Source organism: Paenibacillus sp. EKM206P, assembly GCF_011066155.1.
Classification (GTDB): domain Bacteria; phylum Bacillota; class Bacilli; order Paenibacillales; family Paenibacillaceae; genus Paenibacillus; species Paenibacillus polymyxa_D.
The window spans coordinates 57,672-108,488 of sequence record NZ_JAAMNQ010000016.1 but is presented as its reverse complement, the minus strand read 5'-3'; the positions used below and the strand labels follow the sequence as shown (position 1 = coordinate 108,488).

The 50,817-nt window shown below is 45.9% G+C and carries 18 protein-coding genes and 1 pseudogene (1 of these 19 cut by a window edge); 4 read left to right on the top strand and 15 right to left on the bottom strand.

Annotated features, from left to right (window positions below):
• The 7 genes from G9G53_RS23480 to G9G53_RS23450 all read right to left on the bottom strand — a co-directional run.
• A partial coding sequence (locus G9G53_RS23480; protein WP_165150626.1) for a non-ribosomal peptide synthetase occupies window positions 1–4,949 on the bottom strand: 4,949 nt, incomplete at its 3' end.
• A gap of 2,025 nt (window positions 4,950–6,974) precedes the next feature.
• On the bottom strand, window positions 6,975–7,283 hold the full coding sequence (locus tag G9G53_RS23475) for a hypothetical protein (RefSeq protein WP_039275163.1): 309 nt from the start codon (window positions 7,281–7,283) through the stop codon (window positions 6,975–6,977).
• Window positions 7,284–7,404: 121 nt separating this feature from the next.
• The gene (locus tag G9G53_RS23470) at window positions 7,405–9,255 is read right to left on the bottom strand and encodes an ABC transporter ATP-binding protein (protein ID WP_165150625.1); all 1,851 of its coding nucleotides are present in this window, start codon (window positions 9,253–9,255) and stop codon (window positions 7,405–7,407) included.
• A complete protein-coding gene (locus tag G9G53_RS23465) occupies window positions 9,248–11,011 on the bottom strand; it encodes an ABC transporter ATP-binding protein (RefSeq protein WP_039275165.1) in 1,764 nt (587 codons plus the stop codon). The genes G9G53_RS23470 and G9G53_RS23465 overlap by 8 nt, the downstream gene beginning before the upstream one ends.
• Window positions 11,012–11,084: 73 nt before the next feature.
• Window positions 11,085–11,495: a MarR family winged helix-turn-helix transcriptional regulator gene (locus tag G9G53_RS23460; RefSeq protein WP_069011340.1), complete on the bottom strand. Its 411-nt coding sequence runs from the start codon at window positions 11,493–11,495 to the stop codon at window positions 11,085–11,087.
• Window positions 11,496–12,069: 574 nt separating this feature from the next.
• Window positions 12,070–13,092, bottom strand: coding sequence for an NADH:flavin oxidoreductase/NADH oxidase (locus G9G53_RS23455; RefSeq protein ID WP_165150624.1), 1,023 nt, complete (start codon window positions 13,090–13,092; stop codon window positions 12,070–12,072).
• 379 nt (window positions 13,093–13,471) lie between these two features.
• On the bottom strand, window positions 13,472–14,344 hold the full coding sequence (locus tag G9G53_RS23450; RefSeq protein ID WP_165150623.1) for a LysR family transcriptional regulator: 873 nt from the start codon (window positions 14,342–14,344) through the stop codon (window positions 13,472–13,474).
• 114 nt (window positions 14,345–14,458) lie between these two features.
• On the opposite strand from G9G53_RS23450, the gene dapA reads away from it, so the two are divergent.
• The gene (gene dapA / locus G9G53_RS23445) at window positions 14,459–15,340 is read left to right on the top strand and encodes a 4-hydroxy-tetrahydrodipicolinate synthase (protein WP_165150627.1); all 882 of its coding nucleotides are present in this window, start codon (window positions 14,459–14,461) and stop codon (window positions 15,338–15,340) included.
• 652 nt (window positions 15,341–15,992) lie between these two features.
• Here dapA and G9G53_RS26610 read toward each other — a convergent pair.
• The 3 genes from G9G53_RS26610 to G9G53_RS23435 form a co-directional block, all read right to left on the bottom strand.
• Window positions 15,993–16,097: a DUF6254 family protein gene (locus G9G53_RS26610; protein WP_023988604.1), complete on the bottom strand. Its 105-nt coding sequence runs from the start codon at window positions 16,095–16,097 to the stop codon at window positions 15,993–15,995.
• Window positions 16,098–16,342: 245 nt separating this feature from the next.
• The gene (locus G9G53_RS23440) at window positions 16,343–18,736 is read right to left on the bottom strand and encodes a cellulase family glycosylhydrolase (protein WP_165150622.1); all 2,394 of its coding nucleotides are present in this window, start codon (window positions 18,734–18,736) and stop codon (window positions 16,343–16,345) included.
• Window positions 18,737–19,651: 915 nt separating this feature from the next.
• Window positions 19,652–20,566 carry an arginase family protein gene (locus tag G9G53_RS23435; protein ID WP_165150621.1) on the bottom strand — a complete coding sequence of 305 codons (915 nt, stop codon included), beginning with the start codon at window positions 20,564–20,566 and terminating at the stop codon, window positions 19,652–19,654.
• Window positions 20,567–20,672: 106 nt separating this feature from the next.
• Between G9G53_RS23435 and G9G53_RS23430 the strand changes: the two genes are divergently transcribed.
• Window positions 20,673–21,014, top strand: coding sequence for a winged helix-turn-helix transcriptional regulator (locus tag G9G53_RS23430; RefSeq protein WP_029518466.1), 342 nt, complete (start codon window positions 20,673–20,675; stop codon window positions 21,012–21,014).
• Between the two features lie 121 nt (window positions 21,015–21,135).
• Here G9G53_RS23430 and G9G53_RS26605 read toward each other — a convergent pair.
• A pseudogene (locus tag G9G53_RS26605) lies at window positions 21,136–21,643 on the bottom strand (glycoside hydrolase family 2); the annotation flags it as partial.
• A gap of 203 nt (window positions 21,644–21,846) precedes the next feature.
• Window positions 21,847–23,907: a beta-galactosidase gene (locus tag G9G53_RS23425; protein WP_165150620.1), complete on the bottom strand. Its 2,061-nt coding sequence runs from the start codon at window positions 23,905–23,907 to the stop codon at window positions 21,847–21,849.
• Window positions 23,908–24,056: 149 nt separating this feature from the next.
• On the opposite strand from G9G53_RS23425, the gene G9G53_RS23420 reads away from it, so the two are divergent.
• Complete coding sequence (locus G9G53_RS23420) at window positions 24,057–24,899, top strand: AraC family transcriptional regulator (protein WP_081317565.1); 843 nt, start codon at window positions 24,057–24,059, stop codon at window positions 24,897–24,899.
• A gap of 169 nt (window positions 24,900–25,068) precedes the next feature.
• Here G9G53_RS23420 and G9G53_RS23415 read toward each other — a convergent pair whose 3' ends face one another.
• Complete coding sequence (locus tag G9G53_RS23415; RefSeq protein ID WP_165150619.1) at window positions 25,069–25,956, bottom strand: LysR family transcriptional regulator; 888 nt, start codon at window positions 25,954–25,956, stop codon at window positions 25,069–25,071.
• 110 nt (window positions 25,957–26,066) lie between these two features.
• Between G9G53_RS23415 and G9G53_RS23410 the strand changes: the two genes are divergently transcribed.
• Window positions 26,067–27,452 (top strand): MFS transporter, encoded by a 1,386-nt coding sequence (locus tag G9G53_RS23410; protein ID WP_165150618.1) that lies wholly within the window; start codon window positions 26,067–26,069, stop codon window positions 27,450–27,452.
• A 165-nt stretch (window positions 27,453–27,617) separates the two neighbouring features.
• On the opposite strand, the gene G9G53_RS23405 is transcribed toward G9G53_RS23410, so the two are convergent.
• Window positions 27,618–48,620, bottom strand: coding sequence for a non-ribosomal peptide synthase/polyketide synthase (locus tag G9G53_RS23405; protein ID WP_165150617.1), 21,003 nt, complete (start codon window positions 48,618–48,620; stop codon window positions 27,618–27,620).
• Between the two features lie 32 nt (window positions 48,621–48,652).
• Window positions 48,653–50,817 carry the end of a non-ribosomal peptide synthetase gene (locus G9G53_RS23400; RefSeq protein WP_165150604.1) on the bottom strand. Its footprint extends 2,461 nt past the window's final position, so 2,165 of the gene's 4,626 nt are visible here — the last part of the coding sequence; its start codon lies off the right edge, out of view; it ends in the stop codon at window positions 48,653–48,655.

Below are 50,817 nucleotides of genomic sequence, written 5' to 3'. Positions count from 1 at the left end.
GACTCCTCGCCTGTACGTAAAATAGACACCCGCATCAGCTCGCCTGAGCTGAAATGAAAGCCTTCGGCTTTGTCGCGCTCAGCAAAATCAGCAATATATGCGTCCTGCTCACCTTGTTCCATCGAACGTACATCTTCAAAACGGAACCCGGCGTGCTTGTGACGGTACACCACCTGTAAAGGCTGCTCATTCCATCCGCTATAAAAATTCGTTCTGAATATTTGATGGCGATCCACCAGCTGATTTAGGCTTTCGGCAAAAGCCTCCACTTGAAAGCTGCCTTGCAGATCAAATGTCGCCTGCTCAAAGTACGCCCCGGATTTCGGCTCCATTAGGCCGTGGAACAGGATGCCTTTTTGCATGGGTGTGAGCGAATAAATGTTTTCCAGTTCTCCCGCAGCAGCCGTCTGCTCTACAATATGATCCAGCTCTCCAGCCGTCAGTCCTTGGAAGGACAAGTCGCTTGGTGTCAGCTCCGGCAACTCTTTGCCCACACAGTGAGCCAATACCTCACGCAAGCTCTCTTGAAGCAGATCAGCCAGCTTTTTGATTGATTTTTTCATAAACATTTTGTTGCTGTAGCTGATCGTCAGCTCCAGTGCACCGTCCGTGATCATGCCGTTGATATCCAGAGCATACCGCTTGGTCAACGTGTCACTCATGGAAGCTCCGATGGAATAAGGAGACATGCGGAAGGCATTATTCTTTAAATCCTGATCGAATTGTCCGAGATAGTTAAAGCTGATTTCTGGCTCGGCAACAAAAGCTGCTTCTCCTTCACCGCTAGCAAGATATCTCAAAATCCCGTATCCAATCCCTTTATGCGGCAAACGGCGCAGCCCTTCTTTGACGTTCTTGACACGCCGTCCTACATTCCGATCCTCGCCCATATTGAGTACAACCGGGAATTGACTGGTAAACCAACCGACTGTGCGCGTAATATCCATATCCGGCAAAATGGCTTCCCGTCCATGACCCTCCAGATTTACAAGCACCTGACGGATGCCCGCCCACTCCTGAATTGCAGTGCCCAGAGCTGTCAGCAGCAGATCGTTTGCTTCCGTATTGTAGGCCCGATGAGCTTGTTTCAAGAATTGTTCTGTTTCTTCTACCGTCCACGCTACGGTCAGCGTCCGATCATCCTGATGCTGTCGCTTGGCCTGAGATTTACGAGTGTAATCTTTAGGCAAGGATGCCTGGCTCTTCCCTACTTGCTCAATTTGCTCCCAATACGCACGCTCCTTCTCCAACGCTGCACTGCTCACATAAGCGGATAGCTGGTCTGCCCACAGACGGAAGGAATCCGTCTTATTCGGCAACCGGACAGACTCGCCCCGTAAAGCCTGCTCATAGCCGGTTGCCAAATCCTCCAGCAAAATACGCCATGATACGCTGTCGACCACCAAATGGTGGGTCGCCACCAGCAAATGGTCTCCATCGTTGCAACGGAACAGACCCAGCTTTACCAGCGGTCCTTCGGATAGATTCATTTTGTTTTGAATTTCAGTTGCTTTCGCCTCAATCGTCGCGCTCAGAATGGCTTCATCCGTCAAAGCCCTAAAGTCTAGCACGTCCAGATGATACAGCTCGCCTTCCTGTATTCCGCGGTTCCACGCTTGGTAGCCTTGCTCGGTCTTCCTGAATACCATCCGTAGTGCATCGTGATGCTCGGTCAACTGGATTAGCGCCTGATGCAAAGCAGCTTCGTCAAAGCCCTGCTCCCGGTGCAGCATAACCGCCTGATTAAAGTGATGCGCGTCTACATGCTCCTGTTCAAAGAACCAATGATGGATCGGAAGCAATGCCGTTTCCCCGCTCACTTCTCCCTGATCTGCCATACGACTTACCATAAACGGTGCCAATGCTGCGATGGTTGGACAGCGAAGCAGATCCTTCATATCCAGCTTGTAGCCTGCCTGGAACGCACGGGATACGATTTGAATCGCCTTGATGGAATCGCCGCCCAGATCAAAGAAATTGTCCAAAATACCTACAGTTGGCACGCCCAAGGCAGACTGCCAGATCGCCACGAGTGCCCGTTCCGGCGCGGTATGGGGCGCTTCATAATCCGCTCCGCTTTGCTGACTGCCTTCCGGTGCTGGCAGGGACTTGCGGTCGATTTTACCGTTCGGTGTCAACGGTATCTGCTCTAACTGAATGAAATACGACGGCACCATATAGCTTGGTAGCTCCCGCCCCAGCTCACTTCTCAGTTCACTGGCTTCCATTTCTTGACTGGCCACATAGTACGCCACCATTTGTTTTTGACCCGTTGTTTCGTCCGCACGGGCCACGACAGCCGCTTCTCGTACCGACTCCACCTGCAATAGCTGCGATTCGATCTCGCCCAGTTCGATCCGGTAGCCACGGATTTTAACCTGGTGATCCATTCGTCCCAAATATTCAATATTGCCATCCAGTGTCCATCTCGCCAAATCGCCTGTACGGTACATCCGTTCATAGCCCTCTTTGCCTCCGGCAAACGGATTTTCCACAAATTTCTCTGCCGTCAGATCTTCGAGATTCCAATACCCACGGGCCAATCCTTCCCCCGCAATACATAACTCGCCCGGCATACCGACTGGCTGCAATTCCCCGCTCGCATTCATGATATAGATTTGGGTATTCGCGATCGGACGTCCTATATTAATTTCTTGAGCATGAGTCAGTTCCTGTACGGTCGACCAAACCGTCGTTTCTGTAGGTCCGTACATGTTATAAATACGGGGACCTTTTATTTCTTGCAGTGCTGCGAGCAGCTTGGACGGAAGGGCTTCACCTCCCACCATGATTTCCTTCACGCCTCGCAGCGCGTGGGAACCAGCTTCATGATCCAGCAGCATCTGTAGCCGGGATGGTGTCATTTGCAACATGTCTATAGAATGATGAGCAATCAACTCACCCAGCGCCTGAGGGTCCACCTGATGCTGATGGTCGCCAAGCACAACCGTCATTCCAGCCAACAGTGGCAAGATGGTTTCCAAGACGAAAATATCGAATGAAATGGTCGTGAGTGACAAAATGGTTTTGCCAGCTTCAAAGTCAATGATTTCATGCATCCCGGTAATAAAGTTCAGTACCGAACGATGCTGGAGCATAACTCCTTTTGGATTTCCGGTCGATCCAGAGGTATAGATGACGTAAGCCAAATGCTCTGGGCGAGCAATCGTCTCCAGGTTGTTGCTTTCTCCCTGATACAATGCTGCATCCTCAAGAAATATTGCATTGGCATTGCAATGATGTTCTTCCAACAGATCACGACTGGTCAGAAGCACTGCAGCCTTGCTGTCTTCCAGCATGTATTGAATACGAGATGACGGAAATTCAGGATCGATCGGCACATAAGCACCGCCTGCTTTTAGAACAGCCAGCAGGCCTACGATCATTTCCACGGAGCGCTGCATCATCAGGCCGACCAGCTTGTCAGGTCCTACTCCCTGTGCTTGAAGCATTCGTGCCAATGAGTTCGACCGTTCATTCAGTTCCCGATAAGTCAGACTCTGACTTCCAAACATAACCGCTGTCTGATCTGGTGTGCATTCTGCCTGTTTCTCGAATAACTCATGAATCCCCACATCGTCTGGAAAGGGAACTGTGGTCGCATTAAATACATTCATAATTTGTGCCCGCTCTTTGTCACTCATCAGTGACAACTCCTGAATCCGCTGCTGTGGCCCTTTCACCATATGCTCAACCACACTCAAGAATTGACGAATAATTCGGGCGATTTCCTGCTCGCTGAACAGCTCGGTCCGATAATCCAGTTGCAATACAAGTTTATCGTCATCCAGCATATCAATCATGGCAATATCAAAGTCACTCACTGTATCTCCGCAGAAATCGGTATGCACCTGCTGAACAGCTTCATCAAAACGAGAGAAGCTCAGCGTACGGTACTGAATGGTAACGCCAAACAGGCGGCCAATATCCGTGCCGCTTTGTTGTTCACGCAAATCCTGTATGATTTTGTTATACGGATAACGCTGATGCCGCAAAATGGACGACTGCTCCTTGCCAACACCCTGTAGGAAAGTAAGCAGCTCGGATTCCGGCTCAACTTGCAAACGTGTAGCCACAGTGCTGACGAACATGCCCATTGTATTTTTTTCCTTCTTCAACGTACGGTTAGCATACAATGTACCAACCGTTAAATCTTGTTCACCTGTCGTTTTATGTAAATAAATATACAGAGCAGCCAGGAAAAATGTAAAAATACTGATGTTATGCGCCTCGCAAAAAGCCGTGACACCACGATATAATTCGTGCTCCAGTGTATAGGTCTCCCGGCGTGCAGCCGTGCTTACTGTGAGCGGATTGTACGATTTTAAACCTGTAACCTCCGGCAAATTGGCAAATTTCTCCGTCCAGTACATCTTATCCTTTTGATAGCGGTCCGATTGCTCATAGCTTTGCTCCGTCTGAATAAAATCGAGATATGAGTTCGCTGGGGCCGGCGCATCTGAACCTGTACCATGCACAATATTCATATAATTCCCCGTAATTTCATTAATGGCCTGCTCCATGGTAACGCCATCCGAAATAATATGATGCATCTTGAAACTAAACCAGGTGTCTTCTGCCCCCAGCTGCAAAATAGTAAACCGATACAGCTGCGAATCCAGTAAGGGGAACGGCTGTGCGTTGTGATGGCTGACCCATAGCTCAGCTTCCTCCGGGGTAACCTGAAGCGTTTCTATGCTTTGAGCAGCAAACGGTTCCACATATTGATAGGGGATGCCATCCCGAGCCGTGATTTTGATACGAAAAGAATCGTTTTGTGCAATCACCCGGTTCATTGCCTGCTGCAATGCATTTATTCGAACCGTTCCCTTGATTTTAACAGTGGTAATAATCGTGGACGTGTTGCGATTGGGATACACAAGCTCCGTGTACCAAATACGTTGCTGTGGTTGGCTTAATGCAAACAGTTGAACATTGTGCTGAGTCATACGTATCTCTCCTCGCGAAATAGATAGAGGTAAAGTAACTCCTCATAAATGACCGCCCTTGTCAAGGAACTAGTCATGCGTGTCTTTTCTCCGGCATTAAATTGCCAATGGTAGTCGGCAAAAGCGATCACTCCTGATATACCATTGAGATATGGGTGCCTTCAAAGAGCTGAATTTGAATCGAAACAAGCGCATCTTCTTTTTCATCGCTCACACTTTCGCAGTGCAAGCTTTTTTAGTTGTGCGGACATAGCAAATAACTCTGACTCTGGATGTATGAAAATGTGCATGGAATGAGAATATTTTTGAATTATGCTGAGAGTACATCTTGGTGGTGGGTTGTAGAATGGTTGCCACAATATTAACAACGTAGTGTATCATGATGTGTGCTGTCGAATCTTGGCTGGAGGGTATCGATGCTGTGAGATACATGAGCTGCTGCAGCGTGGTTAGGAGCGTGATTCACGACTGCGCTTATGACTTCCTGATTTTGTACATGGATGAAAAATGATGGTCATCGGACGGGCCAACGGGGTTCCCAGGCTGCTAAGGATACGTTTCACATACCTTAAAAATAATGAAGTTGTCTTTTGCAATACGGGAGATGTGGGACGGATTTACTGGATATGATGCTATGGACAGGGAATCTTACAGTTTGGCCTATACAACTGCCATGCTGTTTCAATTACAATCAGTGCCCCCATACATTGTCTAAAAAAGAGAACAGCTTATGTACTTATGAAGCCATTTCGGGAAGCAGTGAGGGCATGTTGTCCTGCTTGATGTCCATGGAGCTTCTGTTGAACAACTTCTATGTTCTGCAAGCCATTAAGCAAAGTCCTCATATCGGGCGAAAATAACTGGATCTTCTCAGTCAGATAGATCACGATTTTTAAAAACTAAGACATGATCGGAGTCGCCATATAAATTTCTCAAATCCTCTTATTGCCCAAAATTTCACAATAAATCCTTATATCCCTTTTTTCCTCCCAATACTTTCTAGCTATTTTAAATATACAAACTTTAAAACCGATTAGCATGGGACAAAAGTTCCAAATTGATAGATTTCATGAAATCCATAAATAACCCATATTATTCTATTATTTTTATATCTTCAAATACAAGAATTTCACTTTTTTATTAAATTGAATACCGATCATGACCCGTTAACGTGATTTAAGACAAAATTTTTGATTTTATAAATTGATAAAATCAAAATGACGTAGACTTGCAAAAAAGTCCAAAACCCTTGTATCAAAACAAATTTTACGTTACACATCATTAACACAAATGTAACAAATCAATTCTGACATCATCCGACAAATTTCAACTTTTTCAGCAATATTCTTTAATCACCTATATAATGGAATTTATTCACATCAAGCTGAAGTGATTCAAAATTAATAACTCTTCATTTTTTAAATAGATAGTGACTTTTCATAGCTCTTTTGAACTAATTCACATGCAAAATTTTCTTTAATTTTCTTCTGAAATTTCAGTTCAGATTAAATTTTTCTCTAATTTTAGCTAGAAACTTTGCTTTTTATTTAATAGAAACGTTTTGATCTTCCTTTAAAAGTATAAATTTTTAGAAAAATCATAACTATGGAACTATTTTTTTCGCAAAATTCAATGAACCGAAAACATAAAAATAGCAAGTCTCCATGTTGCAAGAGACTTGCTATTTTTATGTTTTGGCGACTTGACCCTTAAGAATGAAGTGAATACTGCCACAGCGAACGTACCAGAAACATTTGTTGTGTGACGTATACTGTGTACGAATCGAATCGTTTTTGTTGCCGAGCTCATCACAACCGATTGAGCTTCTGCCCTGTGATCAGACATGGAACAAATCCTTTGCAACCACTCACCAGATATCCAGACAAGCAATCGTATATCACGTCTTTTAGATGACAAGGGATTCCCGCGGCTGTCCACATTAACCGATTCAAACTGGTGCGAGAACTGAACCGGATAATCAGAGCTTGGCTTCTACGCCTACTTTGCTGCAATAAGAATCGTTCTTCACCCATCCACTACATCTGCTTGTAAATCTGTTGCAATTTCAATCATCTTAGGCACGACAGCCTCATTGGAAATAGCCACGTACACATCCCCCATGTAATGACGAAAAGGTATTTCTACGTCAGCATACTTCCACATGAAAAAATCTCCCTCGATCGACATGGTGCTCTCAGCACCTTGTATGATAAGCTCCCGTGAATACGAAAAGTCTGGCTGGGATGCAAAGTAATCTTTGCACTCCTCCAGGGAAATGGATTGCTCCACAGGATTTTCCTGCATGGAACGGGTGATTCGAAAACGCTGGTTCATTGATCTGCCTCCACAATTATGATTAAGAAATTCTGGCTCTTATACCTTATAATGTCCACATGATGATGTTAATTAAGTTGGAACTATATGGATATTCATTATACTTTCAAGCAGTTACTTTTTAGGACGCATGTTCAAACTGACTGTTGTATAGATCGGCATAGAAGCCGCCTTTTGCTAGCAATTCCTCATGGTTACCCATTTCGATAATGTCACCGTCCTTCATGACCAGAATCAGATCCGCATTCTTGATCGTCGAAAGTCGGTGAGCAATCACAAAGGAGGTTTTCCCCACAGTCAGCTGATCCATCGCTTGTTGAATCAGCAATTCCGTACGCGTATCGACCGAGCTTGTGGCCTCATCCAGAATGAGCATAGGTGAATCTTCAATCATCGCCCTTGCAATGGTAATCAATTGCTTTTGACCCGCAGAGAGATTGGCTTTGTCATCCAGAACTGTATCATATCCCTGCGGCAGTGTTTTAATGAAACTGTGCAGTCCCACCGCTCTACATGCAGCTTCTACCTGCTCATCAGTAACATGATCTTTGGAAAAGACGATATTGTCACGAATCGTTCCTTCGAACAGCCAGGTATCCTGAAGCACCATACAGAATAATTCATGAATATTCTCACGCGTTAATTGGCTGATCGGGGTTCCGTCAATGTAGATTTCTCCATCGTTCAGCTCATAAAACCGCATGAGTAAATTCACGAGCGTGGTCTTACCAGCGCCTGTCGGACCGACAATGGCGACTTTCTGACCAGCTTCAGCTTTCATAGAGAAGTCTTTGATAATCATATGGTCTTCGTTATAACCGAAACGAACATGTTTGAATTCAACATCCCCTTTGGCGTTATCCAGCTTCATAGTCTTGTCACTTTCATCCGCCAATTCTTCTTCACCCAAAAATTCGAATACACGTTCACTGGCAGCAGCAGCCGATTGCAAATTGGTTGCTGCCTGCGCCAACTGTGACAAGGGCTGTGTAAATAGACGAATATACACCATGAAGGCGACAATAGTTCCGATGGTTATAGTCTGTTGGTTGACCAGCAAAGCTCCCACAACACAGACCGCGACATAACCAAAATTTCCAATGAACATCATGACTGGCATCATCAGACCAGACATGAACTGGGACTTCCATGCATTTGTATATAAGCGGCTGTTAATGCCATGAAACACCTCCTTGGCTGCTTGTTCCCCGTTATAGACCTTGACTACGTTATGACCAGCATAGGTTTCTTCGATATGACCGTTGATCTGGCCAAGCTCCGCTTGCTGTGCTACAAAGTATTTCTGTGAATGCTTCATAATCACGCTCATCAGGCTAAAGCCGATCAGCGTAGCTACAATTCCGGTAACGGTCATGATCCAGTTCGTATAAAGCATCATAATCAAGGCTCCCACGAAAGTGGCCAGCGCACTAACAAGCGTGCCGAGACTGTTGTTTAGCGTTTGTCCGATGGTATCGACATCGTTGGTTACGCGGCTAAGCACATTACCGTAACTCGTAGAGTCAAAATACTTCAAAGGCATATGATCGATTTTTCGAGACAGCTCTGTTCGCATCTTCTTTGTAAGACGCTGTGAGACGGTTGCTGTAATGAAGCCCTGAAAATAGTTAAAAATAAGACCAAATCCATATAAAAGCGCTAATACAAAAACAATCTTCTGAACAGCACTTACATCAATCCCGGTTACGATTCCTTCCTGAATCAGGTTGGCAATATCACTGAGCTTATCTGGGCCAATCACGTTGAGGGTAGAGCCGACCAGGGCCAGTACCATAGCGAGTATAATCATAGGCACATAGGCCTTGCTGTAGGATGCAAGCTGGCTGATGGTCTTTTTAAAATTATTTGCTTTTTCACCACCACCCCTGCCCCCCGCGGGACCTTTGCCCATGGGACCTGGCTGATTCATTTTCATTTGCTGGCTGTCGACGGTGTGTTCATTCTTATCCATGTATGAGTTCCTCCTTCGAAAGCTGCGAATATGCGATCTCCTGATAGGTGCTGCAGTTCGTCATCAGCTCTTCATGCGTGCCACTCCCTACAATCTCCCCCTGGTCCAGCACGATAATTCGGTCAGCGTCTTTGATAGTGCCTATGCGCTGACCAACAATAAGTGTCGTAGCGTGGCCGGTTTCTTTTTTGAGAGCGGAGCGCAGAATCCGATCTGTTCTGTAATCTAGTGCCGAGAAGGAATCATCGAAAATATAAATTTCCGGCTGTCGGTAGATGGCACGCGCAATCGACAGCCGTTGCTTTTGACCACCGGACACGTTCGCTCCACCTTGCGAAATTCTACCCTGATACTGACCATCCATTTTTTCAACAAACTCCGTTCCTTGAGCAATACCAACGGCTTCTTTGACGAGTTTCTCTGAAGCTCCTGCTCTTCCGTTAACACCATACGAAACGTTGGATACCACCGTACCGTTGAACAGTACAGCTCTCTGGGGAACATATCCGATTTTGTTATGGAGTGCCTGCTGATTATAGTTCCTGACATTCACACCGTCCACGAGTACCTCTCCCTCGGTCACATCATAGAAGCGGGGAATTAGATTGATCACGCTGGTTTTGCCGCTGCCTGTAGCGCCAATAAAGGCAACCGTCTCGCCTCGTTTCGCCGTAAAGCTAATATTGCGAAGCACGGCCTCCTCCGCGTCCGGATATTTGAAGCTGACATTACGGAATTCCACTTGCCCCATAACGCTTTCTTCTCCAGTCGTCTCATGCCCGTTAACGATACTGGATTCGGTATTCAAAACCTCCATGATCCGTTTGGCAGAAATCGAAGCTCGAGGCATCAGGAAGAAAATCATACTTACCATCATAAAGGCCATGACCACCTGCACCGCATAAGAGGAGAATACGACCATATTAGAGAATAGCGTAATGCGGTCCGGCACGGCCGCTCCGTTAATCAGGTAAGTGCCAACCCAATAGATCGAGACACTCAGACCCGACATAATAAAGGTCATACCCGGGCCAACCATTGCCATTAACCGGTTCGCAAACAGGTTTGTATTCGTCAATTCGGCATTAGCCTGCCCGAACTTCTCCTCCTGATACTGATCTGCATTATAAGCGCGCACCACCCGAAGCCCGGTCAGATGCTCACGTGTTACTCTGTTCAGATTATCGGTGAGACGTTGGATTTTTTGGAAACTCGGAAGAGCGAAAATAACAATGACACTCAGCATCAGGATCAGGACAGCCACAGCCACTCCTGTAGAGGCGGTCCACTGCCAGTTTTTATCCGCAATTTTTGCAATGGCCCACACGGCCAGAATCGGCGCCTTGATGATCACCTGCAGCCCCAGCGCAACCACCGTTTGAATTTGGGTAACATCGTTCGTGGAGCGGGTGATAAGGCTGGCTGTTGAAAAGTTGTTCATCTCTTCCATGGAAAAAGATAAGGCCTTGTCAAAGACCATCGCACGCAGACGCATGGCCAGCCCTGCCGCGACCTTTGCCGCAAAATAGCCGACAATAATAGATGCAATCATACTGCCGACGGCACAAAACAACATGTAACTGCCGGGAATCAGCAGTTCGGACATAGGTGTTCCTTCTGTTTGCAGCTTGGTCGTAATTTCCGCCATATAATCAGGTAGCTTCAGATCAAGCCATACCTGCACAACGATGAAAGCCAGGCTGCAAAGCACGAGCATCCATTCATTTTTTTTGAGATATTTGAATATCTTTAGCATTCCGTTGCTCTCCTTTTATCTGATAGTCTTTGATGTCTGGTGAAGTATGGTGCTCCTGCGTCTGCATAGAAATTCAGCTTCTAGAGACAATAAGCTTAATGAGCCGGATCAGTTCTTTGGCATCCTGTTCGTCTAACTTTCGAAGAACATTCTCGGTCCATGTGATTCCTTCCTTATGCCTATCAATCATAAATTGCTTACCTGAATCCGTAATGAATACAATCACCTTACGTTTGTCATTGACATCAGTACGCCGTACAACTAGTCCTTTCTTCTCAAGGCTCTTCAGTGCCGTTGCTACTCGTCCCGTACTGACGGACAAGTATTCGCTCAAGTGGCCAGAGGTAACCCCGTCCTTATTGAAATTCAGACAAATGAGAATCCCCATTTCGCCACGTGAGAAGTGCCCTCGTTCCTCTAATGCTGGTTTCCGCGATTTGACGATATACTCGAATAGTTCTGTCGCTAATGCTTTATAATCCAATGGTCACAACACCTTCTCGCTAATACCTTATAGTATGAGATAATTAATCTTATAGTATAAGATAATAATAATGTTGGGTTACAAAGTCAATTAGAGAAAATATGGAATACAAAAAATCCTCCGTAACCAGCTTGTATTTTCACCAAATTTTCCACACAAAAAGTTCAATGGAAATGCCAAAAACTCGAGGAGTGGTTTGCAAGGCTTTTACCAACCTTCACTTCTAACATTGGAAGCTACATTGCATTGTAACGTCCATGGTATGAATAACCATCTTATAGTGCCACATATCACAACACCTAAGAGCTAAAACCGAATCTCATCTTATGTATCTTCCTCTGACATGCTCTCTGTGGTCGCATAGTTCATTGAATTAGACCTTCTGTAGAGTACCTTGATAGAGTACTTTACAAAAGGTCTAAAGGACGTACTTTTTTCGCTTAATCGACCATTTCCATTTCAAAGTCTTTTATCGTTGCATTCGGTCTTAAAATCTTTTCCTGGTCAAATATAGCTAGCGGTTCACCACCATTTTAACTTTGACAGGCCAATTATGATTAGCAAGAGCTCAGTCTTAGAACCCTGTAGTATACTGTGTAGGGATTGCAGTTTCTTTTTTCAATTTTGATGCGGCTTCCAGTGACCAATAAGGATTTCTCAACATCCCTCTACCCACAGCAACCAGATCGGCCTCTTCATTTCCGATAACTGCATTCGCCAATATTGGATCTTCTAGTCTTCCAACGGCCATCACCGGAATATCCAAAGCTTCTTTGATCTCTTTTGCTAAGGGGACTTGATACGCTGCGTGAGTTCCTGGTCTGCCCCATGCAGCTATAGGTCCCTCACCGCCAGATGAAATATCAAACATATCTACTCCTGCCTTTTGATATTCCTTGGCAAAAGCAATGCTTTCCTTAATACCATATCCACCTTCTACGTATTCTTTGGCAGAAATACGCATCAAGAGCGGCATATCTTCTGGCATTTCACCCTTCGCTGCCTGGATGATTTCCCGACCAAAAAGGGTAAGGTCTTTACCATATTCATCTTCCCGTTTGTTCGTAAGCGGCGAATGAAATTGATGAATCAAATAGCCATGTGCACCATGAATTTCAATGCTGTCGAATCCAGCCTTGACAGCGCGAGCTACAGCAGCACGAAATTTCTCAACCAGGCCTTTAACCTCTTTTGTTGTAAGCGCGCGAGGTTGTTTTGAATTTTCATCAAATGCAATAGCAGATGGTGCTACAGGAACTTCAGCATCTTCCGCCTTGCGTCCGGCATGCGCGATCTGGATTCCCACTTTGGCACCGTAGCTATGACAAGCATCTACAATCCGTTTGAGAGCAGGAATCTGCTCATCTGACCATAAACCAAGATCAAAATCGGAGATACGACCATCCGGCTCTACATCTGTCATTTCAATTATGATAAAACCAGCTCCGCCTACTGCACGGCTAACATAGTGCATATAATGCCAATCTGTGGCAACCCCGTCCTTTTTGTCAACCGAGTATTGGCACATTGGAGGCATAACTACGCGATTTTTCAATTCCAAACCTTTAATTGTATAGGGGCTAAATAAATCTTTCATGTGAAAAAGACTCCTCTCTGAGTTATATTAGGAAATACAACAACAAAATGCATGCACACGCATATATACTAACATGTTTGTTTCATTTGTCAACTCTAAGCATGATTTCAAAACTTCAAAGTAAGATTACGTCATTTACTCGTTTGTTGTAGTAAGCCACTTCTTCGTCTATATCGTAAAACCGGCATTGCCTGACCACGTAGTCATGGGAGCCATACGCTATTCTTCATAGTGATCCCGCTTTTCAAATTAATTAATGCACATTTTGATTGCTTATTTTTCAAAAAAATACGTGGATGATTTGAATAAACTGTGAGCGCTTCTGGTTTCCACTAGGAAGCGCTCGTACTGTATATTAATTTTTGATGTGGAGGAAAATCTACATTCTCATGCTCTCCATAAAAAAGCTCAATGCGTTGGACACCCACTTCTTGGGATGAAGAACAAGCTGAATTTCCAGCTTGAGTTCGGCATGCTCAAAGGGTAACACCTTCAGCTCTTCCCGTTCAATCTCCTCCAGCGCAGCCATTAGAGGTAGTATGGATATACCCTCTCCAGTCTTGATGCTCCGTTTGATCGCTTCCGGATTACCCAGCTCCAGGCTTACGCGATAGGTGATTCCATTTGCTCGAAGCACTCTCTCCAGCAGTTGTCTGTAGTTGCACGTATGCTCGGGCATAATCCACTCCGCATCCACCAGATCATCCAGGCCGATTCGCTCTTTAGCGATAAGCGGATGGTTCGGATGGACAATCAGCACAAGCGGTTCTTCTCGAATCGTAATCCACTGCAAGGCCGGATTGCTTGAATCGTCCGCGAGGATCAGTCCAACATCGGCATCCCCTTCCCTGACCTGGTGCAAAATCATCTCTTCGCGATCCGTATGCAATCGTATGTTCAAATCAGGGTATTCTTTGCGAGTCGCCTGCATAAACGGCGGCAGAAAATACGAAGCGATGGAATCCATAGTACCGATCGTCATAGAGCCCCCGCCCTGCTTGGCCAATTTTTCTTTCGATTGCTCGAAAAGCTCCAGCATTTGTCCAGCAAGCTTGAACAGTTCTTCCCCGGCAGAGGTAAGACGAATCTTGTTGTTGCTGTAGCGTTCGAACAATTTGACTTGATACGTTTTCTCCAGCTTCTGAATCTGGGTCGTGACGCTGGATTGTGCGTAACCGAGCACTTCTGCTGCTCTCGTAAAGCTTTCACGAAAAGCAACTTCCCGAAATGTCTGAAGATAAATGAAATCCATTCTGGCCACCCCATCAAAAATTTTGATTAGAATCATCGCTTATTATAGATAACTCCGATGCTGTCTCCTATGTTACATTAGATTTAATTCAACGGGAAGGGATAACTGATGATGATGATGAACGAACAACATATTCATGGGATTTTCATACCGCTGATTACACCTTTTACGCGTGACTATAAGTTGGACATCAATTCGTACCGGAAGTATGTTACCTATCTTGCAGGTCATGACATTCAGGGACTGGTTGTTAACGGTACGACAGGAGAGTCGCCAACCGTATCCTGGGATGAAGTGAAGCAAATGGTACAGGTGACGCAGGATGTTCTGAAGAGCATGAACAAAACCATTCCGATCGTCATTGGCACTGGAACGAACGATACCTATTCAACGGTGCATCGGACGGAAATGGCGGCTGAATTAGGAGCGGATGCAGCCATGGTGGTCACTCCGTATTACAACCGACCGACGCAGGAAGGGATCTTGGAGCATTTCCGTGTCGTATCTCGTGTAGGCCTGCCTGTGCTTGTATATGAGATTCCGGTTCGCACGGGCAGTCGCATGACAATAGATACCATACGCAAGGTGCTGGACCTGGATGGCGTAATTGGGCTCAAGGACAGCACGGGCGGTCTTGATCTGCTCTTAAAATTGACCCAGTACGAGACCAAGCCTGTCCTCTGCGGAGAGGATGCCTATTTCCATGCCATGCTATGTCAGGGAGCTGCCGGCGGTATGCTTGCATCCGCTCATCTCAATATCCAGAAGTATGTGGATACGTACCAACGTTTTGCAGCTGGCGACATGAACGGGTCGCGAGACAGTTTTAAGCTACTGGAACCGCTGATCCAGCATGTATTTGCAGAGCCAGCCCCGGCCGCGATCAAGTGGTGGCTTACCCAGCAAGAGATTATTGCTGCCGAGCAATTGCGCCTGCCACTTATGCCACTGTCGGATCAGGTGAAGCAAGGTCTCCTGAATTCAATCGTATCCTGATAAATCAGCTTATCTCAGACTACCCAATCATAACGTAGAAGAAGCATCTCCTAGTCAGGAGATGCTCAGAGTGTCGAGAAAGTCCAGAGGACTTTTCGACACTTCTATTTTTATATGGGTAGACGCATCTTTTAAAACAAAAATCGATTTAAAACGATCTGAGGACTCTAGTTTTTAGACCACTAAGACAGTTTTAAACCCCCTGCAAAAAAACAGGGGGTTTCTCGACAGCCTGAGCATCTCCTAGTCAGGAGATGCTTCAATTTTTAGCCGGAACTGGCACCCTTCTGAAAAACGAATTTAAGAAGATACCTTCTATACTAGAACGCTATAAGTTACTGGTCTAAAATTGGTGAAGATGAATGTAGCACATAGCAATTTGATGTTTGAAGACGTGTCTTCTATTGAGCTTAAAATGTCCGAAAGATCATTGCGTTGCTTGATCCCCACCCAACCCTAACTGTCTGTCATCAAGATACATTTTTTGCAAGTCCCTCAATCTGAAAAGCTCACAAGCAATAGCTGGATGGTTGCTAGTAAATCCAGTTGCAGCATTAAGGGAATTCTTTGTGTACGCGAAATCATTGCAAAAAGAAGCTGCCGATGAATTTCATCGACAGCTCTTCTCTTTTACGCAGTATACTCCTCAATCCTATTCGCTGGACAACTCCTTGAGCGATTTGACTTTACCATGGGGATGCTGTTCTTGCTTTCGTGACTTCCAGGCTGCTTCTTTCCTTTTCTTCTGGTGAGCCATAACAGATATCCTCCTTTGGAAATTGTGATGTATACTACTTTCTTAAGTTGTCATTTCTCAGCTCTGTTCATTCATAAAACTAAATTCGTTGGATTTTTCTAATAACTCAGGGTGCAATCTGGATAAGCCAACTAGCCTTCTTGGAGGCGAGAAATGTAGCTGCATGTGGAATCGGCCTTTACCTTGCGATAAGAGGATTTAGTACATATAACTGCGCCCGCAAGATTGGAAGGAGCGGAAGAAGGCTATTTGTCGGCTGAACCGCTATAAACTGTGCTTAATTTCGATGTCGCCCTAATACCATTGGGACCTTCAATAATAATACGACCTTGTTCCGTAAAACTTGTTCCTTCCCAGTCAGTAGCCATATCCAAATAATCGAGACCCGCGCTGTTTCCTTTCCAAGACCATGCTAGATAACCTACTCCCTTTTGCTCAGCGTAACTCATAATGGTAGCCTCATCAACATCACCGCTCGTATGCTTGATGCCGAATTCGCCAATCACGAGAGCCAGATTTTTATTCAGTACATTATCCATGTTGCTTTTTACTGTAGCAGCATTTCCACCGGCATATTCGTACAAATGAATAGAAAACATCGTATTTTTAAGCGGATCTGCATTAAAGACTTCTGTTCCGTAGTCAAAAATAGATTGCGGATACTGTCCCCATCCTGCACCGTCAACCATGATTGTGTTTTTGATGCCAGCATTTCTAAGCTTGGGTATAACAGACTTGTAGCCTTGCGCCCAGCCTCCGCCATCCCATGTTCCATACCATTCGTTCGCAATATTGAGGATAACGGTGCTTTCTTTTCCAATGAGTGCACCTTTCATTTCAATCCAGTAATTCGCAATATTATTCAATACAGTAGCGCTATCAGACCCTGTACCATCATGTACTTCAAGGACAACAACCAATTTGTTTTGCTCTGATAAAGTGATTAAATTCTGTAGCTCAGACAGATTGTCTTTTGTCCATTGCTGACCATCCGACAGTACGATTCTGATGGTGTTCGCTCCCGTTCTCGCAATGGCAGGGATCGCTGCTGACTCTTGACCCTTATACCATGTATAAGCGTGATTGATTCCTCTCATTACGAACGGATTTCCGTTGGCATCGTACAGCGTTGTTCCGTTAATATAAAAGCCTGTATTCTCAGAGGTAGCATTTGTCGTCACATTTATGATATTGCTTGCTGTTGAAACATTCCCTGTTGCATCCCTGGCTTTTACGGTGAAGCTATACGTTGTATCGGCGGTAAGTCCTGTCACCGTATAACTTGTCGTGTCGGTTGAATCGACCAAGATTGTTCCATTATACACATCGTAGCTGGTAACACCTACATCGTCTGTTGAAGCATCCCATACAAGACTTACCGAAGTGTTTGTTTTGGAAAAGCTTTTCAGGTTCGCTGGTGCCGTTGGTGCTGTAGTATCAGCGGTTGATTCGACAAGCGTAAACTTCCATTTCTGCTGATCATTTCCGTTATCCACCCATTGCTGTACATTTGCCCCATCATTAGTATAACCCCCGATTACATCCAGCGCTTTACCGCTAGATTTAACGAGCAACTTATAATATCCGCCGCCGACGCTAATAATCTTCCACTTTTGATTAGATAAGTCGTTGTCTGTCCATTGCTGCACATTAGCACCATCTTCGAGAGAACCTCCAGCTACTGTTAATGCTTTACCGCTGGATTGCACAATCAGTTTATAGTATCCATCGCCAACGTCGATCACTTTCCATTTCTGCTGGGGTCTGCCGCTGTCCGTCCACTGCTGCACCTTGGCTCCATCGGCAGTGGAGTTTCCTGCTACCTCTAGGTTTTTTCCGCTATGTTGTGCTGTTAGTTTATAAATTTCACCTGAAACAATACTTGTGTCGGACGCGCTAGTGTTCACATCAATCACATTGCTTGCAGCCGACGCGTTCCCAGCAGCATCTCTGGCTTTCACACAAAAGCTGTACGCCATGTTAGCTGTTAAGCCAGTAACGATAAAGGACGTTGACGCACTGGAGCCTATTAGCTTTGATCCGTTGTAGATGTCGTATTCGGCAACCCCTACATTGTCTGTAGATTCCGTCCACTCTAAGCTTACCGTCGTATCAGATATAGAGGAACTAGTCAGACCGGAGGGCGCTGTTGGAGGTGTGTTATCCTCCGGTTCGTCGGCAGAATGCACTTCGAATTCCCAGAGAGAATATCCGTAGCTAGTAGCCCTTTCGATGCCGTTCATTCTTACATACCTTGCGTTTGTTGCTTCGAAAGATATCTTCTCTATTCCTCCCTCTCCAGTCGTAGTGGAATAGACGGTAGTCCAATGATCATTATCCGTTGATGTTTGAACTTGGAAGGACTTCGCATAAGCGGCTTCCCAGTTAAGCGTAACCCCATTGATTTCGGTAGTATTGCCGAGATCTACACTTATCCACTGTGGATCTGAATATTGTGAAGACCACCTAGTTAGTGAATTCCCGTCAATCGCAAAATCAGCCGCCTTAGTCGAATCTTCGACGGAGCTTGCAGTTGCCGATTTGGTCAGAACAAGGTTTTCGGAAGCGCTCACATTTTTGATCGGCAACAGACTAATAAGCAGACCAAACAAAACCAAACATGTTATGGTTTTTTTCATCTCAAAACCTCCAATTCATATAAATAAACAACTGATTGATTAGTCCTGCATTATTCATCTTGAAGTTCACTAATTTACCTAAATTGTCTTTTCTGGGGCGCCTCCTCTCTTCATAGCTTTCTATTCAAATCTTCATACCAGAGGCTTAATAAAGACTCCTCCTTTAACCGCTTTCATTTAGAGTTACATCACTTATTTCGCTTCGATTGATTTTCTATATCGTCCTCCAGAGATAAAATTCATCAAAGCGACCTAAAGCATATATATTTTTGTCCTCCAGCACTATTCCTTGATTAATAAAAAGTTTTAAAATCTATTTGAAAAACTCATAACAATGCGCCTGAATCATGTAAATTATTTAATTAGCTGTTATTGTAACTCCCTAAAAGAAACGTTTTTTAAAGAGACTATGAGCTGATGATCAATTATTCAGCAATGATGCAAGTGAACCGCCTTCCCACATTTCCCACTAATTCAGTGTCAAACCATCATTATAAAGATTATAGACACCTTTGAAGGCTTACTATAAATTTTTATCCAAAACAAAAAAGCCGCCAAAATGGCGACTTCTTATGCGTATATATTGTTGTCTCTCCTTGCAGTGCTGATTTTGTTAACCAAGCCATAGTGAACAAAATAGCCTATACTTAACACACTCCGTTCCAGTCATCCCCTTTGTCCAAACGCTCTCTAGGCTCTAACCTCACTTCTGGCAATCCTGGATAAACAGGCATTTCTTCATATATTGGGTAACCGATTTCAACGTACTTTTACATAATAAGACTCTTCTGTAATTATTTTTAAGATCCATTATAGGGGATATTCGCCTAATGTGCAGCTTCCGAAAAGTACAAGCGGAATAGAACCAGACAAACTGTAAGCAGATCATTGTTCTCTTATAATCCGTGTATGAACTTAGTTATTTAATATAGGTATCTCTCCAAGCAGATTTTTTAAATTAATAGAATCCCACGGCATATGCTCCGTTATACCTAAGCCAACTACATCTGTTTCTTCAGATAGTTCTCTAATCAGATTAAGTAGTTGGAGCATTTGCATTGTTCCCGCAGGAGAATAATTATAAGGTGCTTCAGGGTTGGCGAATAATAAAGAACGAAATGCTTTTGGGTCAAGCACATCTAAATCAAGGTGAATAGCCAGATGCTTAATGCCACTTTCTTTAATCCACTCTTTTATAGATTCAGTACTGTTTGTTAACTCTTGAGCTTCTGCAGTTTTAATCCCTAGTCTTTGAATCACTTCTGTATCTGGTTCTGTTGGTGCTATACCTAGTCTTTGAAACGCTTCTGAAATCACTTCTATTTCTTGCTCTGTAGGAGTTGCTAATCCTGCGATAAAAACATTTTCTGGTTTTAGAGGGATTTTCACATGCTTTGCGAATTCCTCATCTCCTTCTCCCAACAGATTTCCGAGCGGTAATGTATGTCCGTTATCATAGCCTACATATCTAACTAAATCACTGTGAGCATCGATCCAAATTAAACCTAATTCCCCACCATATCGTTCGTTTAAATAGGCAAATGGAGCTTGTTCCACTAAGCAGTCACCACCAAACATTACAATGCGATCTGGCTTATGAGCATCAATGATATGCTGAGCAGCCTCTAATTGTTCAAGTAGCTGTGTTCTCCCATTCATACCGTTTTCGTTTTCAAGTGGAGTTCCATCATAAGCTTGAACTGGAACATGAATAAGGGGTTGATCATTATCCGGAGCTAGCCAAGCAAGCAGTTCGGCTCCAAAAGAGTAATTAGGATTGTTTCCCCCTTGCCATTGTGGCATTAACAGGCGTATTGTTTTTTTAGTCATGTTATTCTCTCCTTTACTTCAAAAGTAAGGTTAGTATAAACTGAACACAAATAAAAACGTAGTACGCACTATTTTGATAGGTACTACCCGAAAGGATATTGTAACCATGAGTATGGCTGAATTTAAAGGTAAAGTTAAAAATATTCAAGATACACCTTTTGGTTATACAGTTTCATTGATTGGTGGTAAATGGAAAATGGTTATTATTTATCTCCTAGCCGAAAACCGGACCGTTCGCTTTAATGATCTGAAAAGACAGATAGGGGCTATTACTTATAAAACATTGAGTTCACAACTAAAAGAATTGGAAGCGGATGGTCTGGTAAATCGAAAAGAATATCCTCAAATTCCTCCTAAAGTCGAGTACAGTCTCACAGATAAAGCAGAAACGCTATTACCTGTTTTGGAAGGGTTATGTGAGTGGGGAACAAAAAATCAAAATAGTTAAATCCAGTTTTCTACTAAAAAGCCTATATGCGAAAAGTATGCTGAAGATGCCGTATTCCTTATTCTTCACGGAGGAGACAGCATACAGCCGGTCTGCAAATTCTATTATATTAATTATCACTTCAAGCCAGATTTATCTCCCGAATCACTTCAAGCGGAACCTTCGGTTTTCGGTCTTCCGTCAACAATCCGTTGACTTCCTGCTGTACATCGGTTACCTGTGTATAGCAATAGCCCGAGAGATAGGGGGTCGCTTTAATTGCTCCGGTGATTGCACGGAAACGTTCGATAAAAGCTTCGACTTAATAAAGGAAATGCTGTTGTTTACGATGCTTTCTTTGTCCTGATATCGCTCCAAAAACTCTTCGCCCGTTTCCACATAATCATGAAGAGTTAAAATATCCGAGACCGTTTGCGTGAACTGCTGCTGGCTTACATCATGTCCAATGGTCGATATGCCCCACGATTCATTGAACGGGACCCAAGTTGTGATGCTTGGATGATTGTACTGCTGCGGTACGATTTCCAGCCATTCCTTCGTAAAGCGGCTAACCGCTGATCATTGAACTCAAAGGTCGACGCCTTTTCCGACCAGACGAGCATGCCTTTCACATCACACCAATATAAAAAAAGAGTCAATAATATTGTATTAAATTATTAATTTTGTATTAAATACCGATCACGTTCGATTTCTCTGGTTCAAGAACCCATAGGAAAGACAGCGATTATTGAGCTGAACCCTATACAAAAAAGCAACACGTTATTCCCTTGCTTTATGTAATAAAAAGCCACTGATCTCTGGATTAAAATCAGCGGCTGATGCTCTCTTCATTTTAAACTTTCTTTAATACCCATACTCCATACGGTTCCAAGGATACGATACCAGTCAGCCTGCTACCGGAAAGGAGTTCCTCCGTCTCAACACTCAGTTTAACCTGAGCCGTTTCTTCGCTGTAATTCAGTAGAAATACCAGCTCTTCTTGTGCATCCGCACGAATAGCGACTTCTACCGTTGAAGGAGCTTGGCACCAGCCCGCAAGCGGGGATGTCACTGGCAGCTGTCTTAGAAGCTCAACCGCTATCGGTAAGTCAAAAGCTGCACCCCAATAGTAAACTAGTCCCTCGCCAACACGGTTGACGGTCAAGGCCGGTTTCCCTTCATAGTAGCTTGATGCGTACTCCGCGAGTACTTCTACCGTGTCAGCATGAACACTCAATATATCGTTGAAGCCTGGAGCACAAAAATCAAGAGCTTGATCCTTAAATCGCACCAATACAGGTGATGCCGTCCCATTTATCATCGTAAATTCCTCTACGTGAACGCCGCTCATTGCGGCTGCAGGGCCTGGGAGTGGCTGCATACGGCAGTGACCGAACTCGTTCTTATAACCGGTGCGGCAACCGAAGATCAGGATGCCCCCATCCTCTACATATTTTTGTAACATAGCTGCCGTACTGTCTCGTAGGATCGCCGGATGCGTGTATACCAGCACCTTGTAATTGGCCAGTTCCCGCAACTGTTCTGATTCCTTACCCGGACGGATTGTAACCATATCCGAAGGTATATGTCCATACTGCAGTGCCTTGTACCAGCCGAGCTCACTTTGCTTTGTCAAGGGACCATACCATTTATCCAACTCGCCATCCCACTCGTTATCATAATCGCGAAGTAGAGCAACCTCTGCCGCGTAGCGTTTGCTAAGAATCCGCCCTCCAACCTTTTGCAGCTCCTTACCGACGCGACCTGCTTCTGCGACCCGACGATTCGACTGATTGTGATAATCATTAATTCCATGCCAGTACATTTCCGTACCAAACGTTGCCGTTCTCCAGCGGAAATACAAAACCATGTCTGCCCCGTGAGCAATGCTTTGGTAGGTCCACAATCGCATCTGCCCCGGGCGTGGAGATGGCATCTCCATTCTGTTCACCCATCCTCCCGGACCGGATTGCTGCTCCATCACGCAGAAATTTGGTGACATCCCTCTGACGTTACTTAAAGAAAGCCCCCACTTGCGATCCAGCAATGGCTTCTCCCCTTGGTCTGGATAAATGGTACTGAATTGAGGGTAAGAATCGTACGAGAAAAAATCAAGTAGTTGATCCGTCATCCTATGGCTATCCAAATGCCCGAATACACCGTTGGTTGTCACCCACTGATTAGGCGCCACTGACCGAAGGATGTCCACTTGTAGCTTGGCAAACGAAATGGTGTTATCGGATATAAATCGTTTCTCGTCCAAAGCCTGATGAGGATTTGTTGACCCGGATACGGTTGGACGAGTTAGATGAACCTGCTTCCAGCTGTCATAAGTTTGATTCCAGAATACAGCACCCCAAGCCTTGTTGAGCTGCTCCAATGTACCGTATTTTGCCTCTAGCCAGCGCCGGAAAGCCTGATGATCTGCCTCGGCATAGAAGACGTTTATCTCGCAGTTCAGCTCATTATCAATTTGCCACCCAATGATGGCCGGATGATCTTTGTAATGTTGTGCCATCTCTCTTGTAATACGTGCACAAAGCTCCAAATAAATGGGACTGCTATAGTTATAATGCCGACGCTGACCATGTTGGAACGTGACCCCCTCCATGGATACGTTCAGCACCTCGGGATACTTATAAGTAAGCCATGCTGGTGGCGTAGCTGTTGGTGTGCCCATGATCACTTGAATCCCGTTCGCGTCTGCCTGCTCCAAGAAACGGTCAAACAGCGTGAATTCGAACTTTCCTTCCTCCGGCTCGAAGATCGACCAAGCAAATTCTCCAATCCGAATGATGCTGAAGCCCAGTTCCTTCATTCTTATGAGATCGTCCGACCACAACGATTCGTCCCAGTGTTCAGGATAATAACAAGCTCCCAAATGAAAGCGATCTAAAGATAAGGATTTCGGCATGCTCCAATTCTCCTTCAGTAGAAGTAATAGTACAAAAATGTTATTCTCTGATAATCGTATCTATTGTAATATAGGAAAAAATGGATTAGAATAACTCGATTTTGCTAATTGAATTACTTTTTTGCTAACTTAGTCAAGGAGATGGATACATGATTAAAATAGATTGTTATCTTCCTTCGCCCATTCTAAATAAAGGTATGCTGTTTCCCGAATCGTTAGGGCGTTACAAGAACTTCCCCAATCATGGGGAGCGAAGGAATGCAGGATTACTGAAAGAATACAATTTACATATCATTTTTGCAGGCAAAGGCGCTATTGTGCATGATGGGAAGGAAATCGAGCTTACCCCTGGCATGGGCTTTCTTTTCGGCAAGCATACGACGCAGCAATATCGAACTAAACCCGAGGATCCCTGGGATGTCCGATGGATTCATTTTGACGGGCAAGATGTAGATTCGCTATTACAAGGCCGAAGCATGCACGGACCGTATCTGTTCTCGCTCCATCGGCCAGAACGTTTAAAACCGCTGATGGAAGAAATGTTGCAACTTGCCCAAGCTTACCGTCACGACTATGATGTACGGATCTCTTCCCTGCTTTATGAAATTCTTCTGGAGATCGTCCACCATTCCAACCAAATTTTCGGCACCTTCCCCGGCGGTACCGTCCACGAGAGGATTCGTCATACGGCGGAATATATTCGTATGCATTGTCAGAACTTGCTCGATTTGAAGACAATGGCTGCGACGTCAGGTTATAGCTCCTTTCATTTTAGCCGGCTCTTCCATCAGATCATGGGCAGTACCCCAGCTCAATATTTACTCCAATGCCGAATAACGTTGGCCAAGCATCTCCTTGTATCCACGGCACTCACTGTAAAGCAGATTGCACTGGAAACTGGCTTTCATCAAAGCAGCTATTTTATCAAGAGGTTTCGGGAGCAAACAGGTATCACACCGGAGCAGTTTCGTCAGCTAAGAAGGATGGGTTAGTACAATCCAAAAACTTCTTCAATAGCTGGGCGTGTGTGTATGGTAGCATACAAATTGAAATTACAAATTTTACAGTTGAATAAAAGAATAAGCGGCCGCTTAGGACGTTTGGTTAAAATGTCCTACGCTACCGCTTCTGTTAATGTTTTTATTTCGCTTATATTTGGGATTAAATTGTCTGTTGGGATATCGCTCCGAAATATTCTACAACTACCTCACGGAATTCCAGAGCAGCCCGCGAAATATACCGACTCCTATGCCATAATAAAGCGATCTCCCGTACCAATTCGTGATTTTCTACTCGGAGATATCTAAGATGTTCCCGTGAATTCCTTGCCGTGCTTGGTATGAAGGCTATGCCAATTTCAGCTTCCACAAGCGTACTAAGCCTTGCAGGTTCATCCCCCTCATACACATATCTAGGTACAAATCCTTCCGATTTGCATACAGAGTCCACTAAATCGCGAGTACCGTAGCCTTTCTTTACACCGACAAACCATTCATCCCTTAGATCTGTCAACGTTACACTGCTTCGATCTGCCAGCCGATGCCCCTTTGGAACAGCTACAAGGATTGGGTCGATAAACACGATCTGGCATTCGATGTTATCCCCCTCTATTGGAGGTGAGGACAAGCAAAAATCGACCTCGCCTCTATGAAGAAGCGTTACCATTTCCTGTGTGGTCAGCATTTGCACATGAAAATGAATATAAGGTCGCTTTTTCCGAAACTCTCGCAGGATATTGGGTAATGTGCTTGCGGTGGTCACCGCCAATTCGAGAGTGCCATATTCCGGGCTGGAAAAATCGCTAAGCTCCTGCTTCCCCTGCTCCAATTCAAATAAAGCCCTCTCTGCACGGTGAAGGAATCTGCTTCCGAACTCATTCAATCGCAGTTTCCTCCCTGTTCGATCGAATAGAGGAACCCCCAGATCTTCCTCCAGACGCTGAATCGTTTTGCTCAGCGACGATTGAGTAACGTGCAGACTTCGTGCAGCTTCGGTCACATGTTCCAAACGAGCTACCGTCAGAAAATATTGCAGTTGAAGAAGTTCCATTATGCCCTCCATTCATTCCCTCAAGTCAATGAGATTATAACATCAAATGCGTTGGAATAAATAATCGATTTCAAGTACGATGACATTAATTCGCTATGGGGGGACCAGAAATGAGCGTTCGCAGCTGGTGGTTAATGATTTCAGTTGGTCTAGGGATACTATTGAACCCATTAAATTCTTCGATGGTTTCAGTTGCTATTCCAAGTCTACAAAATGTGTTCCATCTTGACTTTACAGGTGTTTCCTGGATTATTTTTTCTTTCTACATTGCAAGTAGCATCGCTCAACCTGTCATGGGTAAGGCCAGCGATTTATTTGGTCGTAGGAAGATATTCCTTACCGGGCTTGTTGTAACCTTCATTGCATCATTATTAGCTCCATTATCACTAAATTTCGGGTGGCTCATCATGTTCCGCATTGTGCAATCCATCGGAACAAGCATGATGGTTGGAGTTGGAATGGCTATTGTTCGAATTCATATTACAGAGAAACAAGCAACTGCGTTGTCTGTTTTGTCCATATTCCTATCTGGAGCAGCAGCAATTGGCCCCTTTATTGGCGGGGTCTTGATTCATTGGTGGAATTGGCCTGCTATCTTTTTCATCAATATTCCGTTTGTGGTGGCCAGCTTTGTATTGGCTTGGAGGAATATTCCTAAGGACGAACTGCCAACATCCGTAGCACGCAACATGTCTTTTCGTAAATGGTTTGATTTGATTGATGCAACAGGGATTCTGCTCTTCACATTGGGTCTGGTTGCCCTGCTAGTTGGGTTACTCTCGGCAAAATCATCTGGGCATATCTCATTAGGAAATGTCATTGTCGGGCTGATAGGCTTCGTTGCGCTGGGGGCATTCGTACGACATGAGTTAAAAGCGACATCACCCTTTATTCCTTTACGCACATTCGCCAGTTACCCTGCAATGATTTGGATTAATGTCGAATTCATGCTCGTTAACGTACTATATTACTCGCTCTTTTTCGGGCTTCCGTCCTACTTGCAAATGGTACGTCATGTCAGCGAGTTCCAAACAGGCATTCTCATGCTAAGCTTAGGCTTGTGCTCGCTAATTACTTCTCCCATTGCAGGACAATGGATCGATAAATCAGGACCCAGACCGGCATTGCTGGTGTCCGCAATTCTGATGACATTGGGGTCAGTGTGGCTCGTGACATTGAATCCAAATTCACCGGTTATCAGCGTGTGTTTGGCTTTAGCTGCATTCGGTATTAGCAACGGTTTGAACAATGTAGGTATGCAAGCAGCCCTGTTCCAAAGTTCTCCAAAAGAAATAATCGGTGTAGCATCCGGATTATTTAGCACATCAAGATATCTGGGAACCATTATCTCTTCATTATTGATAGCTATCGTAATGGGAGGTACATTTAGCTTCAAGGGATTTCAAATGCTTGGGATTATCCTCACGGTAATTGCATTGTCTTTGGTATTCATAAGTCGGCGGCACCAGAAGCCAGCGCAATTGCATGAGTCATAGGTTCACCAAGTTCATAATTCAAACCACAAAAGCCGTAAATCTCCGAGGTTAATGGAGACTTGCGACTTTTGTGGTTTGTTCAGATTACCCCAAAGCCATTTGAAAGCTTTGGGGCAGTTTCCCTATTTTGAACTCGGAGCCTGTTATTAATGTCTAATGTGAAGATTAGGTGGACATTATCCCATCTCCGTCTGTTACTAGTAAGTTCGCTAGCTCTGTTTCCAACATCGCTTTAACGGTTTCTGGATTTTCTTCAAAAGGAAGTTCTAACGAGATTTGCAATACGTTCTCCACATGCTGAACAGTAAAGAAAATGATTGAATCCCGATAGATGTCCCTCTCTTCTGGCTCGATATTTTTAAACAGCTGATATTTATCCGACGCTTCGCCAAGGTAATTGAACACAATAGGCAGCTTATTCAGGCTATGCTTCAGATACTGGTTAGACTGCGGATACAACGATGCCATTTCATCATTGTATATGAGATTTAGAAAATTCAAATTATGCGATACGGCCAACTGCATACTATTTCTGATCTCATGTCCATGTTCATCCGCATCTGTAAGCAGTACAGGGATTTGGTCTATAAATTCACCTATAATATCAAAATACTGCTTGTCCTCGTATGCCCGGCCATAATTAGTGAGAAGAATAGGAATCTCGTCCACTTGTAAATATCTGCGGAAAAAGCGGTTAGCCAGGCATATAGCCAAGTCCCACATGTGTCCGACCGCGTTGGAGTCATTCCAATTTGCAAGTTCTACTGTCACATCTGTACCCGTTGTATGGTTGCGCTCATCAATTGCGAGAACTACAGCATCCGAAGCAGCAGCAAATGCGGACAAGCGAAATTTGTCGACAATCTCTTGATCACCTATGCCCTGAGGTCCTTTGCGGACCTGACTCACATAATCACGGTAGCTTCCTGCTAGTTGCCCTTTTACATTGCTCATGTCATCATATGCACGGTACAACTCACTCTTAACGACCTCTCCGCTCATGCCATCATAGATGAGATGTGAACAAGGGAGCAGCAGCAAATGATCCCGTAAATTGAGGCGAACAAGCGCAATACGATATAACAAGTTTCCGGTTGTTTCATAAGGGTTCATAAAGAATGCAGGCAATATATGTGAGAGTATACGATTTTGCATCTCTGCACCGTAGTTCGATAAATCTATCATTGGAATATCCATGCGCTTCTTCATGGACAACATTTCCCATTCCCATCCGACATCCGTTTGGACCAACACACTTCTAAAGAGTTCATGGCGCTCTATCAGGCGTTGTATGATTGCAGATAACCGTTCTACGTCCAGCAGGTAACTATCAAAAGGAATGACACCTCCTGAGGATTGCGGATGCTCCAAATGATAATGTTGAGCGGGAGCAAGCGCATAGCGTTGTAAAGGCTCTCCTACCAGCATCGTGCTGTTCCATTGATCATTCATCCGCAGCAGATGTTCCAGCCACTCCTCAGCATGCCGCTTCACAGCTTCATCGTCTACCATCGTATCTGTGTATAGCTTTTCACAGTCAGATACTTGAGCAGCTGCTTCAAAAGGAAGCAAATGATGTGGATGAAGGTCAGGATGAAGGCGTGCCAAAATGACTTTCTTCAGGGCCTCTGCTTGTATAGAATCGAAAGGATCTATGTGCAAAGTTAATTGATCTCGCCCTTCAACAGCTGTTGATTGGAAATGAGCATGTACGTCATAAGCCTCTTCGATGATGTCGATTGCCTCGGCAATATCACGTGTTAACATACCCAACATCGAAGTGTCTTCTCGCAAATACTCTGATATTTGGCGAATAGTCTGATATTGAAACACCTGATTAATCCCTATTTCAATGCCAACAGCCTGAGCCTGTGAAACCAATTGAATGGCTTTCAGGGAGTGTCCGCCTAAATCAAAATAGTTATCATCAATGCCAACAATACTGACACCCAGATTTCGCTTCCAAATATCTACCATATGCTGTTCCATGCCGTTTCGCGGGGCTGCATATTCAACACCTGTTTGAATGTCTCCGTCCGGCGCAGGAAGCGATTTACGATCAATTTTTCCGTTAGTGGTCAACGGCATCTTCTCCAATTGAACAAAATAGCTTGGCAGCATGTACATCGGAAGATTTGGAACCAACGCTGTTTTAAGTTCCTGAATGGTCAGATCGCTATCAGCCACAAAATAAGCACATAAATCTTTTTGTCCTGATTCATTCTCACGAGCAATAACCACCGCTTTACGGATCGCAGGCAGGTTCATTATTTGCGCTTCCACTTCTCCAAGTTCAATTCGGTAACCCCGAATTTTTACCTGATGATCCATCCTGCCTAAATATTCAATATTTCCGTCTGCCATCCATCGCGCCAAATCTCCTGTGCGGTACATACGTTTTCCTGGTTTGAAGGGGTCTGCTATAAATTTCTCATCTGTCAGCTCACGATTTCCCATATAACCTCGCCCTACTCCATCACCACCGATGTAGATCTCGCCTGCAATTCCTATCGGAACCAACTTCCGATTCATATCCATAATATATACGTGCTGGTTAGCCATTGGCTTGCCAATCGGCACCGTATGTGTCCAAGCTGTCATCGTTTCCCCGTCAATGTCGTATGCAGTTGTGTCTACACAGCACTCGGTAGGACCATAAACATTAGTTATTTGCGGACGATATCCGGGTCGGGTGCTCAAAAATGTTTTAACGAGATGACCTGGCAGCGCCTCTGCTCCAAAAATAAAATGCTGTACATTCAGGTCTGCAACGGAGTCTTGCATTTCCGTCAACATATGCATGTGTGCCGGTGTACCATCAGTAAAATCAATCCGTTGGGATCTGAAATAGTCAGCCAAACGATGACCATTGGTGCTAATCTCTCTCGGCACCACGTGAAGCGCATGCCCGAGAAGCAGGCATGGGAAAATTTGTTTCACTGATGCATCAAATACATACGGCGATAGCCATGCCATCCGCATTGGCGATTTGTATTTCTTATATACTTGTTCTCTAAATGCGGTTGTCATATTAACGACATTAGAGTGTTGAATCATCACTCCTTTGGGTTTGCCCGTCGTACCTGAGGTATACATCACATAAGCCAAATGGCCAGGGTCACAAACTTCAGCCAAGTTGGAACAGTCTTCTGCGGATAGCCTGTGACTATCAGGTGAAATGACCAGCACATCCGACGGTACCTTCGCGGCCATTTCTGGCATGGCAACCATAAGCTTAATATGGCTGTCTTGTAACATATAGAGCATACGTTCCTGCGGAAACTCAGGGTCGATAGGTACATATCCCCCACCAGCTTTTAAAATACCAAAAATCCCTACAATCATTTCGATAGAACGTTCCATAATCATTCCGACCAAATGATCTGCCTGGACCCCCTCCGCTCTTAGCACTCGAGCCAGTTGGTTTGCACGAACATTTAATTCGTTATATGTGATCTGGCTATCTCCAAAAACTACAGCTACTTGATCTGGAGTCTTCTCTACCTGTTCTTCAAATAATTGATGAATGGTTTTTTCACATGGGTATTTCACCGCGGTATTTCCCCAGACATCTAATATCATTTCGATTTCCTGTGGCGTAATGATCTCAATTTCAGATAGCTTTGTCTGTGGTTCATCTACAACAGCTTTAATCAACTGGATGAAGTGATCGGCCATTCGTTTAATCGTGCTTCTCTTGTACAGGCTGTCGGCATATGTGAAGCTGAAAACCAAACCTTCAGAGCTTTCCATGGCCGTAAGTGTCAAATCGAATTTTGCCATATTCTGTTCGCCTGGGCACAGAGTAACCTGCAAGTCTTGGAATTCCGTCGTACCAGAGTCCATGTTATCTAGCTCAAAAAGAGTGTCGAATAACGGATTTCGGCTCAGGTCCCTTTGTACATTCAGCTTCTCCACCAGCAATTCAAACGGATAATCCTGATGCTCAAAGGCATCAAGCACCTGGTCCTTTACTTCCTGAACATATTCGTAAAATGACTTGTCCCCTTCAGGAAAGCTCCGCAATGCAAGCGTGTTGACAAACATGCCGACGACAGGCTGCAAATCGTGATGCTGTCTACCTGCAATAGGTGTTCCAACAACGATATCCTCCTGACCGCTGTACTTGAACAATAGGGTCTTGTAGGCCGCAAGTAATACCATAAATAAAGTAGCTCCCGCCTGCAAACTGATTTGTTTCAAACCACTCACGTCCTGAGGTGAAATGGCAAAGGAAACGGTGCTGCCCGAAGTGCTACGTGTTGCAGGTCTTTCAAAGTCGACTGGGATACCCAAAATCGGAATGTCGCCGCTCATTTGCTTAAGCCAGTATTCTTCTTGTTTTTCCATCCATGAGCTACCAATGTCTCCTTGCTGCCATACCGCATAATCCTTGTATTGAATTCGCAAGGCCGGCAACGTTTTTTCTTCATACAGTGCGGGCAGCTCGTTCAGCAATAAACTCATGGATACACCATCTGAAATCACATGATGCATGTCAAACATAAACCAATGGCGCTGTGGAGATTCTTGCAACAGAGCAGCTCGAAGTAACGGTGCCTTCCCAAGATCAAAAGGTCTGATAAATTGTCTCATCATTGCTCTTGCTTCGTTCTCACCATGTCCCTGCATAACCTCCAAATTGAAATCGACATGGTCGTGAATCCGTTGTACCAATTTATCATCTACGAATTCAAAAGAGGTTCGCAATGTATCATGTCGCTGAATTAATTGCTTAAGCGCTCTTTCTAATCTTAAAAAATTCAGTTCTCCTTCCATCAAAAGCATGGCAGACATATTGTAGTTATTCATGCTGCTCAAAACGTATAGTCTATTTTGAGTTATAGATGCCGGATAACTGTCTCTCAATTCGGCAACTGGAATCGCTGCGAATGGATTTGGAGACAATTCATGAACAGCCTGCGCCATTTGCTCAATTGTTGGAAAGTCAAATACATAACGCAATGGTAACTCAATATTCAGTTCTTTGTGAATTTTTGCGGCCAATGCAGTCGCACGAAGTGAATGTCCGCCAATGGCAAAGAAATTATGATGAATTCCAACGGACGGAATGTCGAGTATCTCTCTCCAGATTTGTGCTAACTTCACCTCCATGGCTGTGCGCGGCGCTGCATATTCTGCAGTCAAATCAGCGTGTTCCTCGAATGCCGATAGTGCCTTGCGATCAATTTTTCCGTTCGGTGTCAGCGGCATGTTCTGCAGTTGTATAAAATACGACGGTACCATATAGTTCGGCAATTTCTCATTCAGCAAATTCAACATCATACTGCCGCTGATTTCTTTTTCAGCTACGTAGTAAGCGGCCAAATGATAGTCTCCCTGCTGATCTGCACGAGCCATGACAATAGATTCTTTAACACCGTCCACCTTGATAATTTGCGCTTCAATCTCACCGAGTTCAATCCGATACCCGCGGATTTTGACCTGATGGTCAATCCTACCCAAATATTCAATGTTCCCATCTGGCAACCATCGTGCCAAGTCACCTGTACGGTACATTCGCTCATAGCCAACTTCCTCTGCTGCAAACAGATTGGCTACGAATTTTTCTTTTGTCAGCTCTGGACGGTGCAGATAGCCGCGTGCCAGCCCCGGGCCGGATACACACAGCTCACCAGGGACTCCTGCAGGTGAAAGATTTCCGTGTGTGTCTACCATATACACGCGGTGATTAGATACTGGCCGTCCGATGGATATGATTCCACCTAGCTCAGAATTTTCTTCCGATACCGGCCAAAGAGACGTTGCAACGGAATTTTCGGTAGGACCATACGCATTGTAATAAGCCACCCGGTCCTTCCATTTGGACACCAGTTCTGCGGTAGAGGCCGATCCTGCTGTGAGCAGAACACGCAAATCAGGCATGCGATCCGGGTTCAGGTATACAGCATAGTTTGGCGGCAGCGTTGCAATTGTAATTCTGCAGGCAGCCATGTATTGCTCGAAACGTTCATAATTCAAAATAGTCTCGGAGGAAGGTATATACAATATCGCTCCACATAGTAAAGACTGGATTATTTCCGAGCATGACGTATCAAACGAGTAACTGGCAAACATGACCACCCGATCGGACAAGCCAATACTCAACTTTTGCTCGAAGTAGGTTTTAAGATTACTAAGACCGCGATGCTCAAGCATTACTCCCTTAGGCTGACCCGTCGTCCCGGACGTATAGATGACATATGCCAGATCGTTTGGACCAGATACAGCCTCCAGATTCGAACCGTTCTGATGATATACGGACAGCATTTCCCCTCGTACATCCTCTTTTCTTGTATCGGAAGCGACTCCGTCCTGTTCATCGTCAAGCACCAGCACCTTGCCTCCAAACAGCACCTTTTCCGTCAGGTGCTGTTGCGTTAACAACAGTTCCGTACCTGAGTCGTCCAGCATGTAGCGGATGCGTTCCTCCGGATAGGTTGGGTCTATCGGGATATATGCTCCCCCCGCCTTCAAAATTCCCAATATGCCCACAATCATATCTACGGAACGCTCTGTCATCAGACTAACCAGACTATCGGCTTTCACACCATAGCTGCGTAAAGTACGGGCCAGACGGTTTGCGCGCTCGTTCAATTCATGGTAGGTCAATTGTTGACCTTCAAAATATACCGCTGTCTGATCCGAAGTCTGCAAAACCTGTTCCTCGAACAGTCCGTGAATTGTTTGTTCACGCGAATATTCTGCCGTGGTATTTCCCCACACCTGGATGATGTGCTCCCGTTCCTGCTTAGTCAACAGATCCATTGACTCAATTAAACTATCCGGATTCGCTATAATTTGATCCAGCAACTGCAGTAAATGTCCTTGAATCTGCGACACACTCTGATGATTAAATACCTGGGCATTGTAGGCAAAATCAATTCGTAGCGTATCTCCCTGAATTACTATGATGCTTAAATCGTAGCTTTCTTGCTCAGTATTGGCCTCTTCCAAAGTAGTCTCAAAGACCATTCTATGGCCAAAAAGTGCCAGTTGTTGCACGTTCGTTGTAACCATTTCAGACATTGGCAAATGTTCATATACCGCAGATTCATCGGTTTGCTGCTGCACATTTCTCATTAACCCGATAAAGTTAGCTCCTGCTTCGGTTTGAATACAAACGGGTAAGGTGTGGTTACCCAGTCCAATTGAATGCTTCGATTCCAATATATCTGTCAAAGGACTTGATATGGAGCAAGCGAACACCACATCATCTGTACCGTTATACTTTTGCAATAAAATTCCCCAGGCTGTCTGCAGCAGCGTATTTGTCGTCACCTGCTCATTCAGTGCAATTCGCTGCAGTGCCACCGTTCGTTCAACATCCAAATTAATCTCCAGATGCTCTGTCTGATATGGACTGCGCCCCATCAGATTGGCATATGGCAATTGAGGTGCTTCTTCATAACCCTCGAGCAGAGTACTCCAGTAGCGAGAAGCCTTTAGGGTGTCCCTATGTTTTTTTAGAATCCCTTTATCTTCTTCCGAAATCAGCGTCAATTCGCCCAGCTTAGTATTGGGATTGGCTACAACGGTTTTAACCAACTGTACAAAATGCCTTGCCATGCTTTCTACCGTTTCCCGTTTAAACAAAGATGTAGCGTACAGAAATTGGAGCTGAATAGATGCTTCCTCCTCACTGACTTCAAGCGTCAGGTCGAATTTCGCAGAAACCTGCTCTATCCCAAAAGAGCGGAAGAACAACTTGTCCAACTTCACTTCCTTTTTCTCCACATTCTGCAATACAAACATCGTGTCGAACAACGGATTACGGCTCATATCTCGTTTCAGGTCGAGCTTTTCCACCAGCTCCTCAAACGGATAATCCTGATGCGCATATGCTTGCAGTGCACACGTCTTGGCGTCCTCAATGCAGTTATAAAACGTCTGTTCAGCGTGAGGATGATTGCGTAATGCGAGCGTGCCGACAAACATACCGAGCATAGGCTCCAGGTCAGCATGCGGTCTACCTGCAATCGGAGTACCGACAATGATGTCTTCCTGCCCTGTGTAATAATGCAGCAATGCTGTGTATGCAGCCATAAGTACCATGTACAGCGTAGAATCCGTATGCACCGCCAGTTCTTTTAAACACTGAGTCAATTCCTGTCCCATTACAAATTCAACAGCGTCACCTTTCGTACATCGTGTTACCGGACGCTCAAAATCAGTTGGCAAATCCAGTTGAGGCAAATCACCACTAAATCTATTCAGCCAGTACTCTCCCTGACTCTTTATTCGCTCCTGCTGAGTTTTGCTATGCTGCCACACAGTATAGTCCGTATATTGAATACGCAGCGGAGATAATACTTCACCGCTATATAAGCGGGCAAAATCACCAGCTAATATTTCAATGGATACCCCGTCTGAAACGATGTGGTGCATATCAAGCATCAATAAGTGCTGCGGCTCCTGTCCTTCTTCGTCCAATCCCAATTTGACCAGCTTTACACGTAGCAACGGAGCGATCCTCAAGTCAAATGAGCGCACAAAGGAACGGGCATGTTCTTTTGCTAAATTTTCAAGCATAAGTTCATTGGATTCTGTCCGCAGTTCTGATATTGTGGCATATTCCAACTCAAAGTGAATCGTTTCGTGAACCCGCTGCATCGGCACACCATTTACCAGTTCAAAGCTTGTCCGGAGGGCCACGTGACGTGAAATTAATTGATGGAATGCCTCTTCCACCTGCTTCACATCTATCGGACCGATTATTCTCAGTGCTGATGTGGTGTTATAGCTTATCCCTTCCGGGTCCAGCTGGTGAAGCACATACATCCGTGTCTGTGCGAAAGAAAGCGGGTAAATGTCACGTTCTTCCGCCACCGGAATGGATGCATATGTGATTTGATCCTGTTCTTCAAGCAAGACCGCCAATTGCTCGATCGTCGGTGCCTCAAATATGTTTTGCAAATCCATAGGTTTGTTTAAATCTTTGCGAACTCTAGAAGTCAGTGTCGTCGCCCGCAGCGAATGACCACCAATTTCAAAGAAATTTTCGTTGATGCCTACTTGCGGTAGATCCAGTACATCCTGCCAGATATCTGCCAATTTTATTTCCATCCATGTTCGCGGTGCAACATGGTCGGCCAAACGACCTTCTGGTATCGGCAGCGCCTTACGGTCAATTTTACCGTTTGGTGTAAGAGGTACGTTCTGCAACTGAATGAAATGTGAAGGGACCATATAATTCGGGAGTTCTTCATTTAACATCTTGCGAAGCTCGCTCCCCGTCACTTCCCGTTCCGCCACATAATAGGCAACGAGTTCGTGTTGGTTTTGGCTATTCGCATGTGCCAGTACGATGACCTCTTGCATGCGATCTGCCTTCAGCATAGCCGCCTCAACTTCGCCCAGTTCAATCCGGTAACCGCGAATTTTGACCTGATGGTCAATCCGACCCAGATACTCAATGTTGCCATCAGGCAACCATCTTGCCAGGTCGCCTGTCCGATACATGCGTTCATAGCCCGCTTCCCCACCTGTAAACGGATTGGTCACAAATTGTTCAGCCGTTAATTCCGGACGGTGCAGGTATCCGCGTGCCAGTCCTGGGCCGGATACACACAGTTCACCTGGGATTCCTGTCGGTGCAAGTTGCCCATGTGCATCGACCATATACACGCGGTGATTTGGTACAGGACGTCCGATTGAGACGGATACCCCTGCTTCGGAGTCTCCTGGTACTGGCCAGACAGAGGTTGCTATGGAATTTTCCGTTGGACCGTAGGCGTTAACATAGGTCACACAGTCTCTCCATTTGCTGACTAGCTCAGTGCTGGTCGCCGATCCGGCCGTAAACAGGATGCGTAGTTCTGGCATTCGTTCAGGGCTCAAGTATATGGCATAGGTTGGGGGCAGCGTTGCAATTGTAATGTGATGATCCGCCATATACTGCTCAAACTTGTCGTAGCTGAGAATGGTTTCTGATGTCGGGATACATAAAGTGGCCCCGTTGAAGAGCGCCTGAAGCATTTCCCAGCATGCCGCATCAAAGGAAAAACTGGCGAACGATACAACACGGTCGGAACTGCTGATCCGCAATGTCTCCCTGAAATACGTATGCAGATTGCAGAGTCCACGATGCTCGAGCATTACTCCCTTAGGCTGACCAGTCGTTCCAGACGTATAAATCACATACGCTAGGTTATGAGGACCGGATATAGCGTCCAAATTCGTACCATCCCTGTGATATACGGACACGGGTTCTCCTTTTGCTTCAGCCGTACTTGCATCCGCAGTGGCTTCGTCCATTTCTGCATCCAGCAGCAGTACCTTGCCCCTAAATTCCACTTTTTCAACCAAATGCTGCTGCGTTAACAGCAGTTCCGTACCTGAATCGTCCAGCATATAACGGATGCGGTTCTCCGGATAAGTCGGATCGATCGGAATGTAGGCGCCCCCTGCCTTCAAAATACCCAAGATGCCGACAATCATGTCAATTGATCGCTCTGTCATCAGACCGACTAGGCCGTCTGCCATCACACCGTTACTGCGTAAAGTACGCGCCAGATGGTTCGCTCGCTCATTTAATTCACGGTAGGTCACTTGCGCTCCTTCAAAATATACCGCTACCCGCTCCGGTGTCTGCTTGACCTGTTCCTCAAACAATCCGTGAATCGTCTGCTCACGTGGATATGCTGCTTTCGTGTCACACCAAGCACCCAGCAGTTGCTCGCGTTCCTGAGGCGTTAATATATCCATCTCGCAAATCCGACCAGCTGGATTGATCTTGATTTGCTCCAGCAGTTGCAGCAAATGCCCCCGGATCTGTTCTACCCTTTCATAGTCATATACCTGGGCATTGTAACCAAAATGAACTCGTAGCGTCTCTCCCGGTAACACCACGATGTTAAAATCATAATTCGTCTGCTCAACCGCTCCTGCTCCGGTTATTTTAAAATCAGCTTCCTCTCTTTCACCTAATTGCTCAATTTGTTCATCCACCGGATAGTTCTCAAATACCATAATATGATTAATCAGTTCCACTTTTTGCTCTGCCTGTGCCTGAATCTCATAGAGTGGGAACGTTTCGTATGTTCCCGAAGCAAGCGCCTGTCGCTGAGTTTGCTTCATCAGCTCTGTAAATGCAGTTGCTTGTCCGCCTTGAATACGGACGGGGACCGTGTTAATGAATAGTCCAATCATCTGCTCTACTCCGGCAATGTCTGCTGGACGCCCCGATACCACGCTACCGAAAACGACATCCTGTGTGCGATTATACTTTTGCAACAAAACACCCCAGGCCGTTTGCAGCAGCGTATTTATCGTTACCTGTTCTTGCTTTGCCAGCTGCAGCAGGGCCGTTGTCAGGTCTATACCCAAATCAAATTCCAGATATTCGGCCTCATATCCCTGGGTCTTCCCTGTTTTGGCCTGCGGCAAAACCGCCGTCTGCTCATAGCCCCGCAGGTAATCGTTCCAATACTCCGCTGCTTCCTGACGATTCTGTCCCTCCAGCCATTCAATGTATCGGCTGTATGGTGTTACCACGGGCAATTGCGGTTGCTTCCCTTCTGCTAGGGCGGTATATCCTCCAAAGACTTCGTTGGTAACCAGCGACAAACACCAGCCATCCATTATGATGTGGTGGAAGCTCCATACAAAATGGTATGAATCATCTGATGTACGCAAGATAGATACACGCATCAGTGCATCCTTTGCCAGATCAAACCCCCTCTGCTGATCTCGACGCGTGAACTCCTCGATATACTGCTCTTGCGCCGACTTCTCCTTCTCACGTATATCCTCTACGTACAGTTCTCCGCGTTTATTCCGGTGCACCACTTGCAACGGCTCGTCCTGCAAATCGCTCCGGAAGTTGGTCCGCAGTGCTGAATGACGCTGTACCAACAAGTCCAGACTGGCGGAGAATGCAGCGAGATCCAGCGTTCCCTTCAGTTCAAAGGTGGACTGCTCCACATAGGCGCTCGACTGGGAATCCAGCATGTTGTGAAACAGCATGCCTTTTTGCATCGGCGTCATGGGGTACATATTCTCAAGCTCTCCGTCAGGCTGAATCTGCTCCACCATCCGGTCCAGTTCTTCAAGGCTTAAGTCCGAAAGCAGCACATCACTTGGTGTCAATTCGGAGTACTCCCGAGATGCACAATGCTGAATCACTTCCAGCACGTTCTGCTTGAATTGCTCTGCTAGTTGCTCAGCAGCATTTTGTTGGAGTGCCTTATTGTTGTATTGAATACTTAGTTCCAGCATGCCATCTGTAACGAGTCCTCCCACGTCCATAACACAGGACATTTGGGTCAGTTCATGAGTACTGGCTCCGCTGGAATATGGAGAAAAATGCATGCTGCTATGCTGCAGTGTCTGATCAAATTCGCCCAAATAATTAAAGCTTATCTGTGGCTCGGCATATGTTGCCCCGGACGGTCCATTCTGGCTGAGATATCTCCAGATGCCATACCCAATTCCTTTACGTGGAATGCTTCGCAGCATCTCCTTCATCCGTTTGATGTGCCCGGAGATATCATCTTCCCGGTTAATCCGCAGCAGTACAGGGTATTGACTCGTAAACCAGCCAATCGTCCGTGATATATCTGTATCCTTTAGGATTTCTTCCCGGCCATGGCCTTCGAGAAGAATCGCTACCTTTTCATTGCCAGTCCAAGCGCTTAACGTCTTGCCGAGTCCCGTCAACAACAGATCATTCACTTCTGTGTTGTACGCGCGGTGGGCTTGCTTCAGTAATTGGTCAGTCTCTTCCTTCGTAAGCCTCACATTTACGATACCCATATCTTGCTGCATAAACCTATCGCTATGCTCTTGGGACACTGGAAGTTGGGGCGACTCGGATACCGCCAGTTCATTCACTTGCTCCCAGTATGCGTGCTCACTTTCCATCTCAGGACTGTCGGCATAGGCTGACAACCGCTCCGACCAGACCCGGAAGGAGTCTGTTTTGGCAGGAAGCTGTATGGCTTCCCCACGTACAGCCTGCTCATAGGCATTCGACAAATCCTCCAACAGTATCCGCCACGATACGCCGTCTACCACCATATGATGAATAGCCAGTAGCAGATGGTCCCCATCAGCGCAGTGGAACAGGCCCACTTTCAGCAGAGGTCCTTCATCCAGTCGGATGCTACTCTGAATAGAGCTGGCTCGGGCTTCTATAGCTTGACCCAATGTGGGACCGATCGGCACGTCTTTGAAATCGGCCACTTCCAGATCATACAGCTTCCCTTCCTTCACTCCGCGGTTCCACGCTTCCCAGCCTTGCTCCGCTTTGCGGAATACCATCCGTAACGCATCATGATGCACCACTAACTGCGTCAATGCCTGACGTAGCGGCTCTTCCCCGAATCCCTGCTCCCGATGAAGCATAACCGCCTGATTAAAGTGGTCCGGCACAGGCTGTCCTTGCTCCACGAACCACTGCTGAATCGGCGTCAGCAGCACAACTCCGTCGACCTCTTCCTGATCAGCTAATTGGGTATCCGACACACGCAGGTGTGTAGCTAGCTCGGCAACCTCAGGGTACTTAAACAAGTCTTTGATATCCAGCTTGTATCCTGCCTGCAGCAGGCGTGAGGACACCTGAATCGCCTTGATCGAATCCCCGCCCCGATCAAAAAATTGATCCGTCAGTCCGACCGGACCGCCGCCCAGTACTGCCTCCCACACACGAGCCAGAACCTGCTCCTCTGCCGTCTGTGGAGCACTATATTCCTGCGTAGAACGGGAAATCTGTTCCGGTGCCGGCAATGCCTTACGGTCGATTTTGCCGTTGGGTGTGAGCGGCATTCGCTCCATCTGAACAAAGTGCGAGGGAACCATATAATTCGGGAGTTCTTCACTCAGCTGCTTGCGAAGCTCACTCCCTGTCACTTCCCGTTCTGCCACGTAGTAGGCAACCAGTTCGTGTTGGTTTTGGTTTGTCGCATGGGCCAGTACGCTGACCTCTTGGATACGATCTATTTTCAGCATAGCCGACTCGACCTCGCCCAGCTCAATTCGGTAGCCTCGAATTTTAACTTGTTGATCCATCCGTCCAGCGTATTCCAATTTACCATCTTCACGCCAGCGAACAAGGTCTCCCGTGCAGTACAGGCGATCTCCGTCCACCCACGGATTGGCAAGGAATCTCTCAGCCGTCAAATCAGGACGGTTCAGGTAACCGCGTGCGACTCCGTCTCCGCCAACAACCAGCTCACCCCATGCTCCAATCGGCTGCAGGTTAAACGCCGAATCGACCACATACGCCGTCGAATTGCGGATAGGACGCCCGATCGGCACAGAATCAAGCTGTTCTTCCTTAATATGATAAGTCGTCGAAAAAGTAGTATTTTCCGTTGGTCCATAGCCGTTAATGATATTCATGTCCGGATTATCACGCAGCACCCGGTTGATATGCGGTGCAGACAGCACATCACCTCCGACCAGCAAATACTTCACATCTCCGAACAATTTACTGTCCTGCTGCGAAAGCTGATTAAATAGCGGTGTAGTCAGCCACATCATAGTAATGCGATGGTCCCGTATGGTCTCCTTGAGCTTATCTACGTCCAAAAGATTATCCTTATGCACGAGTACAAGCTCACCGCCGTTCAGTAGCGCCCCCCAAATTTCAAACGTAGACACATCAAATACAAACGCGCAAGTCTGCAACATTCGGATCGATTCATCGAACGGCACATAATCCGTATTACGCACCAAGCGCACGACACTTTGATGCTCAACAACGACGCCCTTAGGCTTGCCTGTTGATCCCGAGGTATAGATGACATAAGCAGCATGTTCGCCTGATCCATCTATTCCCAAATTGGAAGTATCCGGACTGTAGGACGTATCATCATTCAGATTGACAATCTGTCCATCAAAATAGCAACGTTCCAGTAAATCTTGTTGAGTCAGCAGCAGTTTGGCTCCCGAGTCCTCCAGCATATAGCGGATACGGTCCTCCGGATATTGAGGATCTATCGGCACATACGCGCCTCCAGCCTTCAAAATAGCCAACGTTCCGCTAATCATATCCAACGAACGCTCCGTTAGAATGCCGACAGGCTCATTGGCCTTCACTCCAGCAGTCTGTAGTGTATGCGCTATTCGGTTAGCCTTCTCATTCAGTTCCCGATAGGTTAGAGATTGATGCCCCAAAGCTACAGCAATATGATCAGGCGTACGCGCAGCCTGCTCCTCAAACAGCTTTTGGATCGTCTGATTGCGCGGATATACAGAAGCCGTGTCGTTAAACTCGCCTGTAATCTGTTGTCTTTCCGCCGTTGTCACCAATTCCAGTTCTTCAACGCAAACATGCGGGTTGAACGAAATTTGCTCCAGCAGACGAGCAAAATGACCATGCAGACGCTCAATGCCGGTTTGATCAAAGTTCAATGCGTTATACATAAAACGAATATTTATGCCTTTTCCCGGCATCACGACGACGTTCAGATCGTAGTTGGTTTGCTCTGTAGCCACCGCGTTTAAAATTGTGAATGCATTCTGCCCATCACTTCCCAGCTGCTCTACCTGCTGCTCCACCGGATAATTTTCGAATATCATAATGTGCTTGATTAGATCCTGCTTCTGCTCGGTCAGTGCCTGAATTTCATACAGCGGGAACGTGTCATAGGCATTGGCAGAAAGCGCCTGTCGCTGAGTTTCCTTCATTAATTCAGTAAATGCAGTTGTTGGTTTACCTTGAACACGGACTGGGATGGTATTAATGAAAAGTCCGATCATTTGCTCTACTCCGGCAATGTCTGCTGGACGTCCCGATACCACACTACCGAAAACAACATCCTCTGTGCGATTATACTTTTGCAGCAACACACCCCAGGCTGTTTGCATCAGCGTATTTATCGTCACCTGTTCCTGCTTTGCCAGCTGCTGAAGTTGCGCCGTCAGGTCTATACCTAAATCAAATTCCAGATATTCAGCCTCATATCCCTTCGCTTTCCCTGTTTTGGCCTGGGGCAAAACTGTAGTCTCCTCATGGCCCTGCAGGTAACCGTTCCAATACTCCGCTGCTTCCTGACGGTTCTGCCCCTCTAGCCATTCGATGTATCGGCTATATGGTGTTACCACAGGTAATTGCGGTGGCTTCCCTTCTGTAAGGGCGGTATATCCTTCAAAGACCTCATTGGTGACCAGTGACAAGCACCAACCATCCATGATGATGTGGTGGAAACTCCATACAAAATGGTATGAATCGTCTGATGTACGCAAGATGGATACCCGCATCAGCGTATCCTTTGCCAGATCAAACCCCTTCTGCTTATCCCGACGCGCAAATTCCTCGATATATTGCTCCTGCGCCACCTTCTCCTTCTCACGTATATCCTCTACGTACAGCTCTCCGCGTTTATTCCGGTACACCACTTGCAGCGGCTCGTCCTGCAAATCGCTCCGGAAGTTGGTTCGCAGTGCTGAATGACGCTGTACCAGCAAGTCCAGACTGGCAGAGAATGCAGCGAGATCCAGCGTTCCCTTCAGTTCAAAGGTGGACTGCTCTACATAGGCGCTCGACTGGGAATCCAGCATGTTGTGAAACAGCATGCCTTTTTGCATCGGCGTCATATGGTATATATTCTCAAGCTCTCCGTCAGGCTGAATCTGCTCCACCATCCGGTCTAATGCTTCCAGGCTTAGACCCGGAAGCAGCACATCACTCGGCGTCAATTCAGAACGCTCCCGTGATATACAGTGGCGGATCACTTCCAGCACGTTCTGCTTGAGTCCCCTGGCTAGTTTCATTACATTATCTTCCTGTAATACTTTTGTGTTATAACGAATATCCAACTCAAGCATTTCATCCGTTACAATGCCCCCCACATCCAGGGAACACGGCATTCTCGTCTGTTCGTTAACATCTGCTCCACTGGAGTACGGTGACATGCGCGTTTCGCTGTGCCGCAGCGTCTGATCAAATTCGCCCAAATAATTAAAGCTAATCTGTGGCTCGGCGTATGCCCCTCTAGATACTACGTTCTGACTGAGATATCTCCAGATGCCGTACCCAATTCCTTTATGTGGAATGCTGCGCAACATCTCCTTCATCCGTTTGATGTGTCCGGATATATGATCTTTCCCGTTAATCCGCAGCAGTACCGGATATTGGCTCGTGAACCAGCCAACTGTTCGTGAAATATCCGTATCCTTCATGATATCTTCACGGCCATGGCCTTCCAGAAGAATTGCAACCTGCTCACTGCCAGTCCAAGTGCTTAACGTCATGCCGAGCGCCGTCAGCAGCAGATCGTTCACTTCTGTGTTGTACGCGCGATGGGCCAGCTTTAGCAGTTGATCAGTCTCTTCTTTCGTGAATTTCAAGCTCAAAGTAGCTGTGTTATTTATGGTCAATGGTTTTTTAGAATCCAGCAATTCTGTAAGCCTTAAAGACTCGTATACTTCCAATTCATTCAATTGCTCCCAGTATGCGTACTCACTTTCCATCTCAGGACTGTCGGCATAGGCTGACAACCGTTCCGACCAGACCCGAAAAGAGTCTGTTTTGGCCGGGAGCTGTATGACTTCTCCACGTACAGCCTGCTCATAGGCATTCGACAAATCCTCCAGTAGTATCCGCCACGATACGCCGTCTACCACCATATGATGAATAGCCAGTAGCAGATGGTCCCCATCAGCGCAGTGGAACAGGCCCACTTTCAGCAGAGGTCCTTCATCCAGCCGGATGCTACTCTGAATAGAGCTGGCCCGGGCATCTATAACTTGACCCAATACGGGACCGATCGGCACGTCTTTGAAATCGGCCACTTCCAGATCATACAGCTTCCCTTCCTTCACTCTACGGTTCCACGCTTCCCAGCCTTGCTCCGCCTTGCGGAAAACCATCCGTAATGCATCATGGTGCACCACCAACTGCGTCAGTGCCTGGCGTAGCGGCTCTTCCTCGAATCCCTGCTCCCGGTGAAGCATAACCGCCTGATTAAAGTGGTCTGGCACAGGCTGCCCTTGCTCCACAAACCACTGCTGAATCGGCGTCAGCAGCACAGCTCCGCTAACCTCTTCCTGATCAGCTAATTGGCTATCCGACACACGCAGGTGCGTCGCTAGCTCAGCAACCTCAGGGTACTTAAACAAGTCTTTGATATCCAGCTTGTATCCTGCCTGCAGCAGGCGTGAGGAGACCTGGATCGCCTTGATCGAATCCCCGCCCCGATCAAAAAATTGATCCGTCAATCCGACCGGACCGCCGCCCAGCACAGCCTCCCATACACTAGCCAGAGCCTGCTCCGCTGCTGTCCGCGGAGCCCTATATTCCTGCGTGGAACGGGAAATCTGTTCTGGTGCAGGCAATGCCTTACGGTCGATTTTGCCGTTGGGTGTGAGCGGCATTTGCTCCATCTGAACAAAGTGAGAGGGAACCATATAATTCGGGAGTTCTTCACTCAGCTGCTTGCGAAGCTCGCTCCCCGTCACTTCGCGTTCCGCCACGTAGTAGGCAACCAGCTCGTGTTGGTTTTGGCGGTTTGCATGTGCCAGTACGATGACCTCTTGCATGCGATCTGCCTTCAGCATAGCCGCCTCAACTTCGCCCAGTTCAATCCGGTAACCGCGAATTTTGACCTGCTGGTCGATCCGGCCTAGGTACTCAATGTTGCCGTCCGGCATCCATCTTGCCAGGTCGCCTGTCCGATACATGCGTTCATAGCCCGCTTCCCCGCCTGCAAACGGATTGGTCCCAAATTGTTCAGCCGTTAAATCCGGGCGGTGCAGATAACCGCGAGCCAATCCTGGGCCGGATACACATAACTCTCCTGCTATTCCAGCAGGTAAAAGATGACCAAGAGCATCGATCATGTACACCCGGTGGTTGGGTACGGGACGTCCTATGGAAATGGTATCGATTGCTCCGGGGTGCTCCGACACCGGCCAAATGCACGTTGCTACCGAATTTTCTGTCGGTCCGTAACCATTAAAATAGGCGACCTGATCCTTCCACTTGGTTACGAGCTCCATCGAAGAAGCGGAACCAGCGGTGAACAGAATACGCAGATCCGGCATTCTTTCTGGGGTTAGATACACGGCGTAAGTAGGAGGTAATGCCGCCACCGTAATTTTATGATCCGCCATGTACTGTTCAAACTGGTTGTAGTTCAGAATGATTTCCGAAGTAGGCACGTAAAGTGTCGCGCCACAAAATAGTGCCTGAAATATTTCCCAGCAGGCAGCATCGAATGCGTAGCTCGCAAACAGTAGGGCATGATCTGACGGACTTATCTGCAATGTTTCATCAAAATACGTTTTCAGGTTACACAATCCATGGTGCTCCAGCATTACACCTTTAGGCTGTCCTGTCGTACCTGAAGTATATATGACGTAGGCTAAATCATTTGCTCCTGATACGGCCTCCAGATTTGATCCTTCCATGTGATACACAGTTGGATCTTCATCCAATACTAGGACTTTTCCTCCAAAGGCGGCCTCTTTGACCTTTTCCGCAAGATGGCTTTGCGTCAAAAGCAGGTCTACACCGGAATCGTCAAATATATAACGGATACGTTCCTCTGGATATGACGGATCGATGGGGACATATGCCCCTCCTGCTTTAAGAATAGCGAGGATGCCGACCACCATATCTATAGAACGATCAGTCATGAGCCCAACCAGCCGATCAGTTGTTGTGCCGTAACTACGCAGGGTACGAGCCAATCGGTTAGCACGTTCATTCAGCTCAGCATAAGTCAGACTGGAGTTCTCACAGACAACTGCTGTTGTCTTCGGTGTCTTTTCTGCTTGTTTTTCAAAACAAAGATGGATGGTATCACTAGAAGGATACGAGATCTGTACTCCGCTAAATTCGGATAAAACCTGACTTTTCTCTTCCGTTGTCAGAAATTCCAATTCGGTGATCGGTAGATCCGGCTGTTTAACAATCTGCTCCAGTCCCCGTTTAAGATGAGCTGCAATTAGCTTAATCCAATTTTCATCGTAAACCAGCCGATTATAACTAAAAGTAACTTCATACTGTGATCCAGGAACGACAATCACATTAAAATCATAGTTGGTCTGTACAATATCCTCCACGTCGGTGACCTGAAGTGTATCAGGCCCTTTTTCCGCATGAATAAGCTCCTCTGAGTAAGGATAGTTCTCAAAAACAACAATATGACGGACTAAATTTTGTTTCAAATCCGTGTGATTCTGAATATCTGCTAGGGAAGAATAAGAGTACTGAGCAGACTCGATGTGGGAGTTCTGCACAGATATAAGCAGATTCGAAAAACTCTGGTCCGCATAACTGGTTATGCGTGTTGGTATTGTGTTAATGAACAATCCAACCATATTTTCAATTCCCGGAACTTCATCTGGTCTGCCGGATACTACAGACCCGAACACAACATCCCGGCTGTTGTTGTACATTTGAAGCAATAATCCCCATACCGTTTGAAATACAGTGCTGACTGTCGTGTGGTAGTGTTTAGATATTCTCTCCATTCCTTGAGTTAGTTCTTTTCCCAGCTTGCATGTGTAACGGTCTGCCTCGAAGATTGGATTCAATGGACGGTTATAGCCCGGTAAAATCGTTTCATTTTCCAGCCCATTTAAATACCCCTGCCAATAGGCTGTCGCTTCTTCCTTGTCCTGTTGCTCCAGCCACTGAATAAAACTGCTGTACGGATATACCGTATCCAATTGCGCAGGCACTCCAGACCGAAGGGAAGTATACATAGTAAAAAATTCCTGGGCCACCGTTCCCATGCACCAACCATCCATTATAATGTGATGAACACTCCAGACAAGTCTGGAAGACTCATCATCCCATTCAAACAGGGCAAGCCGAATCGGAACATCTTTTTCCAAATCGAAACCAGCTTGGCGCTCTGCCTTTAAAAAGGCCGTAAAATGCTCCCTTTTCTCAGCTGCGGGAAAAGCACTGATATTCTCGAAATGAACAGGCAACGCATCACGTTCTTCCAGGACAATTTGAAGCGGACGTTCTGTTTCTTTATACATAAAAATGGTACGGAATATGTCATATCGGTTCATGAGCTGCTGCAAGCTTTGCTGAACCAGATGAACATCCAGCACTTCATTAAAGGTAATAACGGTCTGCTCAAAGTAAGCTTCTGATTTTGCGTCGAGGATGGAATGAAACAACATTCCCTCCTGCATCGGGGACAGCGGATAGATATCTTTAATATTTACCTGTGCCAAATCGTTCACCTTTCCTTTATCCATGCAGAATTTGAGTTTCCACTTGCGGATATTCTTTATTTCAACAGATTTCCCAGCTTATCCGATAATCGGCTTGATATGTGTTCAAATTGCCCCATAGACAATTGATTATAGGTAAAATCCGTAGGGCTGCGCTCCGCCTGATCCTTAGTGCAACAATGATGGATAAGATTTAATAGATGTTTTTTAAAGCCGATCGTTAATCGCTCTACCGTTGCTGCACCATATTCAAGCCCGTTATATTCAAATCCAAACCGAAGGATTCCGTTCGTGATCATGCCGTTAATGTCAAATGTATTCGTCTTTTCCGCACGCGGGCTTCTCTCACCATTGGCTAAGTCTGCTAATCTGGAAATACGCCAAGGCATGTCTGCGCTGTTTTCTTCGTCGAATTGTCCCAAATAATTGAAGCTAATTTCCGGGAATGGTGCTGCGACCAGAGAAGCCGCATTAGTCTGGTCCTTGGTCAAATAACGTAAAATACCATAACCGATGCCCTTATTAGGCACCCGCCGCAGCTTATCTTTAACCATTTTGATCTGATAGGCCAAGTTCTCAGGTCTGTTGATCTCGATTACAAAAGGATACAGAGAGGTAAACCAGCCGACTGTACGAGAGATGTCCAAATCTTTAATGATCTCCTCCCTGCCGTGCCCCTCCAGCAAAATCGGGATTTCGTTATAACCGCTCCATTCATAAAAAGCCAGACCTAAGGCTGTAAGCAACAGATCATTCATTTCCGTATGATAGGCATGATGTACATGCTTCAACAGCTTTTCCGTCTCATCCCTGCCGAGTATCACCTCCACTAGGCGTCGATCTTGTATCAGGCTAACCGCGATTTCATGATCCCTTGGCAATCGACGCATCCTGCGTGAATCTACATGGTTCCAGTAGCTGATTTCTTGGCGTACCTGTACGCTTTCGGCGTAAGTAGTCAGTCCTGAAGCCCACTCTTTGTAAGCATCAGTCTTGGCAGGCAGATTCGGCATCTCACCCCGAGCTACCTGATCATAGGCTGTACCCAAATCTTCCAGTAAAATTCTCCATGACACACCGTCTACAATAAGATGGTGGATAACGATCATCAGATGATCTTCACCGGATAAATGGAATAAGGCCAAACGTATGAGAGGACCTCGTTGCAGATCCAAACTGCTTTGCAGCTCATCACCAATGTGTCGAATTTCTTCTTCAGGCTGGCTTGATTGTGTCAAATCATAGCTCGTTAATGTAAAGAACTCACCTTCGTTCACTCCCCTGTTATAGGCGGAGGCTCCCTTTTCCTCTTCCACAAAAATGAGCCGTAATGCATCGTGATGGGCTACCAGCTTGTCCATGGCGTTTTTCAGCCATAATTCATTCCATCCTTCATCATTTTGCAGCATGACCGCCTGATTATAATGGTGACGATCTCTCCGATGATGCTGAAAAAAATCGAGTTGAATGGGTGTCAATTCTACCTCACCCTCTACAATCCCTTGGGGAATGATACGGGTGATTTTTTTTATAAACGGCGCTATCAGGTGAATTTCAGGGTAACGGAATAAGTCCTTTACTTCCATTTTCAGGCCTTTGGCATTTAAGCGGATTGCAATTTGCAATGCTTTAATCGAGTCCCCACCAAGCTCGAAAAAGTTGTTGTGTAATCCAATTGGTTTAACACCGATCACTTCTTCCCAGATCAAAGCAATTGTTTTTTCCAATTCATCCTGTGGTGCTTCATATACGGTATCCAACGGTGCTATTTCATCCGGTTCGGGCAGATTGGATCGGTCTATTTTCCCGTTATGGGTCAATGGCAACTGTTCCAATACAATGATCTGGGCTGGAACCATGTAGACTGGTAACTGCTGAGCCAGTTTATCTCGCAGTATGTCTTTCTCAGCTGCACCTGCAACATAGGCACATAAGTACTTTTGTCCCGCTTTATCCAGTCGATCAACAACAACTGCCTGGCGTACTCCTTCCGTTTCGAGCAAAATAGATTCAATTTCTCCAGGCTCAATCCGGTATCCGCGAATTTTATATTGGTAGTCAGCTCGCCCGATAAAATCAATATTCCCATCTGGCTGCCAGCGTGCCAGATCCCCAGTACAATACAAGCGTCCACCCGTTGAGAACGGATCAGACACGAATTTCTCAGCCGAAAGCTCCGGTCTATTAAGATATCCCCGCGCTACAGAAGCTCCACCAATAC

Excerpts from the sequence above, each read along its gene's own strand:
- G9G53_RS23475 (WP_039275163.1), bottom strand. The coding sequence starts at position 7,283 with ATGAACCAGCGTTTTCGAATCACCCGTTCCATGCAGGAAAATCCTGTG.
- G9G53_RS23470 (WP_165150625.1), bottom strand. The coding sequence starts at position 9,255 with ATGGATAAGAATGAACACACCGTCGACAGCCAGCAAATGAAAATGAAT.
- G9G53_RS23465 (WP_039275165.1), bottom strand. The coding sequence starts at position 11,011 with ATGCTAAAGATATTCAAATATCTCAAAAAAAATGAATGGATGCTCGTG.
- G9G53_RS23455 (WP_165150624.1), bottom strand. The coding sequence starts at position 13,092 with ATGAAAGATTTATTTAGCCCCTATACAATTAAAGGTTTGGAATTGAAA.
- G9G53_RS23450 (WP_165150623.1), bottom strand. The coding sequence starts at position 14,344 with ATGGATTTCATTTATCTTCAGACATTTCGGGAAGTTGCTTTTCGTGAA.
- dapA (WP_165150627.1), top strand. The coding sequence starts at position 14,459 with ATGATGAACGAACAACATATTCATGGGATTTTCATACCGCTGATTACA.
- G9G53_RS26610 (WP_023988604.1), bottom strand. The coding sequence starts at position 16,097 with ATGGCTCACCAGAAGAAAAGGAAAGAAGCAGCCTGGAAGTCACGAAAG.
- G9G53_RS23440 (WP_165150622.1), bottom strand. The coding sequence starts at position 18,736 with ATGAAAAAAACCATAACATGTTTGGTTTTGTTTGGTCTGCTTATTAGT.
- G9G53_RS23435 (WP_165150621.1), bottom strand. The coding sequence starts at position 20,566 with ATGACTAAAAAAACAATACGCCTGTTAATGCCACAATGGCAAGGGGGA.
- G9G53_RS23430 (WP_029518466.1), top strand. The coding sequence starts at position 20,673 with ATGAGTATGGCTGAATTTAAAGGTAAAGTTAAAAATATTCAAGATACA.
- G9G53_RS23425 (WP_165150620.1), bottom strand. The coding sequence starts at position 23,907 with ATGCCGAAATCCTTATCTTTAGATCGCTTTCATTTGGGAGCTTGTTAT.
- G9G53_RS23420 (WP_081317565.1), top strand. The coding sequence starts at position 24,057 with ATGATTAAAATAGATTGTTATCTTCCTTCGCCCATTCTAAATAAAGGT.
- G9G53_RS23415 (WP_165150619.1), bottom strand. The coding sequence starts at position 25,956 with ATGGAACTTCTTCAACTGCAATATTTTCTGACGGTAGCTCGTTTGGAA.
- G9G53_RS23410 (WP_165150618.1), top strand. The coding sequence starts at position 26,067 with ATGAGCGTTCGCAGCTGGTGGTTAATGATTTCAGTTGGTCTAGGGATA.
- G9G53_RS23405 (WP_165150617.1), bottom strand. The coding sequence starts at position 48,620 with ATGGATAAAGGAAAGGTGAACGATTTGGCACAGGTAAATATTAAAGAT.